General features: G+C 74.3%; 53 protein-coding genes and 2 pseudogenes. 26 read left to right on the top strand and 29 right to left on the bottom strand.

The annotated features are described in order from the left end of the window. The first annotated feature begins 307 nt into the window (after positions 1–307). Both ACFXGA_RS14065 and ACFXGA_RS14060 read left to right on the top strand, forming a co-directional pair. Positions 308–3,571 (top strand): DUF4082 domain-containing protein, encoded by a 3,264-nt coding sequence (locus ACFXGA_RS14065; protein WP_378087703.1) that lies wholly within the window; start codon positions 308–310, stop codon positions 3,569–3,571. 10 nt (positions 3,572–3,581) lie between these two features. Then, positions 3,582–4,772, top strand: a complete 1,191-nt coding sequence (locus tag ACFXGA_RS14060) for a tetratricopeptide repeat protein (protein ID WP_378087701.1) — start codon at positions 3,582–3,584, stop codon at positions 4,770–4,772. 129 nt (positions 4,773–4,901) lie between these two features. Here ACFXGA_RS14060 and ACFXGA_RS14055 read toward each other — a convergent pair whose 3' ends face one another. Genes ACFXGA_RS14055 through ACFXGA_RS14045 form a run of 3 tightly spaced genes read right to left on the bottom strand, consistent with a single transcriptional unit; the run spans position 4,902 to position 7,906 of the window. Beyond that, complete coding sequence (locus ACFXGA_RS14055; protein WP_378087699.1) at positions 4,902–6,380, bottom strand: glutamate--cysteine ligase; 1,479 nt, start codon at positions 6,378–6,380, stop codon at positions 4,902–4,904. Positions 6,381–6,404: 24 nt separating this feature from the next. After that, the gene (locus ACFXGA_RS14050) at positions 6,405–7,064 is read right to left on the bottom strand and encodes a 4'-phosphopantetheinyl transferase (protein WP_378087697.1); all 660 of its coding nucleotides are present in this window, start codon (positions 7,062–7,064) and stop codon (positions 6,405–6,407) included. Continuing rightward, positions 7,061–7,906 carry a metallophosphoesterase family protein gene (locus ACFXGA_RS14045; RefSeq protein ID WP_378087695.1) on the bottom strand — a complete coding sequence of 282 codons (846 nt, stop codon included), beginning with the start codon at positions 7,904–7,906 and terminating at the stop codon, positions 7,061–7,063. The genes ACFXGA_RS14050 and ACFXGA_RS14045 overlap by 4 nt, the downstream gene beginning before the upstream one ends. Before the next feature lie 418 nt (positions 7,907–8,324). Here ACFXGA_RS14045 and ACFXGA_RS14040 point away from each other — a divergent pair. The 3 genes and pseudogenes from ACFXGA_RS14040 to ACFXGA_RS14030 form a co-directional block, all read left to right on the top strand. Then, positions 8,325–8,666, top strand: a pseudogene (locus tag ACFXGA_RS14040) (transposase); the annotation flags it as partial. Positions 8,667–8,725: 59 nt separating this feature from the next. Further along, entirely contained in the window at positions 8,726–8,974 is a 249-nt protein-coding gene (locus tag ACFXGA_RS14035; RefSeq protein ID WP_378087693.1) for a hypothetical protein, read from the top strand. An 18-nt stretch (positions 8,975–8,992) separates the two neighbouring features. Beyond that, the gene (locus ACFXGA_RS14030) at positions 8,993–9,793 is read left to right on the top strand and encodes an alpha/beta fold hydrolase (protein ID WP_378087691.1); all 801 of its coding nucleotides are present in this window, start codon (positions 8,993–8,995) and stop codon (positions 9,791–9,793) included. A 550-nt stretch (positions 9,794–10,343) separates the two neighbouring features. On the opposite strand, the gene ACFXGA_RS14025 is transcribed toward ACFXGA_RS14030, so the two are convergent. The 9 genes from ACFXGA_RS14025 to ACFXGA_RS13985 all read right to left on the bottom strand — a co-directional run bounded on the left by ACFXGA_RS14025 (position 10,344) and on the right by ACFXGA_RS13985 (position 21,521). After that, positions 10,344–11,516, bottom strand: coding sequence for a histidine kinase (locus ACFXGA_RS14025; protein ID WP_378087689.1), 1,173 nt, complete (start codon positions 11,514–11,516; stop codon positions 10,344–10,346). After that, a complete protein-coding gene (locus tag ACFXGA_RS14020; RefSeq protein WP_378087687.1) occupies positions 11,513–13,234 on the bottom strand; it encodes a cation acetate symporter in 1,722 nt (573 codons plus the stop codon). The genes ACFXGA_RS14025 and ACFXGA_RS14020 overlap by 4 nt, the downstream gene beginning before the upstream one ends. Continuing rightward, entirely contained in the window at positions 13,231–13,617 is a 387-nt protein-coding gene (locus ACFXGA_RS14015; protein WP_378087685.1) for a DUF485 domain-containing protein, read from the bottom strand. Before ACFXGA_RS14015 ends, ACFXGA_RS14020 begins: the two co-directional genes overlap by 4 nt. Continuing rightward, entirely contained in the window at positions 13,614–14,453 is an 840-nt protein-coding gene (locus ACFXGA_RS14010) for a LytR/AlgR family response regulator transcription factor (RefSeq protein WP_378087683.1), read from the bottom strand. Before ACFXGA_RS14010 ends, ACFXGA_RS14015 begins: the two co-directional genes overlap by 4 nt. A gap of 36 nt (positions 14,454–14,489) precedes the next feature. Next, a complete protein-coding gene (locus tag ACFXGA_RS14005; protein ID WP_378087681.1) occupies positions 14,490–14,798 on the bottom strand; it encodes a hypothetical protein in 309 nt (102 codons plus the stop codon). 130 nt (positions 14,799–14,928) lie between these two features. Further along, positions 14,929–15,561 carry a DUF6545 domain-containing protein gene (locus ACFXGA_RS14000; RefSeq protein WP_378087679.1) on the bottom strand — a complete coding sequence of 211 codons (633 nt, stop codon included), beginning with the start codon at positions 15,559–15,561 and terminating at the stop codon, positions 14,929–14,931. Continuing rightward, entirely contained in the window at positions 15,558–15,950 is a 393-nt protein-coding gene (locus ACFXGA_RS13995; RefSeq protein WP_378087677.1) for a hypothetical protein, read from the bottom strand. The genes ACFXGA_RS14000 and ACFXGA_RS13995 overlap by 4 nt, the downstream gene beginning before the upstream one ends. 62 nt (positions 15,951–16,012) lie before the next feature. Further along, positions 16,013–18,961, bottom strand: a complete 2,949-nt coding sequence (locus tag ACFXGA_RS13990; RefSeq protein ID WP_378087675.1) for a BTAD domain-containing putative transcriptional regulator — start codon at positions 18,959–18,961, stop codon at positions 16,013–16,015. Between the two features lie 76 nt (positions 18,962–19,037). Continuing rightward, on the bottom strand, positions 19,038–21,521 hold the full coding sequence (locus tag ACFXGA_RS13985) for a DEAD/DEAH box helicase (protein WP_378087673.1): 2,484 nt from the start codon (positions 21,519–21,521) through the stop codon (positions 19,038–19,040). 175 nt (positions 21,522–21,696) lie between these two features. On the opposite strand from ACFXGA_RS13985, the gene ACFXGA_RS13980 reads away from it, so the two are divergent. The 4 genes and pseudogenes from ACFXGA_RS13980 (at position 21,697) to ACFXGA_RS13965 (ending at position 24,175) form a co-directional block, all read left to right on the top strand. Continuing rightward, complete coding sequence (locus ACFXGA_RS13980; RefSeq protein WP_378087671.1) at positions 21,697–22,386, top strand: energy-coupling factor ABC transporter permease; 690 nt, start codon at positions 21,697–21,699, stop codon at positions 22,384–22,386. Continuing rightward, positions 22,383–22,739, top strand: a complete 357-nt coding sequence (locus ACFXGA_RS13975; RefSeq protein WP_378087669.1) for a PDGLE domain-containing protein — start codon at positions 22,383–22,385, stop codon at positions 22,737–22,739. Before ACFXGA_RS13980 ends, ACFXGA_RS13975 begins: the two co-directional genes overlap by 4 nt. Then, positions 22,736–23,377: pseudogene (gene cbiQ / locus ACFXGA_RS13970) on the top strand (cobalt ECF transporter T component CbiQ); the annotation flags it as partial. The gene ACFXGA_RS13975 and the pseudogene cbiQ, both read left to right, overlap by 4 nt. Positions 23,378–23,392: 15 nt before the next feature. After that, positions 23,393–24,175, top strand: a complete 783-nt coding sequence (locus ACFXGA_RS13965; RefSeq protein ID WP_378087705.1) for an energy-coupling factor ABC transporter ATP-binding protein — start codon at positions 23,393–23,395, stop codon at positions 24,173–24,175. A 34-nt stretch (positions 24,176–24,209) separates the two neighbouring features. Here ACFXGA_RS13965 and ACFXGA_RS13960 read toward each other — a convergent pair whose 3' ends face one another. The 4 genes from ACFXGA_RS13960 to ACFXGA_RS13945 all read right to left on the bottom strand — a co-directional run bounded on the left by ACFXGA_RS13960 (position 24,210) and on the right by ACFXGA_RS13945 (position 27,905). Further along, on the bottom strand, positions 24,210–25,334 hold the full coding sequence (locus ACFXGA_RS13960) for a lytic polysaccharide monooxygenase (protein ID WP_378087667.1): 1,125 nt from the start codon (positions 25,332–25,334) through the stop codon (positions 24,210–24,212). 140 nt (positions 25,335–25,474) lie between these two features. Further along, on the bottom strand, positions 25,475–26,767 hold the full coding sequence (locus ACFXGA_RS13955; protein WP_378087665.1) for an MFS transporter: 1,293 nt from the start codon (positions 26,765–26,767) through the stop codon (positions 25,475–25,477). Positions 26,768–26,880: 113 nt separating this feature from the next. After that, positions 26,881–27,300 carry an SRPBCC family protein gene (locus ACFXGA_RS13950; protein ID WP_378087663.1) on the bottom strand — a complete coding sequence of 140 codons (420 nt, stop codon included), beginning with the start codon at positions 27,298–27,300 and terminating at the stop codon, positions 26,881–26,883. Positions 27,301–27,329: 29 nt separating this feature from the next. Next, the gene (locus ACFXGA_RS13945) at positions 27,330–27,905 is read right to left on the bottom strand and encodes a uridine kinase (RefSeq protein WP_378087661.1); all 576 of its coding nucleotides are present in this window, start codon (positions 27,903–27,905) and stop codon (positions 27,330–27,332) included. Positions 27,906–28,179: 274 nt separating this feature from the next. On the opposite strand from ACFXGA_RS13945, the gene ACFXGA_RS13940 reads away from it, so the two are divergent. From ACFXGA_RS13940 to ACFXGA_RS13920, 5 genes are read left to right on the top strand one after another with little or no spacing between them, the layout of a single operon-like run. Next, positions 28,180–28,641: a hypothetical protein gene (locus ACFXGA_RS13940; RefSeq protein ID WP_378087659.1), complete on the top strand. Its 462-nt coding sequence runs from the start codon at positions 28,180–28,182 to the stop codon at positions 28,639–28,641. After that, complete coding sequence (locus ACFXGA_RS13935; RefSeq protein WP_378087657.1) at positions 28,638–29,846, top strand: PPE domain-containing protein; 1,209 nt, start codon at positions 28,638–28,640, stop codon at positions 29,844–29,846. The genes ACFXGA_RS13940 and ACFXGA_RS13935 overlap by 4 nt, the downstream gene beginning before the upstream one ends. Then, positions 29,843–30,109 (top strand): hypothetical protein, encoded by a 267-nt coding sequence (locus tag ACFXGA_RS13930; protein WP_378087655.1) that lies wholly within the window; start codon positions 29,843–29,845, stop codon positions 30,107–30,109. Before ACFXGA_RS13935 ends, ACFXGA_RS13930 begins: the two co-directional genes overlap by 4 nt. Next, positions 30,102–30,740, top strand: coding sequence for a hypothetical protein (locus ACFXGA_RS13925; RefSeq protein WP_378087653.1), 639 nt, complete (start codon positions 30,102–30,104; stop codon positions 30,738–30,740). The genes ACFXGA_RS13930 and ACFXGA_RS13925 overlap by 8 nt, the downstream gene beginning before the upstream one ends. Before the next feature lie 29 nt (positions 30,741–30,769). Then, a complete protein-coding gene (locus ACFXGA_RS13920; protein ID WP_378087651.1) occupies positions 30,770–31,315 on the top strand; it encodes a hypothetical protein in 546 nt (181 codons plus the stop codon). Here the strand turns inward: ACFXGA_RS13920 and ACFXGA_RS13915 are convergent. Continuing rightward, positions 31,242–31,991, bottom strand: a complete 750-nt coding sequence (locus ACFXGA_RS13915; protein ID WP_378087649.1) for a helix-turn-helix transcriptional regulator — start codon at positions 31,989–31,991, stop codon at positions 31,242–31,244. The genes ACFXGA_RS13920 and ACFXGA_RS13915 overlap by 74 nt on opposite strands. A 63-nt stretch (positions 31,992–32,054) precedes the next feature. Here ACFXGA_RS13915 and ACFXGA_RS13910 point away from each other — a divergent pair, with 63 nt between their 5' ends. Further along, the gene (locus tag ACFXGA_RS13910; protein ID WP_378087647.1) at positions 32,055–32,810 is read left to right on the top strand and encodes an ESX secretion-associated protein EspG; all 756 of its coding nucleotides are present in this window, start codon (positions 32,055–32,057) and stop codon (positions 32,808–32,810) included. A 66-nt stretch (positions 32,811–32,876) separates the two neighbouring features. Here the strand turns inward: ACFXGA_RS13910 and ACFXGA_RS13905 are convergent, their stop codons facing one another. Genes ACFXGA_RS13905 through ACFXGA_RS13890 form a run of 4 tightly spaced genes read right to left on the bottom strand, consistent with a single transcriptional unit; the run spans position 32,877 to position 35,168 of the window. Beyond that, positions 32,877–33,131, bottom strand: a complete 255-nt coding sequence (locus ACFXGA_RS13905) for a hypothetical protein (protein WP_378087645.1) — start codon at positions 33,129–33,131, stop codon at positions 32,877–32,879. Next, on the bottom strand, positions 33,119–33,397 hold the full coding sequence (locus ACFXGA_RS13900) for a YbaB/EbfC family DNA-binding protein (protein WP_378087642.1): 279 nt from the start codon (positions 33,395–33,397) through the stop codon (positions 33,119–33,121). The genes ACFXGA_RS13905 and ACFXGA_RS13900 overlap by 13 nt, the downstream gene beginning before the upstream one ends. Then, positions 33,394–34,413 (bottom strand): CHAP domain-containing protein, encoded by a 1,020-nt coding sequence (locus tag ACFXGA_RS13895; RefSeq protein WP_378087640.1) that lies wholly within the window; start codon positions 34,411–34,413, stop codon positions 33,394–33,396. The genes ACFXGA_RS13900 and ACFXGA_RS13895 overlap by 4 nt, the downstream gene beginning before the upstream one ends. Continuing rightward, positions 34,413–35,168: a type VII secretion target gene (locus ACFXGA_RS13890; protein WP_378087638.1), complete on the bottom strand. Its 756-nt coding sequence runs from the start codon at positions 35,166–35,168 to the stop codon at positions 34,413–34,415. Before ACFXGA_RS13890 ends, ACFXGA_RS13895 begins: the two co-directional genes overlap by 1 nt. A 91-nt stretch (positions 35,169–35,259) precedes the next feature. On the opposite strand from ACFXGA_RS13890, the gene ACFXGA_RS13885 reads away from it, so the two are divergent. Both ACFXGA_RS13885 and ACFXGA_RS13880 read left to right on the top strand, forming a co-directional pair. Further along, positions 35,260–36,606 carry a replication-associated recombination protein A gene (locus ACFXGA_RS13885; RefSeq protein WP_378087636.1) on the top strand — a complete coding sequence of 449 codons (1,347 nt, stop codon included), beginning with the start codon at positions 35,260–35,262 and terminating at the stop codon, positions 36,604–36,606. A gap of 41 nt (positions 36,607–36,647) precedes the next feature. After that, positions 36,648–37,376 (top strand): SAM-dependent methyltransferase, encoded by a 729-nt coding sequence (locus ACFXGA_RS13880; protein WP_378087634.1) that lies wholly within the window; start codon positions 36,648–36,650, stop codon positions 37,374–37,376. Positions 37,377–37,427: 51 nt separating this feature from the next. Here ACFXGA_RS13880 and ACFXGA_RS13875 read toward each other — a convergent pair whose 3' ends face one another. The 5 genes from ACFXGA_RS13875 to ACFXGA_RS13855 are packed head-to-tail and all read right to left on the bottom strand — an operon-like array spanning position 37,428 to position 44,052. Continuing rightward, positions 37,428–39,182, bottom strand: a complete 1,755-nt coding sequence (locus ACFXGA_RS13875; protein WP_378087632.1) for an IucA/IucC family protein — start codon at positions 39,180–39,182, stop codon at positions 37,428–37,430. Then, positions 39,175–40,452: a lysine N(6)-hydroxylase/L-ornithine N(5)-oxygenase family protein gene (locus ACFXGA_RS13870; RefSeq protein ID WP_378087630.1), complete on the bottom strand. Its 1,278-nt coding sequence runs from the start codon at positions 40,450–40,452 to the stop codon at positions 39,175–39,177. Before ACFXGA_RS13870 ends, ACFXGA_RS13875 begins: the two co-directional genes overlap by 8 nt. Next, positions 40,449–41,027 carry a GNAT family N-acetyltransferase gene (locus ACFXGA_RS13865; protein ID WP_378087628.1) on the bottom strand — a complete coding sequence of 193 codons (579 nt, stop codon included), beginning with the start codon at positions 41,025–41,027 and terminating at the stop codon, positions 40,449–40,451. The genes ACFXGA_RS13870 and ACFXGA_RS13865 overlap by 4 nt, the downstream gene beginning before the upstream one ends. Beyond that, positions 41,024–42,673 (bottom strand): IucA/IucC family protein, encoded by a 1,650-nt coding sequence (locus ACFXGA_RS13860; protein ID WP_378087626.1) that lies wholly within the window; start codon positions 42,671–42,673, stop codon positions 41,024–41,026. Before ACFXGA_RS13860 ends, ACFXGA_RS13865 begins: the two co-directional genes overlap by 4 nt. Next, a complete protein-coding gene (locus ACFXGA_RS13855; RefSeq protein ID WP_378087624.1) occupies positions 42,670–44,052 on the bottom strand; it encodes a pyridoxal phosphate-dependent decarboxylase family protein in 1,383 nt (460 codons plus the stop codon). The genes ACFXGA_RS13860 and ACFXGA_RS13855 overlap by 4 nt, the downstream gene beginning before the upstream one ends. Before the next feature lie 293 nt (positions 44,053–44,345). On the opposite strand from ACFXGA_RS13855, the gene ACFXGA_RS13850 reads away from it, so the two are divergent. The 7 genes from ACFXGA_RS13850 to ACFXGA_RS13820 all read left to right on the top strand — a co-directional run bounded on the left by ACFXGA_RS13850 (position 44,346) and on the right by ACFXGA_RS13820 (position 53,359). Beyond that, entirely contained in the window at positions 44,346–44,741 is a 396-nt protein-coding gene (locus ACFXGA_RS13850; RefSeq protein WP_378087622.1) for a DUF948 domain-containing protein, read from the top strand. Continuing rightward, positions 44,738–45,007 carry a hypothetical protein gene (locus tag ACFXGA_RS13845; protein ID WP_378087620.1) on the top strand — a complete coding sequence of 90 codons (270 nt, stop codon included), beginning with the start codon at positions 44,738–44,740 and terminating at the stop codon, positions 45,005–45,007. Before ACFXGA_RS13850 ends, ACFXGA_RS13845 begins: the two co-directional genes overlap by 4 nt. A gap of 78 nt (positions 45,008–45,085) precedes the next feature. Then, the gene (gene alaS / locus ACFXGA_RS13840) at positions 45,086–47,758 is read left to right on the top strand and encodes an alanine--tRNA ligase (protein WP_378087618.1); all 2,673 of its coding nucleotides are present in this window, start codon (positions 45,086–45,088) and stop codon (positions 47,756–47,758) included. After that, on the top strand, positions 47,745–48,257 hold the full coding sequence (gene ruvX, locus ACFXGA_RS13835) for a Holliday junction resolvase RuvX (protein ID WP_378087616.1): 513 nt from the start codon (positions 47,745–47,747) through the stop codon (positions 48,255–48,257). Before alaS ends, ruvX begins: the two co-directional genes overlap by 14 nt. Further along, complete coding sequence (gene mltG / locus ACFXGA_RS13830; protein ID WP_378087614.1) at positions 48,254–49,474, top strand: endolytic transglycosylase MltG; 1,221 nt, start codon at positions 48,254–48,256, stop codon at positions 49,472–49,474. Before ruvX ends, mltG begins: the two co-directional genes overlap by 4 nt. Before the next feature lie 35 nt (positions 49,475–49,509). Then, positions 49,510–50,316, top strand: coding sequence for a shikimate dehydrogenase (locus ACFXGA_RS13825; RefSeq protein WP_378087612.1), 807 nt, complete (start codon positions 49,510–49,512; stop codon positions 50,314–50,316). A gap of 283 nt (positions 50,317–50,599) precedes the next feature. Beyond that, complete coding sequence (locus tag ACFXGA_RS13820; RefSeq protein ID WP_378087608.1) at positions 50,600–53,359, top strand: BTAD domain-containing putative transcriptional regulator; 2,760 nt, start codon at positions 50,600–50,602, stop codon at positions 53,357–53,359. A 118-nt stretch (positions 53,360–53,477) separates the two neighbouring features. Here the strand turns inward: ACFXGA_RS13820 and ACFXGA_RS13815 are convergent, their stop codons facing one another. The 3 genes from ACFXGA_RS13815 to ACFXGA_RS13805 are packed head-to-tail and all read right to left on the bottom strand — an operon-like array spanning position 53,478 to position 55,847. Continuing rightward, positions 53,478–53,747 (bottom strand): HPr family phosphocarrier protein, encoded by a 270-nt coding sequence (locus ACFXGA_RS13815; RefSeq protein ID WP_378087607.1) that lies wholly within the window; start codon positions 53,745–53,747, stop codon positions 53,478–53,480. Between the two features lie 31 nt (positions 53,748–53,778). Continuing rightward, entirely contained in the window at positions 53,779–55,080 is a 1,302-nt protein-coding gene (locus tag ACFXGA_RS13810; RefSeq protein ID WP_378087605.1) for a PTS transporter subunit EIIC, read from the bottom strand. Then, entirely contained in the window at positions 55,077–55,847 is a 771-nt protein-coding gene (locus ACFXGA_RS13805; RefSeq protein ID WP_378087603.1) for a GntR family transcriptional regulator, read from the bottom strand. The genes ACFXGA_RS13810 and ACFXGA_RS13805 overlap by 4 nt, the downstream gene beginning before the upstream one ends. 165 nt (positions 55,848–56,012) lie before the next feature. Between ACFXGA_RS13805 and ACFXGA_RS13800 the strand changes: the two genes are divergently transcribed. Both ACFXGA_RS13800 and ACFXGA_RS13795 read left to right on the top strand, forming a co-directional pair. After that, positions 56,013–56,249, top strand: coding sequence for a glucose PTS transporter subunit EIIB (locus tag ACFXGA_RS13800; RefSeq protein ID WP_053721653.1), 237 nt, complete (start codon positions 56,013–56,015; stop codon positions 56,247–56,249). Then, on the top strand, positions 56,246–56,698 hold the full coding sequence (locus tag ACFXGA_RS13795; RefSeq protein WP_378087601.1) for a PTS glucose transporter subunit IIA: 453 nt from the start codon (positions 56,246–56,248) through the stop codon (positions 56,696–56,698). Before ACFXGA_RS13800 ends, ACFXGA_RS13795 begins: the two co-directional genes overlap by 4 nt. The last annotated feature ends 79 nt before the right edge of the window (positions 56,699–56,777 follow it).

Below are 56,777 nucleotides of genomic sequence, written 5' to 3'. Positions count from 1 at the left end.
TATTTTTATTTGTGTCTCGCCCATGTGGAGGGGCCCGCGACGCCCCCCCGACAAACACTCCGGGAGAAGAAACCGCCCGCACCGAGCGCCTCGGCCCCCCCCGCGCCCCGTTCCGCCCCCACGGCCGTGCGCGGAGGAACCCCTTTGCGCCACCAGGACCACGGTCGGCGGGCAGAGGGCGTACCCGGTAACGGTCCCGCGGCCGGTCCCGATCACCGGCGTGCAACCGGGGCCGGCCGAGGCTCCGCGACACGGGGTGGGCCGAATGCTCGCGAGTTCTGCAGCACGACACGGATCCGGATCGGCGGTGGCCAGGCTGTTATCGGTCGCCGTCTTCGCCGTCGCGCTGGTGGTCGTGCCGACGCCGTGGCACGCGCCGGTCGCGGTCGCCGCGACGCCGACGGCGTTCACCGACGTCCCGGCGACGGCGACGGTCGGCACGCCGTACACCTTCGGCGGCACCGTGACCGACGAGAGCCCGGTGGCCGCGGTCGAGGTGTCGACCGACGGCGGCGCGACCTGGCAGGCCGCCGGGTGGCAGGCCGGTCGGACGACGTGGACGCACACCTTCACCCCGTCCGCGTCCGGCCCGGCGCGGCTCGGGGTCCGCGCGCTCGACGCGGCGCTCGGCACGGTCGGCGAGGCGTCCGCGGAGGTCGACGTCGCGCCCCGGGTCTGCCCGTGCGGCCTGTGGTCCGACGCCGACGTGCCCGGATCGGTCGACGCGGTCGACGGCGCGGCGCTGGAACTGGGCGTCAAGTGGCGGTCGACGCACGACGGGCACGTGCGCGGGGTGCGGTTCTACAAGGGGCCGAACAACACCGGCACCCACACCGGCTCGCTGTGGTCGGCCACGGGCGTGCGGCTGGCGACCGGCACGTTCCGCGACGAGACCGCGACCGGCTGGCAGACCCTCGTGTTCGCGTCGCCCGTCGCGGTCTCCGGCGACACCACCTACATCGCCTCGTACTTCGCCCCGGCCGGGCACTACTCGTTCGACCTGGGGTACTTCGCGCGGTCCTCCCGCCGGCTGGAGCCGCTGACCGGGCTCCAGACCGGCGTGGACGGCCCCAACGGCGTGTTCCGCGCGGGCGGCGGCTTCCCGGACACCGGGGCGTCCGACACCAACTACTGGGTGGACGTGGTGTGGGCCCCCGAACCCGGCGCGGACACCCGGCCGCCGGACCTGACCGGCACCACGCCGGTCGACGGCGCGGGCAGCGTCCCCCTGACCCAGGAGGTGACGGCCGCCTTCGACGAGCCGGTCGCACCGGGTTCCGCCGAGTTCGCGCTCATCGGTCCGGGCGGCCCGGTCGCGGGCGCGACGTCGTCGTCCGGCAACGGGATGACGGTCCGGTTCCGGCCGGACGCCCCGCTGGCGGCCGGCACGGCGTTCACCGCGTCCGTGCGGGTCCGCGACGCGGCCGGCAACGAGACGGCGCCGCGCACCTGGAGGTTCACCACCGGCACGCCGCGCGCGGCCGAGTGCCCCTGCACCCTGTGGGACGACTTCACCACCCCGGCCGTGCCCGCCGGTCCCGACGGGCAGGCCGTCGAACTCGGGCTGAAGGTCCGCTTCGCGGGCAAGGGCGAGGTGCTCGGCGTCCGGTTCCACAAGGGCGAGGGCAACACCGGCACCCACACCGGGTCGCTGTGGACGTCCACGGGGGCGCTGCTGGCCACCGGCACGTTCACCGGCGAGACGACGACGGGGTGGCAGACGCTGACGTTCGCCACGCCGGTCGTCGTCCAACCCGCCACGACGTACGTGGTGTCCTACTACGCCCCGAACGGCCACTACGCGGCCACCCAGCGGCACTTCCAGTCGCAGCCGACGACCTACGGCCCGATCACCGCGCCCGGCGACGGCGCGAACGGCGTGTTCCGCTACGGCGGCGGGTTCCCGGGCGACGCGTACCTGGCGACCAACTACTGGGTGGACGTCGTGTACCGCAACGGGCTCAACGACGACCGGACCCCGCCGACCCTCGACACGCGGACGCCCGGACCGGACGCGACGGACGTGCCGCTCGACCGGCCCCTGACGCTGGGGTTCAGCGAGGCGGTCGACCCGGAATCGCTCTCCGTGACGCTGGCCGACGACGGCGGCGCGTCGCTGCACGGCACGGCCGCGCTGTCGGCGGACGGCCGGACGGCGACGTGGACGCCGGACGGCCCGCTCAAGCCGGGCACCCGCTACTCGGCGCGGGTCATGGCGGCCGACGTCAACGGCAACACCCTGGCGGAGCCGGTCACGTGGTCGGTCACCACGCGCGCCGAGGACGCCTGCCCGTGCTCGCTGTTCAGCACCGCGACGGTGCCGACCACCCCGTCCGCGAACGACGCCGGCTGGTACGAGCTGGGCGTGCGGTTCTCCGCCGGGCGCGGCGGCTGGGTCAACGCGGTCCGGTTCCACAAGGGCGAGGGCAACACCGGCACCCACACCGGGTCGCTCTGGTCCGCCGCCGGCGAGCGGCTCGCGACCGGCACGTTCACCGGCGAGACGGCGACGGGCTGGCAGACGCTCGTGTTCGCCGAACCCGTGCCGATCGCCCGGGACGCGGTGTACGTGGCCTCCTACACGACGACCGTCGGGCACTACTCGGTCGACCAGCGGTACTTCACCCGCCGCAACCCGGTGGTCTCGTCGCCGCTCGTCACGTCGGGCGGCGCCGCGGCGGGCGTGTTCGCGCCGGGCGGCGGCTTCCCCGACCGGTCCTACGAGGGCAACAACTACTGGGTGGACGTGGACTTCACCCCGTTCACCGACACGACGCCGCCGGTCCACATCGGACACACGCCGGCCGACGACGCGACGGACGTCGAGTTGGGCGGTGCGCTCACGGTCACCTACGACGAGCAGGTCAGCGTGACGGGGACGTCCTTCCGGGTGGTGGACTCGCACGGCGTGACCATGCGCGGCACGCTGACCCGTGCCGACGGCAACCGGGCGCTGGTCTGGACGCCGGTCGCGCCGCTGGTCCGGGGCACCGCGTACACCGCGACCGTGCGGGCGGCCGACGTGTTCGGGAACGTGGCCTCGGAGACCGTGACGTGGTCGTACACGACGGGCGACCCGCCGTGCCCGTGCTCGCTGTTCAGCGAGGCGGCGGTGCCGGAGGTCCCGGAGGGCTCGTACTTCGGCGGCGCGGGCATCGGGGTGAAGTTCGTGCCGGCGGTCGACGGGTTCGTGACCGGGGTGAAGTACTACAAGTCGGTCGCGAACGGGGGTACGCACACCGCCGCCCTGTCGCTGCCGGACGACACGACGTTGGCCACGGGGACGTTCCTCGGCGAGACGGCGTCGGGGTGGCAGCGGATGACCTTCGCCGAGCCGGTGCCCGTGACGGCCGGGACGACGTACCTCGCGTGGTACACGACGTCGCAGGGGCGTCAGTCGGAGACGCCGGGCTACTTCGCGTCGGGTGGCGTCACCACGCCGCGGTTGACCGCTCCGGGCGGGCCGGATACGCCCAACGGGATGTTCGGGCGCATCCAGGGTTTCCCGGACTTCCCGAGGACGGCCACGAGCCACAACTATTGGGTGGACGTGGTGTTCACGACGGAGTAGGGGGCTTGCGGTGGAGGGATCGGCGGGGGTCGTCGGGCTGGGGGTGGCGGCGGCGCGCAGGGGTGATGTCGCGGAGGCGGAGGTCTGGTACCGCGCGGCTGCCGAGGACGGTGCGGTGGACGCGATGAACCTGTTGGGGTTGCTGTGTGAGGAGAGGGGGCGGGTCGGGGAGGCGGTGCGGTGGTACCGGCGGGCGGCGGGCTCCGGTGACGTGGTGGCGATGCACGGGTTGGCGCGGCTCTCGCGGGCGGCGGGGTCGGTGGATGAGGCGCGGGGATGGCTGCGGCGGGCGGCGGAGCGGGGTGATGTGGAGGCGGTGATGGCGCTCGCGGAAGGGGAGGCGGTCGGGGAGGCCGAGGAGTGGTACCGGAGGGCGGCGGAGATGGGGCACCCGCGGGCGCTGGCGGTGGTCGGCACGCGGTTGCGGGTGCGGGGGGAGGTCGGTGAGGCGGAGCGGTGGTTGCGGCGGGCGGTGGAGGTGACCGAGGAGCCGTTGGTCGGGTTCTTCATGGTCGAGCTGGGGGAGCTGTTGATCGAGCGCGGGGAGGTGGAGGAGGCGGAGGTGTGGCACCGGCGGGCGGCGGAGGTCGGGGAGGTCGGCGCGTGGGGGCGCCTCGGTGCGGTGTTGGTGGCGGCCGGGCGGTTGGCGGAGGCCGAGGAGTGGTTCCGGGAGGCGGCCGGTCGGCGGGGGCCGGCCATGGCGGACCTCGGGTTGCTGCTGGTGCACCGCGGTCAGTTGGTCGAGGCGGAGCGGTGGTGGGGGCGGGCGGTGGAGGCGGGGGTCGGTCGGGTGAACCACGCGTTGTGGGGCGCGTTGCCGGCGTTGGGCGGTGCGGAGTGGGGGCGGCGGGAGCGGGCCGGTGGTCACGTGGCCGTGGTGGTGGGGGTACTGGCGCGGGAGGCCGGTGACGTGGAGAGGGCGGAGAGGTGTTTTCGGCGGGCGGCGGATGAGGGGAACACGTGGGCGATGTACGAGATGGGGATGTTGCTGACCCGGTGGGGTGATGCGGGTGCGCGGGCGCGGAGGCGTGGGTGGGGGCAGCGGCAGGGGTGGGGTCAGGGGGAGAGGGCGGAGAAGTGGTTCCTGAGGGCGGCGGAGGGCGGGCACGTGGACGCGATGTTCAGCCTGTCGGCGCTGTACGAGGGGACTGCGGAGGGGGAGATGTGGTGGAAGCGGGCGGTGGAGGGGTTCGGGGCGTGAAAGACCGGAAGCGCCCTCGCCGGACGGGCAGGTCGGCGGGATGGCACGGAACCATTCGTTCGGGGGAGGGCCGTGTGGTCGCCGCGGAGACAGCGAACCCGCCGGTTGGGGGAGGGCGGTGTGGTTGGCTCAGGACACCGGCCAGGTGTGGACCGGTTCGTTGCTGTGCATCAGGTCGCGGTAGGTGCGCAGCATCCGGCGCAGTGCTTCCGGGCGGTCCAGGGCGGTGTGGTCGTAGTGGTGGTGGAACGACCTCGCCTGCCACGTCGCGCCGTTGACGCCGGTCAGGCAGCGTTGCTCGATGACGCCCAGCAGGCGGTCCCGTTCGGCCGGGTCGACCTTCATCCGGACCAGGCCCTCGTGGGCCATCGGGAGCAGGCGGCGCAGGACGAGTTCGGCGACGGGCACGGTGCCCAGGCCCGGCCAGTAGACCTGGGCGTCCAGGCCGGCGCGGGCGCCGGCGGTGAAGTTCTCCTCGGCGGCGCTGAAGGACATCTGGGACCACAGCGGCCGTTCCTCCTCGGCCAGCACGCGGACCAGGCCGTAGTAGAACGCGCCGTTGGCCAGCATGTCGACCACGGTCGGGCCGGCGGGCAGGGTGCGGTTCTCGACGCGCAGGTGCGGTTGGTCGCGCACGACGTCGTAGACGGGGCGGTTCCAGCGGTAGATGGTGCCGTTGTGCAGCCGCAGCTCGGCCAGCGACGGCGTGTCGCCGCGTTCCAGGACCTGCACCGGGTCTTCCTCGTCGCAGATCGGCAGCAGGGCCGGGAAGTAGCGGACGTTCTCCTCGAACAGGTCGAAGATGGACGTGATCCACCGCTCGCCGAACCACACGCGCGGCCGGACCCCCTGTTCCTTCAGCTCGTCGCTGCGGGTGTCGGTGGCCTGCTGGAACAGCGCGATCCGGGTTTCCCGCCACAGCTCCTTGCCGAGCAGGAACGGCGAGTTGGCGCCGACCGCGACCTGGACGCCCGCGATGGCCTGCGCGGCGTTCCAGTACGGGGCGAAGTCCTCCGGCGACACCTGGAGGTGGAACTGCGTGCTCGTGCAGGCGGCTTCCGGCACGATCGAGTCGGCGGTGAGCTGGAGCCGCTCGACGCCGCTGATCGAGATCTGCAGGTCCTCGCCCCGGGCGGCGAGGACCTGCTCGTTGAGCAGCGTGTAGCGGGGGTTGCCCGAGAGGGCGTCCACCGCCAGGTGCTTCGGTTGCAGCGTCGGCAGGATGCCGATCATCACCATGTGCGCGTCGACGTCTCGGGCCTTGTGCTCGGCCTCGTTCAGCGACCTCCGCACCACGTCCTCGAACGCCGAGATCCCGCCGCCGGTCAGCAGCCGGGGCGCGACGTTGATCTCCAGGTTCCACTGGCCCAGCTCGGTCACGAAGTCGGGGTCGGAGATCGCCTCCAACGCCTCGGCGTTGCGCATCGCCGGGTCGCCCGCGTCGTCGACCAGGTTCAGCTCGATCTCCAACCCGGTGGTCGGCCGGTCGAACTGGAACCTCGACTCGCTGAGCATCCGGGCGAACACGTCCAGGCAGCGGCGCACCTTCGTGCGGTACCGCGTCCGGTCATCTCGGGTGAATTCCTGCCGCCCGACCTCGTCGCCCATACCGCCGCCTTCCGCACCCTTCGATCAGCGCGCGGGTACCGCGATCGCGGTCACCACAAACCCCTCCCGGGCCAGCCAGCGACCGGTGAACCCGTCCAGCGGCACCCCGTCCACCAGGGGCGGCTCGATGAGGATCCGCGCGGTGAACGTGCCGTCGTCCGGGTTGATGGTCACCTCCGCATCCTCGAACCCCAGCCACTTGCGCGCCAGCGGGAACCACGCCTTGTACACCGTCTCCTTCGCGCTGAACAGCAGCCGGTCCCACGCGACCTTGTCGCCGGCGGCCCGCAGCTCACCCATCCGGGCCAGCTCGCCGGGCACCGCGATGGCGTTCAGCACCCCGTCGGGGGTCGGCGCGTTCGGCTCGGCGTCGATGCCGATGGTCCACACCTGCGACGCCAGGCCCACGGCGGCGGCCCGGTAGCCGTTGCAGTGCGTGATGCTGCCCACGACCCCCTCGGGCCACAGCGGCTCGCGGTTCGGGCCCGGCAGCAGCGGGCCGGGCCGGAACCCGAGGGCGGTCAGCGCGGTGCGCGCGCAGTGCCGGGCCGTGGCGAACTCGCGGCGTCTCTTGTCCACCGCACGGGCGACGTGTTCCTCCTCTTCGGGGAACAACCGCACCCCGTCGGGGTCGCCGAACGAGTCGACCGCCGACACCGGCGGGGGGAGCAGGTCGGTGATCATCGGGCGTCCCCCTCGCGCAGCACGTCCAGCAGCGGGGCGGCGGTCCAGCCGCGCGGCTGCCACTCCCGCGGGTAGCCGAGCGACACCTCGTCGAAGCGGACGCCGTCCTTGCGGATCGTGCGCGGGATGTGCAGGTGCCCGTAGACCATCACCGCCGCGCGGAACCTCAGGTGCCAGTCCGCGGTCCGCTCCGTACCGCACCACAGCGCGAATTCGGGGTACCGCAACACGAACGTGGGGTCCCGGACGAGTGGCCAGTGGTTGATCAGCACGGTGCGCAACGACGGGTCCACGGCGCGCAACCGGCGCTCGGACTCCTCGATCCGCGCCGCGCACCACGCCTCGCGGCTCGGGTACGGGTCGGGGTGCAGGAAGTACTCGTCGGTGCAGATGACGCCGGCCTCCTGCGCCACGGCGAGCGCGGACGCCTTGTCCGTCGTGCCCGCCGGGCGGAACGTGTAGTCGTAGAGGGTGAACAGCGGCGCGACCGCCACCGGGCCGCCCGCGCCCTCGAACACCGCGTACTCGTCCTCCGGCGTGAGCACGTCGATGCTGCGGCACAGCTCGACGAGCTGCTTGTACCGCACCTCGCCGCGCGCCTGCGCCGGGTCGTCCTTCGTGGTCCACAGCTCGTGGTTGCCCGGCGACCACACCACCTTGGCGAACCGGCCGCGCAGCACGCCCAGCGCCCACTCGATGTCGTCGAACTTCTCCGCCACGTCGCCCGCCACGATCAGCCAGTCGCCGGGTGAGCGCGGGCGGATCGCGTCGACGAAGTCGCGGTTCTGCTGGTAGGTCACGTGCAGGTCGCTGGTGGCGAGGAGTCGCGGCGGAGTGGTCACGCTTTCGAGCGTATCCGTGCACGGCGCGCTCCGGGGAGTGACCGCTCATCCGCTCGTCGCTCTGGCGTGGCCGTTCGGCGGAGCGCGGGGGGCCGCGTGACGCTGGACCACTCCCGTTCGGCGCGCGTTCCCTTACCAGGGGGCGTCGGTGTTCCTAGCGTGATGGGCATCACGACAGTCCTGGGCGGAGGACCTGATGACCAACTACGTACGACCAGCGCAGCCGTTCGGTCGGACGGTGGGCGCGGAGATCGCCCGGCAGGTGCAGCAGCACGCGCACCCCGCGGTCGCTCCCCGGCGCACCGACGACGCCGCCCTGGCCATGTTGCTCCGCGCCCGCCAGCGCGGGGACGCCCAGCGGCAGGAGCCGTGGGTGCGCCGGGCCCCGGAAGCGCCTCCCCGACCGCCGCACGCCGAGGTGATCGAGCAGCTGGCCGTGCGCCTGGTGCCGCCGTCGCTGTGGGCCGTGGTCGAGCCGCTGCTCCCGCCGGCGAAGGTCCGCCGGCAGGGCGGTGGCCGGGGCCGGGTGTCGGACCGCGCCATCTTCACCGCGATCGTGTTCGTCCTGACCAGCGGTTGCGCCTGGCGGCACCTGCCGCCGACATTCGGCGTGACGGTGCCGACCGTGCACCGGCGGTTCCAGGAGTGGACCGAGGCCGGGCTGTGGCCGCGGCTGCGGCGGGTCGCGGTGGAAGGTCTGGCGGAGGAGGCCGAGTGGCTGCGGCTGGTGCTCGAAGCAGCGGAAAGGCGCGGCACGCGCGCCGCGGGGTGAACGAACGGGGACCGCGTGCCCGCGGTTTCCGATGGAGGTGTGTCCCGATGGAGCTGTCGAGACGCGAGGTGGCCCTGCTCCGGGCGACCGCCGCGGACCGGGTCGACCTGACCGGCAGCGCGGAGCCGGACGTGCGGGTGGACGGGTTGCCGTTCTGCGACCCGACCGCGGCGCGGGCGCTCGTGCACGCGGGCCTGATCGAGGCGGCGACCCCGGTCGCGCCCGGCCACCGCGCGCCGGCCCGCCTCACCGCCGCGGGCGCGGCGGCGCTGGACCTGGCGTTCGTCGCGGCCTGAGGGCCGGTTGACCGGGGCATGACTCCCGTCCACGCGACCGTCGTCGAAGGCCCCGCCGACGTGCCGCCGGCCGTGTTCCTGCACGGGGTGCTGAGCTGGGGCGCGGACGACGACCACGGCTTCGGCGCGCAACGCCCGCTCGCCGCCCACCGGCGGTTGCTGCTGGTGGACCGGCGCGGTTTCGGGGGGAGCCCCGACCTCGACGGCCCGCACGGCACCGACTACGAGGTGGACGCCCGGGACGCCGTCGGGCTGCCGGGCGACGGCGCGCACCTGGTCGGCCACTCCTACGGCGCGGTGGCCGCGATGCTCGCCGCCGCCGCGCGGCCGGACCTGGTGCGCTCGCTGTGCCTGGTCCAGCCGGGCGCGCTGCGCCCCGCGGCGGACCACCCGGTCGTCGCCGAGGCCCTGGCCCGCGCGCGTGCCGCGGTCGCGGAGCTGCCGCCCGACCTGACGGCGGAGGAGTACCTGAGGCTGTCCGCCGGGTCCGTCGGCCTGCCCGCGCCCGAGCCGACGCCCGCCCGGCTGCGGGCCGCCCGCACGACGATGCGCGAACGCCCGTGCTGGGACGCCGACGTGCCCCTCGGGCCGCTGTCCGACGCGCCGTGGCCCGCGCTCGTGGTCCGCGGCGACTGGGAGGGCGCGCCCGAGGCGTACCGCAGGCTCGCGGGCGTGCCACTCCAGGCCGCCGCCGCGGTGATCGCCGACCGGATCGGGGCGGACCTGCTCACCGTGCCCGGCTACTACCCGCACGTCCAGCGGGCGGCCGAGGTCAACGCCGCGCTCGCCGCGTTGTGGGCGCGGGCCGACGCGGCGTGACCGCCGGGCTCACAGCCGCGCGAGCCTGGCGGCGAGGTCGGCGAGCACCCGTTCGGCCTCGGGCGGCGGCAGCTCGTCCAGCGTGGACGTCGCGGGCACGCCCTGGAAGCGGTTGAGCGCGGGCGTCGCGTGGAACAGGCTCGGCCCGACCAGGACCGCCGAGTCGAGGAGCCGGAACGCGGGTTCACCGCCTCGCCGATCGAGCCGTGGCGGTCGCGGTGCACTTCGCCCGCGTGCATCGCCGCGTGCGGGCTCACCTCGTGGTCGAACCGCCCGTCCCGGAGCCCGCGGGCGAGCGGCGGACCAGTCGCGCGCCACGACCGCCTTGGGCACTCCGGCGGGGATCAGGGCCGGCACCCCGTCGCCGAGGCTCGGGGTGTCGAGATCGTCCGGGACCAGGCCGCTTCCCGGAACGAGTCCGGCACCGGGTCGGTCAGCGCCGAGGTGGCCGCCACGCCTGGCGGTCGATGCGGGGGGCGACGACGGCGACGATGGTGTGGTGCACCGCGCAGTCGTCCGGCTCGGTCATCGCCCCACCCCCCGTGATCGGCTAGGCGTGCACGCCCGCCTGGTACTTCGGCACCCGCACACTGATCTTCGTGCCCAGCCCCTGCGCCGTTTCCACGACCAGGCCGTAGTCGTCGCCGTAGCAGCGCCGGAGCCGCTCGTCGATGTTGCCGAGCCCTATCCCGGCGGTCTCGCCCACCTGCCCCGCCAGCGTGCGGCGCAGCGCGTCCGGGTCCATGCCGATCCCGTCGTCCTCGATGGTGATGTGCGCCTCCGCGCCCGCGTCCGCCGCCAGGATCGAGATGTGCCCCGGCCCGACCTTGCCCTCCATCCCGTGCCGCACCGCGTTCTCCACCAGCGGTTGCAGGCACAGGAACGGCACGGTCACCGGCAGCACCTCGGGCGCTATCTGCAACGTCACCTTGAGCCGTTCGCCGAACCGGGCCCGCTCCAGCGCCAGGTACTGGTCGATCGACTTCAGCTCCTCCGACAACGTGGTGAAGTCACCCGCCCGCCGGAACGAGTACCGGGTGAAGTCGGCGAAGTCCAGCAACAGCGTGCGAGCGCGCTCCGGGTCCGTGCGCACGTAGGACGCGATGGCGGACAACGAGTTGTAGATGAAGTGCGGCGAGATCTGCGCCCGCAGCGCGCGGACCTCCGCCTCCACCAACCGGGTCCGCGACCGGTCCAGCTCGGCCAGCTCCAGCTGTCCCGACGCCCACCGCGCCACCTCGTTCGTCGCCCGCACGAGGCCCGCCGACGCCTCCCGGCTGTACGCCGCCAGCACGCCGACCACCCGGCCCTCCACGGTGAGCGGCGCGAGGACGGCCGTGTGCACGGGGCAGTCGGGCGCGGAGCAGGTGATGTCGAACGCCCGGGTTCGGCCGGTGTCGAACACGTCGGCGGCCAGGCCCATCGCCTCGGCCGCGTGGTGCTCGCCGTCGCCCTCCCACGCCACGACCTCGGTCTCGTCGGTCAGCGCGAGCGCGGGCGTGCCCAGCAGCGTCCGCAGGTGCTTGGCCGACTTCTTCGCTGCCTCGGGCACGAGCCCGGCGCGCAGCGGGGGAGCGGCGGACCACGCGGTGTGCAGCGTCTCGAACGTGATGCGCTGCTCGTGGGTGAGGAAGTCGTTGCGGGTGCGGGAGGTCCAGCCCAGCGTGATCACCACGGCGAGGCCGACGACCAGGATCGCGCCCGCCGTCCACAGCCCGCTCACAACCGGTCCTGACTGCGCAGGCCCAGGTTCTCCGGCGCGTGCAAGCGCACCATGACGTGGTTCACCCCCGGTGGCACCTTCCGCGGTGTCAGCAGCGACACCACGTACATCACGACGAAGCCCAACGGCACGGTCCACGCGGCGGGCCGGGCCAGGAACACGTGGTACCACGCGCCGCCGCCCCCGGCGCTGATCGTCACCAGGCCGGCCACCAGCGCGGGCAGGCCGCCCGCGACCATCCCGGCGACCGCGCCGACCGTGGTGATGCGCGTGCTCCAGATGCCCAGCACGAGCAGCGGGCACAGCGACGACGCGGCCACCGCGAACGCCAGGCCCACCATGTCCGCCACCGGCACCTTGCCCACCAGCCAGGTCATGCCCAGCGGCACGAGCACGGCCAGCACCGTGGACATCCGGAACCCGCGCACGCCGCGCAACCGCAGCACGTCCCGGCTCAGCACGCCCGCCAGCGACACCATCAGCCCGGACGACGTGGACAGGAACGCGGCGAACGCGCCGCCCGCCACCAGCGCGCCGAGGAGCTGACCGCCCAGCCCGTCGATCATCCGGCTCGGCAGGACCAGCACCACGGCGTCCGTGTCGCCGGTCATCAGCAGCTCGGGCGTGTAGAGCCGGCCGAGCGCGCCGTAGATCGGCGGCATCAGGTAGAACACGCCGAGCAGGCCCAGCACGATCAACGTCGTGCGCCGCGCCGCGCGGCCGTTCGGGTTGGTGTAGAAGCGCACGATCACGTGCGGCAGGCCCATGGTGCCCAGGAACGTGGCGATGATCAGCGAGTACACCGCGTACAGCGGGAACCGCTCGCCGCCGCGCATGGGCAGCGCCCACACGTCGTTGGTGTTCACCGGGATCGACCGCACGTGCGGCACGGCCGCGCCCTCGGGGAACGTGAACCGCGTCCCGGCGGCCACGGTGTGCTCGCCCTCGGCCAGCTCGCCGCTGCCGTCCACGGGCCGGCCGTCCACCCGCCCGACACCGGTGAACGGCGTGGCGCGCGGCGCCTCGACGACCGTCGCGGTGTCGAAGGTGACCGTGGTGCGCTGCGGGAACTCGGGGAACGCGGGCCCCGTCAGGTCACGCGCGCCGTGCGCGTGCCAGGCCAGCACCAGGAACACCACGGGCACCGCGATCGCGGTCAGCTTGAGCCAGTACTGGAACGCCTGCACGAACGTGATGCTGCGCATCCCGCCGGAGATCACGTTCGCGGTGACCACCACCGCCACCACCAGCGCGCCCACCCAGTCGGGCGCGCCCGTCACCGTGTGCAGGGTCAGCCCCGCGCCCTGGAGCTGCGGCAGCAGGTACAGCCACCCGATGCCCAGCGCGAACACGCTCGCCACGGCGCGCACCGCGGGCGAGGCGAACCGGGCCTCGGCGAAGTCCGGCAGCGTGTACGCGCCGCTGCGGCGCAGGGGCGCGGCGACCAGCGCCAGCAGCACCAGGTAGCCCGCCGTGTAGCCGACCGGGAACCACAGCATGTCCGGCCCGTGCGCGAAGATCAGCCCGGCGATGCCGACGAACGACGCCGCGGACAGGTACTCGCCGCCGATGGCCGAGGCGTTCCACCACGGCGACACGGTCCGCGAGGCGACGAAGAAGTCCGACGTCGTGCGCGAGATCCGCAGCCCGTACGTGCCCACCAGCATGGTGCCGACCGCGACGACCAGCACCGCGATGATGCCGTACGTGCTGCTCACGAACGCTCCACCAGCTCCGCGAACTCGCGCTCGCCGCGCTCGGCCTGGCGCACGTAGAACCAGCCCGCGAGCACGAACACCGGGAACACCAGGCAGCCGAGCAGCAGCCACGGCAGGGGCAGGCCCAGCAACCGCTGCGCGGCGACCTGCGGCGCGAGCGTGAACACCAGCGGCAGGGCCGCCACGCTGCCGCACACCACCGCGCACAGCAGCAGCCCGAGCCGCCGCTGGGTCCGGATCAGCGACCGCATGTAGACCGCGCCCAGCTCGCTCTGCTCGTCGATCTCCCGCGACGCCGGGTACGGGCGGGGCGCGCGCGGCGCGCGGGTGCGCGGGCTCGTCACCACGACCCGCTGGGTGGGCGGGCGCTGCGGCGAGGTCACGACGGCTGCCGGTTGCGGCGCACCAGGAGCTGCCGGAGGTGCCGGGCGTGCCGCCGGCTGACCGGCAGCACCGCGCCGCCGATGTTGACGCTGAGGTGCCCGTCGTCCAGCCGCAGCTCGTCGATGTGGCCGAGCGACACGAGGTGGCTGCGGTGGATGCGGACGAACCCGGCGGAGCGCCAGCGCTCCTCCAGCCCGTTCAACGCCGCGCGGACCAGCCCGCTGCCGGTCGCGGTGTGCAGCCGCGCGTAATCGCCGTGCGCCTCGACGTACCGGATGTCCGCCAGCCGGATGAACCGGGTGATTCCGCCGAGTTCGACCGGAATGACCTCGTCACCCACATCGGGCGTTTTCTCGGCCGGCGCGGCGGCGGCCGGTTCCACCGCCTTGGAATCGAGCACTTCGTGCACGATCCGGTGCACCGACTCGGCCAACCGCTCCGCCCGGACGGGTTTGAGCAGGTAATCGAGCGCTTTCAGTTCGAATGCCTCGACCGCCGGTTCCTGGTGCGCGGTGACGAAGACGATGCGCGGCGGTTGGGCGAACCGGGACAGCACGCGGGCCAGGTCGAGCCCGTCGAGGCCCGGCATCCGGATGTCGAGGAACACGGCGTCGACCGGCTGACCGGCGTCCATGGCGCGGTGCAGCGTGCGCAGCGCCTTGGTCGCGTCCGTGACCGCCTCGACGTGGGCGACGCGCGGGTCGGAGCGCAGCAGGTAGACGAGGTCTTCGAGCGCGGGGGCCTCGTCGTCCACGGCGAGCACCCGCAGCGTGCGCTCGAGCGCCCCCCGGCGCTCCGGGCCCTCGCAGAGGGGGCAGGGGAGTCCTGAGGTCATGGAGTTCCAATGCGGTGCGGTCGGCAGCGTCGGCGATTAGACCACCGGACGCCTATCCTCACCCTTCGGGGTGGCCAAGGGCAATGACCGCCGCGCGGCCTGGGCGTCACCCAGCGTCATCTCCAGTTCGAGGAACGCCTCCTCGGCCCGCCGCGCGGCCAGCGAAACCGACGCCGCCGCCGCGCTGCCGACCAGCCTCCGGGTCGGCTCGCTCAGGCCCCGCACCACGTCCGACCACTCGTTGGCCACCCGCGCCAACTCCGTCAACGCGCAGACCAATTCGGCGGGCGTGCGTGGCGCCGGGTCCGCGATCCGCGCCAGGTCGACGTGCGGATCGGAATCCATGACATCCCCCACCGGTGAGCCGCCGAAGTATCGGAACTTGATGCTCTCGTTCCCCGACGACGTGGTCAACGACCCGGAGGAGTGGTCTCGATTGGTGGGGTAAACCGAAACGCTAGGCCGTCCCCGCTCGCTAATCGAGGACTTCGCCGACCACGGCGAGGATCACGGGATCGCGCAGCAACCGGGAAAGGGTCGCCAGTTCGGCCGCTTCGTGGTCGATGTCACCCGCCGTCGACCACGACGGCGACAACCGCTCGTCCGGCACGGATTCGGTTGCGGGCGGCAGCCGGAGCCCGATCAGCAGCGCGCAGGCGTTGAACGCGAGGTCGTCGTCGCGGCCGCGGTCGTGCAGGGCGGTCTGCACGGCGTCGGCCAGGGTGTGCGGGACGCGGCCGGTCAGCTCCAGCTGGGCGTCCCGGATCTCGACCGTGCGCCGGTAGAGGAGGAGGTGGATCGACCGGGTCGGGAGCAGCGTGACGAACCGGTGCGGCGGCGGCAGCAGCACCGCGCCGGGGACGGCCCCGGTCAGCTCGGTCCACAGCCCGGTCAGGCGGCGGTACGCGACACGGCGGCGGTGCCCGAGCCGGACGGCGGCCGTCCAGCGCCGTGCGCGTGCCCCGTGACGGCGGAGCGCGTGGCGGATCGCGGCCTTCCGACGGTGTGCGTGGCGGAGCGCGCGGCTGATGGGTGCGGGTTCGCCCCGGCCGTGCGGCACGCGGCCGGTCGCGGCCTCCCGGCGGCGGGAGCGGGCGGGGTCGGTCACGGGCGGGGGCGCACCTCGAGGTGGAAGGCGGTGGACAGGCGGCCGAACGTCCGGTCCACCGGCAGGCCCGTGGACCGGCCGGCCTCCTCCAGGATGAGCGCGGCGGCCAGCTCGGCCTCCGCCTCCTGCAGCGTCGAGTAGCGGGTCCGCATCAGCACCCGGCGCACCACGGCCGGGTCGAGGTCGCCCAGGAGCGGGGACAGCGCGTCGGTCCCGTGGTCGCACAGCATGTGGCCCAGCTCGTGCAGCACGATGTTCTGCTGGTGCAGCGCGCTCGCGCCCCGGGTGAAGAAGACGTGGTCCGCGTCGGCCGTGGAGACCCACATGCCGCACGGCACGTCCGGTCCCGCCTGGTCGACCACGTGACCGGGCTCCGTGCGGCCGGGCACGGCCCGGTGTTCCGGGCCGGCCGCACCACGAACCACCCCGACCACGGCCGGGAGCGAGGGGGTCAGGCCAGGTCCGCCAACGCCACGGCGGCCATGGTCGCGAACTCGCCGAAACCGCTGCGGGAGGCGAGGTCGCGGCCCACCCGCGCGTGGCGCAGGGCTTCGGCCCGGCGGCCGTCGGCGGACAGCGCCCGGACCAGGTGGATGTGCGACCGGGCGATGCCGTAGCGGTAGTCCGCCGCCGTGGCCAGCTCCAACGCGCGCCGGTGCGCCGCCACGGCCCGGCCGGGTTTGCCCAGGTGCCGCAGCACCAGGCCGAGCGCGTTGTGCACCTCCGACTCGATGCGCGGGCTGCCGCCCAGCTCCTGCGCCAGCGCCAGCGCCCGCTGCGCCGTCCGCAACGCCTCCGCGTGGTCACCGCCCAGGCACAACGCCGCCGCCAGGTGGGCCGTCGCCTCGGCCCGCGCGTGCCGCGCCCCGGTCCGGTACCACGCCGCCATCGCGTGCCGCAGCAGCTCCACCGCGCCCTCGTACTCGCCGGTCGCCGCGTGGCACCGCCCGAGCAGCGCCGCGCAGGCCGCCTCCAGGTTCACCCCGTCGGCGGTCCGGGCCAGCTCCAGGCCCTCGCTCAGCAGCGTCTTCGCCGCCGCGGACTCGCCGCGCATCATCCGCACCGCGCCGAGCCCGGCCAGCGCCCCGATCCGCACGTGCGGCCCGGCCCACTCCTCGCGGGTCAACGCCATCATCCGCTCGAACGACGCGAACGCGGTCGGCAGCTCGCCCAGCTCCAGGTGCACCACCCCGGCCAGCCCGGCGTGCAGCCACACGGTCGGACCGGACGGTCGTGCCGACCGCAGGTAGCGCTGGGCGGTGCGCAGGTTGCCCAGGTTGCGGTGCTCGGCCGCGAGCCACACCAGCATCATGGTCTCCGCGTCGTGGTCGCCCGCCGTCCGGGCGGCGCCCAGCGCCGCGTCGATGGCGTGCACGAACTCGACGTGGTGGCCGTGCGAGCCGAAGTACCCGCCGACCGCGTCGATCAGCCGCCACGCGAGCGGCAGCGGGCCGTGCGCCGCGCAGTGCTCGGTGGCCGCCAGCACGCTGGGCCGTTCCGCGTCCAGCCACGCCCGCGCCGCGTCGGGCGTCATCCGGGGCGGCCCGGACACGCCCAGCTCCGGGTACAGCACGTCGCCGACCTCGACCGCCGTGCGCAGGTACCAGTCGAACAGCCGCCGCCGCGCGGCCTCCAGGTCCTCGCCCGCCGCCGCCGCGCGGTCCGCCGCGTAGTCGTGCAGCAGGTCGTGCAGCGCGAACCGGTCCGGCCCGACCCGCTGCACCAGGTGCGCCGACGCCAGGTCCTCCAGCAGCCCGCGCGCCGCGTCCTCCGGCGCGTCCAGCAGCGCCGCCGCGCCCGCCACGCTGAAGTCCGGCCCCGGCAGCAGCCCGGTCAACCGGAACAGCCGCGCCGCGTCCGGCGGCAACGCCGCGTACGACAGGTCGAACGCGCGCCGCACCGCGGCCGTGTCGTCGTTGTCCACCGCCAGCGCGGCCAGCCGGTCGCCGCCGCGCAGCTCCTCCACGTAGGACGTGACGTCCACGTGCGACGAGCCGACGAGGTTGCCCAGCGCGATCCGCAGCGCCAGCGGCAGGTAGCCGCACAGCCGGGCCAGCTCGCCGAGCGCGTCGAACTGCGCCACCGCCGCGTCCGCGCCGAGCGACCGGGCCAGCAGCTTCCACGCCTCGTCGCCGCGCAGCACGTCCAGCCGCACCGCCGTGCCGCGCAACCGCAGCTCGTTGCGGCTGGTGACGAGCACCGAGCAGCCGGGGTCGCCGGGCAGCAGCGGGCGCACCTGGTCCACCGAGGCCGCGTTGTCCAGCGTGATCAGCACCCGCCTGCCGCGCAGCCGGGTCCGGTAGGCGCGGACCAGCTCCTCCTCGTCGACCGGGATGTGGTCGGCCCGCACGCCCATGGCCCGCAGGAACCGCGCCAGCACGGCGGACGTCGGCAGGGGCGGCGACGTGGAGTGGCCGCGCAGGTTCACGTACAGCTGGCCGTCGGGGTACCGGTCGCGCACCGCGTGCGCCACGGAGACCGCGAACGCCGTCTTGCCCACACCCGGCGGCCCGCACACCACGACGGTCGCCGTGCCGCGCGTCAGCATGCCGGTCACGCGGGCCAGCTCGGCGCCGCGGCCCACGAAGTTGCCCACCGGCGCGGGCAGCTGCGACACCGGCGACCACGTGCTCGCGGCCGGCTGGTGCAGCGCCGGGTCCCCGGTCAGGATCGCGTGGTGCACCGCGCGCAGCGAGTCGCTGGGGTCCACGCCCAGCTCCCGCGCCAGCGCCGTGGACGCCTGCCGGTAGGCGTCCAGCGCGTCGGCCTGCCGGTTCACCCGGTACAGCGCCACCATGAGCTGCGACCAGAACCGCTCCCGCAGCGGGTGCTGCGCGGTCAGCCGGCGCAGGTCGGCGATCACCTCGTCGGACCGGCCCAGCCGCAGCTTGACGTCCACCAGCTCGGAGATCACCCGCAGCCGCTGCTCGGCGAGGTTCGGCGCCTCCGTCTCGTGCAGCGACTCCGACGGCACGTCCACCAGCGGCGGCCCGTGCCAGCAGCCCAGCGCCCGCTCGTAGGACTCGGCGGCGGCGGCCAGGTCCGCCGCGGCGGCCAGCTTCGCGCCCTGCTCGGCGGCCTCCTCGAAGCGGTGCAGGTCCAGCGCCCGCGGCGGCAGGTCGATCCGGTAGCCGGTCGGCGTGGTGTGGATGAGCTGCGGCTCGCCGAGCGCGCGGCGCAACCGCATCACGTACACCGGCAGGGTCTGCGCCGCGCGGTCCGGCGGCGCCTCGCCCCACACGCGGCGGATCAGGTCGCTCGCGGGCACCGAGCGGTTCGCGTCGAGCAGCAGGGCCGCCAGGACGATGCGGTGCTTGGCGGCGGTGACCGGGACCGAGCGGCCGTTCCGCCGGACCACGAGGGACCCCAGCACGCCGAATTCGTCCTGAGACAGGGTCAACCGCCTCCGCTCCCTCCCGACGTGGACGTGCTCGTACCCGGTCCGCGGCCGTGCCGTCGGACCTACCTCGGGCTCGTCAGAACCTGCCGACCTCGGTGATCCGCACCGCCGCCGTGCCGATCTCGTCGGACTCGGCCAGGTCGACCTCGGCGGTGATGCCCCAGTCGTGGTCCTCGGCGGGGTCGTCCAGGATCTGCCGCACCCGCCACAGCCCCGGTTCCTCGGTGATCACCAGCAACGCCGGGCCGCGCGCGTCGGGGCCCATGCCGATCTCGTCGTGCTCCTCGAAGTACGGCTCCAGCGCGTCCTGCCAGTCCTCGGCGGACCAGCCGGCGTCGCCGTCGAGCCGTCCCAGCTCGTAGTAGTTCCGCCGGGCCGCCAGCTCCACCCGGCGGAACAGCGCGTTGCGCACCAGCACCCGGAACGCGCGCACGTTGCCGGTCACGGCCGGCGGCGTGTCCCCCATCGCGGTCTCCGCGGCCTCCTCGGCGGGGTTGCGCAGCTTCTCCCACTCGTCGAGCAGGCTGGAGTCGACCTGGCGGACCAGCTCGCCCAGCCACTCCTGCAGGTCGCTGAGCTCCTCGGTCTTGGCGTCCTCGGGCACGGTCTGGCGCAACGCCTTGTACGCGTCCGCCAGGTAGCGCAGCACCAGGCCCTCCGACCGGGCGAGCTGGTAGTACGAGACGTACTCGGCGAACGTCATCGCCCGCTCGAACATGTCCCGCACCACGGACTTCGGCGACAGGTGGTGGTCGGCGACCCACGGGTGCCCGCGCCGGTAGGTGGTGAACGCGGCCTCCAGCAGCTCGGCGAGCGGCTTCGGGTAGGTCACCTCCTCCAGCAGCTCCATCCGCTGGTCGTACTCGATCCCCTCGGACTTCATCGCGCCGATGGCCTCGCCGCGCGCCTTGTGCTCCTGCGCGGACAGCACCTGGCGCGGGTCGTCCAACGTGGACTCGACCACCGACAGCACGTCCAGCGCGTAGGACGGCGACTCGCGGTCCAGCAGCTCGATCGCGGCCAGCGCGAACGGCGACAGCGGCTGGTTGAGCGCGAAGTTCACCTGGAGGTCCACGGTGAGCCGGATGTCGCCGTCCTGCCGCTCCACCACGCCCGCCGCCAGCAGCCCCCGGTACATCTGGATGGCCCGCAGGATGTGCCTGCGCTGCGCGGGCCGGTCCTCGTGGTTGTCCTCCAGCAGGTGGCGCATCGCGGCGAACGCGTTGCCCGGCCGGCCGATCACGTTGAGCAGCATCGCGTGGCTGACCTGGAAGCTCGACGTCAGCGGCTCCGGCTCGGCGTTCTTCAGCCGCTCGAAGGTCTGGTCGCTCCACGACACGAAACCCTCGGGGGCCTTCTTGCGCACCACCTTGCGCCGCTTCTTCGGGTCGTCGCCCGCCTTGGCCAGCGCCTTCTCGTTCTCCACCACGTGGTCGGGCGCCTGCACCACGACCGTGCCGACGGTGTCGTAGCCCGCCCGGCCCGCCCGGCCCGCGATCTGGTGGAACTCGCGTGCCTTGAGGTGCCGGGTGCGCTGCCCGTCGTACTTCGACAGGGCGGTGAACACCACCGTGCGGATCGGCACGTTGATGCCGACGCCGAGGGTGTCCGTGCCGCAGATGACCTTGAGCAGACCGGCCTGCGCCAGCTGCTCCACCAACCGCCGGTACTTCGGCAACATGCCCGCGTGATGCACACCGATACCGTGCCGGACCAGGCGGGACAGTGTCTTGCCAAATCCGGACGTGAATCGGAACCGGCCGATCGTCGCCGCGATGGCGTCCTTCTCGGCGCGGGTGGCGACGTTCACGCTCATGAGCGACTGGGCGCGCTCCAGCGCCGACGCCTGGGTGAAGTGCACCACGTAGACCGGGGCCTCGCGGCCGTGCAGCAGCTCCTCGATCGTCTCGTGCAGCGGGGTGGTGACGTACTGGAAGTTCAGCGGCACCGGGCGTTCGGCGGAGCGGACCACGCTGGTGGCGCGGCCGGTGCGGCGGGTGAGGTCCTTCTCGAAGAACGTGACGTCGCCCAGGGTCGCCGACATCAGCAGGAACTGGGCCTGCGGCAGCTCGATCAGCGGCACCTGCCACGCCCAGCCGCGGTCCGGCTCGGAGTAGAAGTGGAACTCGTCCATCACGACCTGGCCGACGTCGGCGGCCGCGCCGTCGCGCAGCGCGATGTTGGCCAGGATCTCGGCGGTGCAGCAGATGATCGGCGCGGTCTCGTTGACGCTGGCGTCGCCGGTCATCATGCCCACGTTCTCCGCGCCGAACGTCTCGATCAGGGCGAAGAACTTCTCCGACACCAGGGCCTTGATCGGCGCGGTGTAGAAGGTCCGCTTGCCCTCCGCCATCGCGGCGAAGTGCGCGCCGATGGCGACCAGGGACTTCCCGGAGCCGGTGGGTGTGCTGAGGATGACGTTCGAGCCGGAGACGATCTCTATCAACGCCTCCTGCTGGGCCGGGTACAGCGACAGCCCCCGCTCGCCCGCCCACTCGGCGAAGGTGTCGTAGAGGACGTCGGGGTCGGGGGTGGCCGGCAGGCGGTCGGTGAGAGTCATCGCAGGCAGAGCATAGTGGCACCGGGCGCGGGCCCGTCCTGGTCGGGACGGGGGCGGCGGCGGACCCGCCCGGCCGCGCGCTCGCCGCACGGCCGGTGTTCCACGTCGGGTGTGATCGGGATCGTTGTTGCCCTGAGCTGGTCATTGCGGAGTACTTGCAACTAGCGTGGGAGCCGTGTCCGAACCGGTGGCAATGCACATGAGCGACGGCCTGCTCAACGCCCCCACCTCGCTGCTGTTCGTCGCGGTCGCGGTGGCCGGCGTGGGTGTGGCGCTGGTCAAGGCCCGTGGCGACCTCGACGACAGGACCGCGCCCATGGCCGGTCTGGTGGCGGCGTTCGTGTTCGCCACCCAGATGCTGAACTTCCCGGTGCTGCCCGGCGTCAGCGGGCACCTGCTCGGCGGCGCGCTCGCCGCCATCCTGGTCGGACCGTGGGTCGGCGCGCTGTGCGTGACGATCGTGCTGGTCGTGCAGTCCCTGTTCTTCGCCGACGGCGGCGTCACCGCGCTCGGCGCGAACGTCACCAACATGGCGTTGATCGGCACCGCGGTCGGCTACCTCGTCGCGGTGGCGCTGCGCCGGCTCGCCACCCGCGGCAAGGGCGGCCTGGCCGTGGTCGCGTTCGCGTCCGCGCTGGTCAACACGGTGCTCGCGTCGTTCGGCTTCGTGCTGGAGTACGCCATCGGCGGCCAGGGCGGCGTCGGGTTCGGCACGGTGGCCGCCGCGGTGCTCGGCGTGCACGTGCTGATCGGCGTCGGCGAGGGCCTGATCACCGCGATCACCGTGACCGCGGTGGCGTCGGTCCGCCCGGACCTGGTGCACCTGCTGCGCGGCGTGCCGCAGAAGCTGGAGTTGAGGTCGTGAAGCGCTTCTTCCTGGGGTTCGCGGTGGTCAGCCTGCTGCTGGCCGGTGTCGTGTCGTACTTCGCCGACCCGGACCCGGACGGGCTGGACCACGTCACCGAACAGCACGGCATCGCCGAGCACGCGCAGGACCACCCGCTCGGCGCCGGACCGCTGGCCGACTACGCGGTGGCGGGCGACGACCGGCTCACCGGCGTGGCGGGCGTCGTCGGCGTGGTGCTGACGCTGGCGGTCGCGGGCGGGCTGTTCCGGCTGCTGCGCCGCCGCTCCGACGCCAAGACCGACGCCAAGACCGACGCCGAGACCGACGCGGAGCCCGGGGCGAAGACCGACGCGAAGACCGACGTGGGGTGAGCGCCGGGCACCACGGCTTCCTGCACCGGCCGGGCGACTCGCCGGTGCACCGCCTCGCGCCGCAGGTCAAGATCGTGGCCGCGGTGGTGGCGGTGCTGTGCGTGGTGGCCACGCCGCGCGAGGCGTTCTGGGCGTTCGGGGCCTACCTGCTCGCGCTCGCGGCGGTCTGGGCGGTGGCCCGCGTCCCGGTGCGGTGGTTCGCCGCGCGGTCGGTGATCGAGCTGCCGTTCGTGCTCCTGGCGCTGGTGCTGCCGTTCACCGGCGCGGGGGAGCGGGTGGACTGGCTGGGCCTGTCGGTGTCGGTCGAGGGCGCGTTGGCCGGGTGGAACATCCTGGCCAAGGGCACGCTCGGCCTGCTGACGTCGTTGACGCTCGCCGCCACCACCGCGCCGCAGGACCTGCTGCTCGGCCTGCAACGGCTGCGGCTGCCCTCCGTGCTGGTCACCATCGCGACGCTGATGCTGCGCTACGCCGAGGTGATCGTCGGCGAGGCCCGGCGGATGCGGGTGGCGCGGATCTCGCGCGGTGACGACCCGAGGTTCCTCTGGCAGCTCGGCGCCACCGCGCGCGGCATCGGCAGCCTGTTCATCCGCTCCTACGAACGCGGCGAGAGGGTGCACCTGGCGATGGTGTCACGAGGCTGGACGGGCCGGATGCCCGACGGAGCGGGCGGCGGGTCCGGCGCGGCGGTCGAGCCGCTGCGGACCGCGCCCGCGCTGGTGGTGGAGCGCCTGGCGTACGCGTACCCGGACGGCCACCAGGCCCTGTTCGGCGTGGACCTGCGGGTGGAGCGCGGCGAGCGGGTCGCGGTCCTCGGGCCCAACGGCGCGGGCAAGACGACGCTCGCGCTGCACCTCAACGGCGTGCTGGGCGGGGGTTCCGGCCGGGTGGAGGTGGCCGGGCTGCCGGTGGCCAAGGACAACCTCAAGGAGATCCGCCGCCGCGTCGGCATGGTCTTCCAGGACCCCGACGACCAGTTGTTCCTGCCCACCGTGCGGCAGGACGTGGCGTTCGGGCCGGCGAACTTCGGGTTGCGCGGCGAGGAGCTGGACGAGCGCGTGCGGCGCGCGTTGGACGCGGTGGGGATGGCGGACTTCGCCGACCGGTCGCCGCTGCACCTGTCCGGCGGGCAGCGCCGCCGCGTCGCGCTGGCCACGGTGCTGGCGTGCGACCCGGAGATCCTGGTGCTCGACGAGCCCTCGGCGAACCTGGAACCGGTGGCCCGCCGAGAGCTGGCCGAGGTGCTGCTGGGTCTGGACCGCACCATGCTGATGGTCACCCACGACCTGCCCTACGCGTTGCAGCTCTGCCCGCGCAGCGTGCTGGTGGACGGCGGCGTCGTGGTGGCCGACGGACCGACGCGGGAGCTCCTGGCCGACACCGGGCTGCTGGCCCGGCACCGGCTGGAGCTCCCGTTCGGGTTCCGCCTGGAGTGATGCCCCCGGGGTGGCGCCCCGGATCAGCCGTCGATCAGGGGCTGGTGCAGGTGACGGTCGGCAGCGAGTTCGTGCCGGAGTAGTTGGCCGTGAAGCCGAACTTCACCGACGCCTCCGGCGCCACCGTGCCGTTCCACGCCGCGTTCTTCACGACCACCTGTTGACCGGAGCCGGAGTTGACGCCGCTCCACAGGCTGGTGATCGACTGGTTGCCGCCCCACGTCCACTTGGCGGTCCAGCCGTTGTACGCGCTCTTGCTGTGGTTCATGATCTCGACCTCGGCCTGGAAGCCGCCGGACCAGGCGCTGGAGATCTTGTAGATCGCCATGCAGTTCGCGTCACCCGGGTTGGTCGGCGTCGTCGGGGTCGTGGGCGTGGTGCTGCTCGTGGTCGTGGTGGTGGTGGTCGTCGTCGTGGTGGTCGTGGTGGTCGTCGTCGTGCCGCCACCGTTGCCCACACCGGTCTCCTGGCCGTTGCCACCGTCGAACACCACGTCGGAGCAGTTGTAGAACGTCTCCGTGCTGTCGGAGCGGGTCCACACCGAGTAGATGATGTGGCGACCGGACTTGCCCGTCGGCAGCGTCGCGTTCCAGTAGTACTTGCCCTCGACCGTGCCCACCGCGCCGCTGTTCGGCGGGTTCGTCACGCTGTGGAACGGCGTGCTCTCCAGGTCGCTCCACGCCAGCGGCCGGGTCGGGCTCCAGCTGTCCTTGGTGATGTACAGGTGGAAGGTGCCCGGGTGCGCGGCCCACTTGTTGTAGGTGAAGTTGAAGTTCGCGCCTGCGGTGAGGTGGGTCACCGGGTAGTCGTTGCGGGCGATGTCGAACCCGGAGAACGTCGGGTTGCCGCCGCTGCAGAGCTTGCCGTCCGGGATGAAGCCGCTGGTGCGGCCGGCGCCGTCGGACCGCAGCACACCGAACCAGTTGTACAGGGCGTTCGTGCCGCCGGCCGCCACCGCGGCCGCGCAGGCCGGGTTCTGCGGCCGGATGTCACCCTGCGGAGACAGGCCGTCCTTCCAGCACAGGAAGGTCCGGCTGCCCGGCGTCATCATCGCGCCGTGCGCGGACGCGGTGGTGGGGCCGACCACGCTCACGAGCGTCGCGACCAGCAGTCCTGCCGCAGCGGCCGAGGCCAGCGCGATCCATCGTCGGGCCGTCACGTCGTTCACCTCCTCGTTGAGGTTCTGGGAGCGCTCCCAGGAACGTGATGACTGTAACCGGGGCCACCTCGATCTGTGAATGGGCGATTACACAGTGCATCCGAGCGGCGCAACCCGTGCCGCCGTGCGGATGTGTGCCGCTACACCCGGACGCGGGCACGGCGGGTGCGCCGTTCCCCGGGGCGGACTGCTCCGTGCGGGTGGCCGGCGGGCGGGGCGGGGTGCGGAGGCCGGCGCAGCACGCGGTGCGCCAGCACGGCCCGCCGGTGCGGTGGCGCGGCCAGCACGAACGCGACGAAGACCGTGGCCAGGAGGGTCAGCGTGCCCGCGAGGACCAGGGTCTGCGGCGCGCCGACCCGCTCGCACAGCCAACCCAGCAGCGGCGCGCCCACCGCGCCCGCGGCGGCCCCGACGGCCGAGTTGACCGCGAGGAGCCGGCCGCGCATGCCGTCGGCGGTGTCGAGCTGGACCCGGGTGCTCATGGTCGTGTCGATGACGACCGCGCCCGCCGCGATCGGCAGCAGCACGAGCGCGAACCCGGCCACGCCGGGCGCCAGCCCGCCGGCCACCTGGAGCAGGCTGGTCGCGCAGGCCGCCGCGAGCAGCAGCCGCACGGTCAGCGCCCGGCGCGCCGCCGCGGCGAGCCCGCCCAGCACGGTGCCGATCGCGAACACCGTGGACAGCAGGCCGTACGTGGTCGCGTCCGGGCTCATGGCGGCCATCGTGACCTGGTAGTTGCGGCCCAGGGCGGACAGCGCGAACCCGAGCGCGAACAGCAGGAGCAGCCGCCCGCTGCCCGCCACGTACCGCAGCCCGGCGGCCACGCCGACCCGGTCGACCGGGCTGCCGCCCAACGGGTGCAGCTCGTCGCGGCGGACGGCGAGCACCGCGACGACGACGGCCAGGAAGCTCACCGAGTTGATCAGGAACAGCGCCGGCGAGCCGAGCGCGGCGGCCAGCACCGTCGCGCCGCTCATGCCCAGGATGCGGCCCGTGGAGCTGAGCACCGAGCCGAGCGCGACCGCGTTGCCCAGGTCCTCCCGGGGCACCACCTGCGCGCCGAACCGGCCCAGCGCCGGGCCGTCGAACACCGTCACCAGGCCGGCCGCGAACGTCAGCGCGTAGACCGCCGCCATGGGCGCGTCCCGCCACACCGCGAGCGCCAGCAGCGCGGCCAGCGCCGCGTGCAGGACCTGGCACACCAGGATGATCCGGCGCACCGGCAGCCGGTCGGCCAGCGCGCCCGCCCACGGGCCGAGCAGCACCGACGGCAGCGTGCCCAGCAGCACGGAGAGGCCGACCGAGGTGGCCGAGCCGGTGCGGTCGAGCACGACCCAGTTCAGGCCGACCAACTGCATCCACGAGCCGGTCGCCGAGACGAGGTCGGCGAACGCCCAGCGGCGGTAGTTGCGGCCGCGCAACGCGCGGAACATCGAAGCCCCCTACGAGACGATCCGGGGCCTCGACGTGCGGACGTGCCCTCGCGTACGGCGTTCACCCTAAGTGCCGTTTTCGCGGTTCAAACCCGGTGATCAGGTGAAAACGCTCACGTAACGCTCTGCGTGGCGAGCGACGCGAGCCGTTCCAGCGCCTGGACGAGCTGCTCGTCGGTGATCTCGTGGGCTTCGCCGCTCACCGCGGCGTGGTGCTCGCCGCTGACGTCCAGGTGCAGCACCACCCGGCTGCGCCCCGGACCCTCCTCGTCCACCTGGAGCCACCCCGAGTAGCCGCCGCGGTCCAGGTCGCCCCACTCCAACCGGCGCTGCTCCACGTCCGCCGCCAGGTAGCCCTCGGCCTCGTCCACCTCGTCGCCCAGGGACACCCGGCCGGTGACCCGCTCGGGGCCGCTCGGCTCGACCTGGAGGCCGTCCGGCAGCCATGCCTGCATCGCGGTGACGTCCCGCGCGAGGTCGAACACCACGCGGGCGTCCACGGGGACGGTCTGCTCGTGCTCGTACTCAGCCATGCCGGCAGCAGTACCCCGGCAGGGCGCGATTACACCGGCGCGGGCGTCGGGCGCCCGATCGTGGCGTGCCGGACCTGGTCCGGGTGCAGCGGGCGCATGCCCGCGTCCACGCAGCGGCGGACCACGCCGGAGTGCTCCCGCCACAACCGCAGGCCGCGGCGGGCGAGCAGGCCGACCGGCTTGCGCGCCTCGGCCACGTCCCGGGCGAAGCGGCGGGCGAACGTGACCAGGCCGTTGGGCGCGAGCACGATCGCGTCGGCCAGCACGCCGGCGTCGCGGCAGCCCGCGACCAGCCGGTCGGCGAACAGCCCTTCGGCGAGGAACAGGCCGGGCGCGGTGACGGTGCGGCAGCCGACCCGCCGGTCCTCGCCGAGCGCGTAGACGGGCGCCTCGACGGTGCCGGTGGTGGCCAGTTCGACGACGGCGGCGAGGGCGTCGGCGGTGTTCCAGGAGCCTTCGGCGTCCCAGTCGGGGCGGCCCGCGTCGTCGCGGGGCAGCAGCGGGTCGTCACCTTCGCGGTAGAAGTCGTCCAGCCGCAGGACGGGCAGGCCGAGGCGGGCGGCGAGGGTGGACTTGCCCGACCCGGAGGGGCCGGCGAGCAGCACGGCTCGCGCGTGAACGGCAGGTGACGGCACGGGGGACGATTTTCGCACAACACCGGACGGACCCCTGCAACCCGCCATCCGGACCACTCCGCCCCCTCACCGCCACCGCCCGATCGCCCCGCACCCCGGCCCACCGCCGCGCCCACCGCCGCGCCCACCGCCGCACCCCGCGCGGCCCCGCACCACACCCCCGGCTTGTCCGAACGTGCACCGCCGCTGCTCCCGCTGTGCACCCGTGCTGGCCACCCGCGCGCGGGCACACCACGATGTGGGCATGGTCGTCAGGGTGCGCGGCGTCGAGGACGCCCGGCGGATGCGCGATGAGCTGCGCGAGGAGCAACGGGGGTCGGCCGCCGTCGCCACCCCGGCCGTGTCCGGCCCGACCGGGGCGGGCGCCGCCGGGGTCGTCGCCGAGGGCGGTGACCGCATCGAGCTGGACCCGGCCTCCTTCACCACCGCGGTGGGCGAGCTGGACCGGCTGCACGCGGTGCTGGTGGACCTCCTCGACCGCACCGACCGCGAGATGGACCAGCCCCTCGGCGACGGCAAGGGCCCCGTCGCGCTGAACATGCGCCGGGCGTTCGGCCTGCGCGGCAGCGACACCGGTGGCGGTGTGCGCGCGGCGCTGCGGTCCTACGTCGCGGAGCTGACCGCGCTGCGCGAGGCGCTCCGGCAGGTCAGCGCGACCCACCAGGCCGAGGACGAGCAGGTGGCGCGGACGATGGGGCGGCTGTGAGCGAGCGCAAGGGCGGGTACTACTCCGACTTCCACGAGGCGTCCGCCGCGACCAGGCGGCGCAACGCGAAGCGCGTCCGGCAGCGCCGGGCGAACCGCGCGCCGGAGAACTTCGGCAAGATCAACTGGCGGGCGTACACGCACCGGCAGCTCTGGGACATGGTCAAGTCCGCGAACGCCGCCCAGATGGCCACCCGCACCTACGAGTGGCAGCGCCTGGCGGGCGACATCGACCAGGCCACCGCCGACGTGCAGAAGGTCGTGCAGACGCTGGTGCTGTCGTGGCGCGGGCCGTCGGCGGTGGCCGCCGCCGAGTCGGCCTCGCGGCTCACCAAGTGGGCCGCGGACGCCTCGCACCGCGCGTTCCAGGTCGGCACGGGCCTCGACGGCTACACCTCGGCGGTGGAGGAGGCGGCCCGCGCGATCCCCGAGCCTGTGCACCCCGACGCCGAGCGGTGGTTCCGCGCCGGCTACGACGTGACCACGCTCGACGGGCCGCAGGGCGCGTACATGCTCAAGCAGCTGCTGGACGACCACCTGCCGGACAAGCGCGAGCAGCAGGAGGCGATGGACCGGGCCGTCCGGGTGATGGAGCAGTACGAGGCGGCCAGCCACGGGATCGGCCGGCAGCTGCCGGTGTTCGACGACGCCCCGACCGGCGCGCAGCCGACACCCGACCACCGGCCCGTGCCGGCGCCCGCCGCGCCGACGCCGACGCCTGTCCCCGCGCCGTGGGTCGAGCCGCCGCCGTCCCGGGAGACGCCCCCGGTGACGTCCCCGCCGCCCGACGTCCGGCCGGAGGGCACCACCTCCGTCGCCGCGGCCGGCGCCCCGGCCGCGGCCGGGTTCGGCCCGCCGACGGGCTTCGGCCCCGGTGGCGGCGGGTTCGGCCAGGGACCGGGTGGCCACGGTCCCGGCCACGGCGGCGGTTACGGCTACGGCGGTTACGGTGCCGGCGGCGGCCCCGGCGCGTTCGGCCCCGGGGGCTCGTCCGGCGTGCTCGGCGCGGTGCCGGGCGGCGCGGCGGCCCGGGGCGGCGTCGGACCGGTCGTCGGCGCGGGCGGCCCGCAGGGCTTCGGCATGTACCCGCCGGGGGCGGCGCCGGGCAACCGCGAGGAGGACGGCGAGCACCGCAACCGCTACGACCAGGGCCTCGACCTGCTCGACGACCTGCCGCCCGCGTTCCCGCCGGTGCTCGGCGAATGAGCGACGGCTACCTGGTCGACCCGGACGCGCTGACCGCGTTCGCGGCCCGGCTGGACGAGGCGGCCGACGAGCTGCGCGCCGCCGCGTCCGCGGTCGGGCAGCCGCTCGGCGACCTCGGCCCGGAGGGCGTCACCGAGGCGGTCGAGCGGTTGGTGGCCGAGTGGGCGGACGCGTTGCGCGGCGTGGAGCTGGACGCGGTGGCGGACGGGTTGCGCGCGGCGGGGGAGACCTACCGGCAGGCCGACGAGCTGCGCCATGACTGACTACCGGGGTTTGGGGTTCGACCCCGCGCCCGGCCACGCGGGCGCGGTGGCGGCGGCGAGCGAGCGGCTGTCGGTCGCCTTCGCGGTCCCCGGCGCGCCGCCGGAGGAGTGGACGGGTGCGGCGGCGGACGGGTTCAGGACGCGGTTGGAGGCGGTGGTGTCGGAGCTGACGGCGGTGCGGCGCGCGATGCGGGCGGCGGCCGAGGTGCTCGACGGCTGGGCCACCACGCTGCTGGGCAACCAGCGGCGGGCCGAGGAGCTGGACCGGCACGCGCTCGCGGTGCGACGCGCGCTCGCCGAAGCCTCCGACGAGCTGGACCGCACCGGCGCGATGGCCGCGTTCACCGCCGCCGACGGCGAGGCCCACGAACGGGCCGTGGCGCGGCACGACGAGCTGCGCCGGCAACTGGACGACGTGCTGGAGGAGGCCCGGCTGTTGGAGCGCGACCACCGCGCGGAGGCCAGGCGGGTCGCCGAACGGCTGCGCGACGCGGAACCGTCGACCGCCGTCGCGGACACGCTGGCGAACTTCTCCTCGCTCACCGCCGAGCTGGCCTCCGTGCTGCTCGGCACACCTCGACCGGCGTCCACCAGGGGCGCGGCGGCGGCGTTCCGGGCGGGCCTGGGGTGAGACTCGCTCCCGTGCCGGGGGTGACCCCGGTGGCCTTAAGCACCCCCGAACGCACCGCCGCCGAGCTGCTGGCCGTCCTGCGCCGGCTCAAGGGCACCCGCGACCCCGGCCTGGAGGTGTCCGCCACGCAGGCCGCCGAGCTGGCGCACGCGCACGGCGCGGGGCTGCTGGCCGTGGTCGAGCACCGCGACGCCGACCCGGCGCTGCTGGTGGCGGGCGTGGTCGGCGTGGACCGGCCGACCGAACCGGACGAGCTGGGCTTCCACCTCGACGGCCCGGCGATCCGCGAGGTGACCCGGGGCGAGACGGCGACCGGCTACCCGGTGGTGATCGTGGAGCGCATCCCGGTCGGCGGGCCGGGCGCGCAGCTCCAGGTCGTGGTGACCGACCCGGACCACCCGCGGCTCGCGGTGTTCACCCTGCACTCGCCGACCGGGCGGGGCTGGCTGGACGTGGCGGGCGTGGCGGGCCGGTTCGTGTCCGGCGTCGTGTTCGACCCGGTCAGCGGTTACGGAACTCGCTCGGCGTCCGGCCGACCACCTGGCGGAACGTCCGGGAGAAGTGCGCGGCGCTGACGAAACCGCAGTCCTTGGCGATCTCCCCGATGCCGCGCGCGGCCTTCGCCGGATCGGCCAGCAACGCCTTGGCCCGGTCGATCCGCAGGCCGCGGATGCGCTCGGACACGCCCTGCCCGTCGTCGAAGAGCTGGTAGAGGCGGCGGCGGGAGATGAACAGCGCCTCGGCGACCCGGTCCGCGCTCAGGGTCGGGTCCGACAGGTGCTCGCGCATGTACTCCAACGCCTCGCGCCGCCGGGCGACCAACGAGTCCACGCGCTCCAGCTCCGCCCGCAACGCGCTGCGCAGCACCAGTTCGGCCAGGCCGAGCAGGTGGTGGGACAGGCCGTGCGGGTCGAGGGCGTGGGCGGCGGCGAGCACGTGCGCCACCGCGCCGGAGAACACGGCGCGCAGCGCGGCGTCCACCGGCACCTGCTGGAACATCAGGGGTTTCAGCTCGCCGAAGCCGACGGTCAGCCGGGCCTCGGCGACGGTCAGCATGACCACGTCGGGCAGGACGTGCAGCGCGCAATCGGGAAACCGAAGCGCGGCGCCGCTGCCGGGCACGCCGCGGGCGACCGTGCAGCCGACCAGGAGCTGGATGTGCTCCGGGGTGGCCGCACCCCCGCTGAGCGCGGCTTTGGCGGCGGCCGCGCCGGAAGCCCGCACCGTCAGGAACCCGCCGGGGACGTCCACGGGGAGCAGCGTAGCCACCGGGGTCGCCGCCCGGACCGCCGAAGGGCGCTACCTTCTGGCCCCATGGCACGACGTTCGGCGACCGCGGTCGTCCTGTCCCACCTCGAGTTCGACCTGCTGTGGGAGGACCTGGGCGACGGCCGGCCGCCCTACCCCCTGGAGGTGCCGTCGCACGGCGGGACGATGGACGACCGCGACGCGCTGGGCGCCGAGGTGCTGCGCACGTTGACCGAGGCGGGCCTGGCCGACGGCGTGGACGTCTCGCCCGAGTTGGAGGACCTGTTCACGCTGCTGGCGCACGGCGAGGTGTCGGTGGACGCGCTGGTGTTCCGGCCGCACCCGTGGCGGGTGCTGGCCACGGCCCGCGGCCGGCACGGCGTGCTGGCGGTGCTGAACGACCGGGAGGTGGCGCTGGAGCCGGTGACCGACCTGACGTCCGCGGTCACGCGCGTCATCGGCGACGCGCCGGCGGGTCCGGGCGAGCAGGTGCGGCTGCCGCGCCCCGCCTTCACCGCCGCGGTGGACGCCTACGCCCAAGGCGGACACCCCGCGCTGGAACGCGCGTTGGCCCGGGCGGGCATCACCGGCCGCGCCACCCGGTCGATCACCACGCTCGTGGACTCGCCGCGCCGGTCGACCGGCCAACTGGCGGTCACCGGCCCCGCCGGCCGGTCCCGCGTGCTGAGCTGGACCGAGACCGCCGCCGGCCGCTACGCGCTGACCACGGAGGAGACGGCCGACACCGAGTGGGTCCACCTCTCGCCCGCCGACACCCCGTGGCTGACCCGCCACCTGACCACCCTGCTGTCCCGAACGTAGGACTCTCGCGCGTGTCCTACGTTCGGAACGCGCGTGTCCTACGTTCGGGTACCCCGAGTTCACCGTTCAGGACGTCAGCAGGTCCGGGGGGACGACGTCGGACAGGATCGCCATGCCCTCGGCCACGGCCGCCGCCGCGGCCTCGTCGGCCAGGCGCCGCACGACGCGGGCCAGCTCGTCCGGCCGCACGGCCAGCGCCTCCCGCGTGAACGACAGGTCCACCAGCTTCCCGTGCAGGTCGACCACGACCGCCACCCCGGACGCCGACGCCTCCGCCCGCACCGCGTCCAACCGCTCGCCGAGGCCCATCACACCCGCCACGTCGCGGGAGTGGTGTCCTCCACCGACTCGACCAGCGGCGCCCGCACGTCCAGCCCCAACGCGGCCACGTCGTCGCCGACCGCGTGCCGGACCCGCGCGTTCGCCCGCGCCGTCGCCGTGTCGACCAGCGCCAGGATCGCCCGCGCGAGCCCCGACGGCCCCAGCCGCACCGACCGCGAGTCCAGCGCCAGGTCGCGCAACCCGCCGCCGGGACCCACCTCCACCACGATCCCGGTGTCCGGGTCGTGCGCGTTGCCCGTGATCACGGGTGCACCCCTCCGTAGAACGTCGCCGAGCTGAGCCGGTGCGTGTTGCGCCGCACGGCGTCGCCCGAGTTCCCCTCGATCAGCGTCACGGTCCCGCCGGACACCTTCTCCACGATCCCGATGTGCGTGCTGGTCGCCGGGCTGCTCGGCCCGCTCCCGAACAGCAGCACGTCACCCGGCCGCACCGCGCTCAGCGACGTGTACGCCTTGCCGTTGCGCTGCCCCCACCGGAACACGTCGCCGGTGAACGGCAGCAGCGGGATGTCCACCCCCGCCTTGCGCCACATCGCCGTGGCGAACGACGAGCACCACGCCGCCGTCGGCCCGTACGGGTTGCGGTTGCTGCCGGGCGGGCTCTCCCGCGTGCCCAGTTCCCGCCGGGCGGCCGAGATGATCGTCCGCGACCGGCCGCGGGCCCGGGCGCGCGACGGCCTGGTGCGACCGCGGGTGCGTTCCGCCCGGCCGTCCGCGACGCCGTCGTGCTCGACCTCCTTCTCCAACGCGCGCAGCCTCCGGGCGGCGTCCTCCAGCTCGCCGCGCGTGTGCCGCACCGCCTCGGCGGTCTCCTTCGTGTACCTCGGCTCCAGGTCCGCCGCCTGCGCCACGGCCTTGAGCAGCGCGGCCTGCGTGCCGACGGACTTGCCGACGTCCAGCAGCCGGGTCGCCTTGTCGAGGTACTCGTCCACGGCCTGCCGCGCCCGCGTGTGCCCGGTCGTCAGCGCGCTGGTGACGCCCGCGACGATCTTCTCCGCGTCCCGCGCGGCGTCCGCGGTCACCCGCACCTGCCGAACCAGCCGGTTCGACCGCCTCTCGAACCCCTCGGAGTTGTCGCCCTTCCAGCGCTCCAGCACCGCCTTGGCGGCCCTGCGCTGGTCGTCGTGCTGGTCGGTGAGCCCGGCGGCGGTCCGGTGCAGCGCGTACTGGACCTTCACCGCGTCCTCGGCCTTGCCCGCCAACGAGTTCCGGTGGCCGATCATGCTCTCGGCGAAGTGCCGGGCCATCGCTCGGGTGTCCACTACGCCTCCCCTCCGCCGGTGAGGCCGCCGCGGAACGAGCCGGCGACGTCGTCGTCCTGCTCCTTGTACGCGCGGGCGGACCGACCGGCGGACGTGGCCAGCGCCTCGGTGTTGTGCGCCACCGCCTTGACCTGCCTGCGCAGCGCCGCGCCGAAGTTGTCCAGCGCGTCGGCGAACCCGGACTGCCTGCCGATCCGCCCGAAGCTGTCGTCGGCGATCTCCCGCACCTCGCGCACGTGCCGCCGGCCCAGCGCGGTGAGGTCGTCGGCCGAGTTCCGCGTCCGCCGGGCGTAGTCGCGCAGCACGTCCACGTCGACCGAGAACCCGCCGCCGCGCGAGCCCCCGCCCGACCCGCCGCCGCCCGACCCGCCGCGGGAGCCGCCGCGCTTCATCGCCTCGACGCCCCGCCGCGCCTCGTCCAGGTGCCGCTTGTAAGCGCCGCTCGTGTACGTCGTCCACGGCGTCCACGAGCGGCCCTCGCCGGAGATCCGGTGCGCCGCACGCGCGTTCTCCGCCGGGTCGAACAGCTCCCGGTTCGACTCCAGCCCGAACTCGCGCCGCCGCGCCGGCCCCAGCGAGCCCAGCATGTTGATCTGCCAGAGGCCGTAGGAGTTGTCCGGCGGGGTGGGGTTGTGCGCGCGGGGGTCGCCGCCGGACTCGGCCAGCGCGACCGCGACCGCGATCGTCAGGTCCTGCCCGCGGAACCCCGCGTCGTGGGCGTGCCGGGCGATCCGCTCCGGGCTCAACGTGCTCATGCCGCACACCCTGCACCCACCGTGACCAGCGACGGAACCGCCGTTGCACGCTCGGACAGCGGCTGTGCACGGGGGAGCTACAGTCGAACACGTGAACGAGGGCCTGTTCGACGACGGCTTGTTCGGCGTCGACCCGGAGGAGAAGGCGGCGCGCATCGCCGCCCACGCGCCGCTGGCCGTGCGGATGCGCCCGCGCACCCTGGACGAGGTGGTGGGGCAGGACCACCTGCTCGGACCGGGCGCGCCGCTGCGCAGGCTGGTGGAGGGCTCGTCGCCCGCCTCGGTCATGCTCTACGGCCCGCCGGGCACGGGCAAGACCACGCTGGCCACGCTCGTCTCGCAGGCCACCGGCCGGCGGTTCGCCGCGCTCTCCGCGCTGTCGGCGGGCGTGAAGGAGGTGCGCGCGGTCATCGAGGAGGCACGCCGCCGCCTGGTCCGCTCCGGCGAGTCGACCGTGCTGTTCATCGACGAGGTGCACCGCTTCTCCAAGACCCAGCAGGACGCCCTGCTCGGCGCGGTCGAGGACCGGATCGTGCTGCTCGTCGCGGCCACCACGGAGAACCCGTTCTTCTCCGTCGTCTCGCCGCTGCTGTCCCGGTCGCTGGTGCTGCAACTGCGCCCGTTGACCGACGAGGCGGTGCGCGCGCTGGTCCGGCGGGCGGTGGCCGACGAACGGGGTCTCGGCGGCGCGATCACCGTCGAGCCCGACGCCGAGGACCACCTGGTCCGGCTGGCCGGCGGCGACGCCCGGCGCGCGCTGACGGCGCTGGAGGCGGCGGCGGACGCGGTCGGCGAGGGCGGCTCGCTGGACCTGGCGACGCTGGAGGCGACGGTCGACAAGGCGGCCGTCCGCTACGACCGGCAGGGCGACCAGCACTACGACGTGACCAGCGCGTTCATCAAGTCGATCCGCGGTTCCGACGTGGACGCGGCGCTGCACTACCTGGCCCGGATGATCGAGGCGGGGGAGGACCCGAGGTTCATCGCGCGGCGGCTGGTGATCCACGCCAGCGAGGACGTGGGCATGGCCGACCCCACCGCGTTGCAGACCTGCGTGGCCGCCGCGCAGGCCGTGCAGCTCATCGGGCTGCCCGAGTGCGCGCTGAACCTCGCGCAGGCCACCATCCACCTGGCCACCGCGCCCAAGTCGAACGCCGTGACGACCGCGATCGGCGAGGCCATGGCCGACGTCCGCAAGGGCGCGATCGGCTCGGTGCCCGCCCACCTGCGGGACGGCCACTACGCGGGCGCGGCGAAGCTCGGCAACGCCCGGGGCTACCGCTACCCGCACGACGTGCCGGAGGGCGTGCTGACCCAGCAGTACCCGCCGGACGACCTGGTCGGGCGCGACTACTACCAGCCGACCGGCCGGGGCGCGGAGCGGGTGATCGCCGAACGCCTGCCCAAGCTGCGCCGGGTGGTGCGCGGCGAGGAGTAAATCCGTTTCCGATCGATCCGGGTTCTGACACGGTGTGGCCCGTGACGGACGCACCCCTGAACGGCCACGCCCTGCTCGACTTCAACGCGCCGCTGTCGGACGCCAAGGCGCACGACCTGGTCGCCGGCCTGCGCCTGCGGTCCGGGGACGCGGTGGTCGACTACGGCTGCGGCTGGGCGGAACTGCTGCTCAGGGCGGTGGAGCACGTGCCGGGCGCGCGGGGCCTGGGCGTGGACAGCGACGAGCGCGCGATCACCCGCGGCCGGGCGAACGTCGAGGCCAGGGGCCTGGCGTCCCGCGTCACGCTCGACCTCGCGGACGTCACCACGTGGTCCGCGACACCCGCCGACGTGGCGATCTCGATCGGCGCGTCCCACGCGTGGGGCGGCACCGCGGCGGCGCTGGACGCCCTGCACGCCCGCGTCCGCCCCGGCGGCACGCTGGTGCTCGGCGACGGCTTCTGGGAACGCCCGCCGAGCCCCCGGTCCCGGGAGGTCTTCGGCGACGAGGTGGTCGGCGGCCTGGCGGACCTGGTGGACCTGGCCCTGGCCCGCGGCTACCGCCTGCTCGCCCTCGCCACCGCGACCCGGGACGAGTGGGACACCTTCGAGTCCCGCTGGTGCGCCGCGCGCGAGCACTGGCTGCTGGAGCACCCCGACCACCCGGAGGCGGCCGAGGTCCGGGCGCTCGTCGACGACCACCGCGACGCCTGGCTCAGGGGCTACCGGGGCGAACTGGGCTTCGCCTACCTGACCCTGGCCCGCCCCTAGGACTCCGGCCGCCTCGCCCGGCCGGGGATACCGGACGGGGCGGCCGACCCCTCACCAGCCGTCCGCCGGGGGGATCGGCACCGCCTCGTGCAGCGGGTTGGGCAGGGTGTCGGTCTTCGGCACGGGCGGGCGGGCGGCCAGGTCGCGGTAGCCCAGGGTGATCCGGTAGCCGTTGAGCGGGTAGCGGAGGAACTCCGGGCCCGTGAGCGAGCCCTCGTCCATCCGGTCCGCGAGGGCGGGGAAGCGGGCGCGGTAGGCGTCGACCTCGCCGCGCACCATGCCCCAGAAGCGGTCGCCGGGCAGCGGCAGCAGGGCGGACAGCGGGCGGAACACGCCGACCAGCAGGGCGTCCACGACGTACTGGCGCAGCACCGGCCACGGCTTGCGCGGCAGCACGGGGTCGTGCGCGTCCGGCTCCGGGCCCCGCGCCGGCACCCGCTCCACGGACACGTTCACGTCGTCCACCAGGTCGAGCAGGGCGACCCGGACCGGCACGTGGTCGGCGTCGGTGATCACCACGACGTTCTCGCCGTGCGGGTTGAACGTGATCCCGTACGTGTAGAGCACGTGCAGCAACGGCCGGAACAACGCGCGCAGCAGCGCGGCGAACCACACCTCCGGGTCCGTCGCCCCGACGTACTCCAGCACCAGCGGCCGGCCCGCGCGGTCCACGTGCAGCAGGGCGGCCAACGACCAGGCCCGCTCGCCCGGCCGCAGCGCCACGGGCTCGCGCCAGATGCACCCCATGGTCTCCAGCCACTGGTACGGCACGTCGCCCGCCCGCGAGAGCTGCGGGTGCCGGACGGTCACCGAGGCGACCTCGCCCAGCAGGTCCGTGCCCCACCCCCCGATCAGCCCGTCCGCCTGCCACAACCCGCGCAGCCACTGCGTGACCACCGGCGCGGCGAGCGTGCAGTGCGGCGGGATGCCCCGGTACACCGAGGTGTTGAGCACCCGCAGCGGCAGCTTCACCTGGTACCGCTCGGGCGAGTCCACGGGGCACAGGGTGCGGATCGCCTGGGTGGGCAGGTAGCGGTCCGGCGCCTCGCCCAGCTCCACGATCCGGCCGGTGGCCAGCTCCGGCGCCCACAGCGTCCGCACCACGTGGTCGAGCTGCCACGGGTGCACGGGCAGCCACACGTAGGTCTCCGGGTCCACCCCGGCCTCCCGCAACGCGCCGGTGAACCGCCCGACCGTCGCCGGGTCCAGCTCGTGCGCCCGCACGCCCTCCTCCGACAGGTCGGACGTGCCGCGGAACTCGGCCAGCCCCCGGTGCACGGCCAGCCACGGCAGCCGCACGGGCGTGCGCGCCTCGGGGCTGTGCCGGGCCAGGTCGTCCGCCGAGAACCCGACCCGGCCCTTGTTCGCGATCAGCCACGGGTGCCCGGTCAGGTGCCCGTCCAGCTCCGCCCGCGGCAACGCCGCCAGCTCCGCCGAGGGCCGCGCGGTCGAGGCCAGCGCCACGTCCGCGGCCAGGGTCGAGGTCACCTCGGCCAGGAACCCGGCGGTCGTGGCCGGGTCCACCCGCAGGAACCGGAACGCGTCCACCACGAACCGCTGCACGTCGTCGCACGGCTCCACCACGTCGTCCCCGAGGATCCCGGCCGCCGCCCGGCGCACCGACCCCGGCCGCACCGCCCACCCGCCGAACGCCGTGCGCGTCGCGGAGAACGCGTAGACCGCGTCGTCGAACCGCAGCTCGTACCCGCCGTCGCCGACGACCGGGGTGAGCAACCCCTCGAAGCACAGCTCGCCGATGGCCTTGGCGAGCAACGCCGCCGAGCACTCGCGCCACAGGTCAGCCACCGTCGTCCCCCGGCGCGTCGAAGCTGGTGTACGCGGTGCGCTCGGGCAGCGGGTAGACCTCCCGGCCGGTCACGGTGTTCACGATGGTCGCGTTGCGCACCGCGCCGATGCCCAGGTCGGGCGCGGCCACGCCGTGGCTGTGCAGGTCGGCGTTGGCCACGAACACCCGCCCGGTGACGGACGGGTCCAGCTCGATCGAGTGGTCCAGCGCGACGACGTACCGGCCCCGCGGATCCCGCCGCACGTGCGGCTCCAACGGCTGCAGGAACGGCGTCGGCGCCTGCTCGTACCCGGTCGCCGCCACCACCACGTCGGTGCGGTGCCGGAACTCCCGCCCGGTGTCGCGGTGCCGGCACGTCAGCACCACCTCGCCCGACGCGACCGACGACGACACGACCTCCACGCCCGGCCGCAGCTCGACCGGCGCCAGCCCGCGCTCCCACTCCCGCCGGTACAGCAGGTCGTGCAGCTCGTCCAGGGTCTCCGCGGAGATCGCCCGGTAGTGCCGCCAGTGCTCGGCGCGCACCGCGTCCCGCCGCTCCTGCGGCAGCGAGTGGAAGTGCCGCACGTACGACGGCGTGGTCATCTCCAGCACCAGCTTCGTGTAGTCCAGCGGCGCGAACACCGGCGTGCGGGTCAGCCACGCCACCGCCGGCCCGCCGTCGAGGTTGCGCCGCAACAGGTCCAGCACGACCTCCGCGCCCGACTGCCCCGACCCCACCACCGTCACCCGCCGCGCGGACGGCGTCCGGTGCAGGTAGTCGGCGCTGTGCACGAGCCGGTCGCCGAGCCCGGCCAGCGCCGGCGGCACCGACGGCGTGGTGCCCACGCCGAGCACCAGGTGCCGCGCGTCGACCGAGAAACCCGGGCCCGACACCTCGAACCGGTCGCCCGCCCACCGCACCGACGTCACGGTGTGCGAGAACCGCACCGGCAGCCGCGACGCCGCCCACCGCAGGTAGTCCTCGTACTCCCGGCGGGTCGGGTGGAACCTCTCCCGCACGTAGAACGGGTACAGCCGGCCCGCGTCGCGCAGGTAGGCCAGGAACGACAGCGGGTGCGTCGGGTCGACCAACGTCACCAGGTCGGCCAGGAAGCTGACCTGAAGCACCGCGTCCGGGAACATCATCCCGCTGTGCCAGCGCAGCTCCGGCCGCGACTCCAGCACCACCACGTCCAGGTCCGCCACGGTGGACGCGAGCGCCGCCAGCCCGAGGTTGAACGGACCGCACCCGACCGCCACCACGTCGACCGGTCCCCGGCCGGTCATCGCGTCCGGACCATCAGCACGGCCACCTTGTCCGGCAGCAGCACCTCGCCGACCGGCGCGAACCCGGCCGCCGTGAACGAGGCGATCGCCCGGCGGTTGCGCACGTCCGGCTCCAGCAGCACCCGCGTGCACCGCGGGTCGGCGTCGAACAGGGCCCGCGCCACCTCCGGCAGCACCTCGCGCACCAACCCCTGCCCGGTCATCGCCAGCTCGCCCACGGCGACGTGCAGCCCCAGGTCGTGCGGCCGGGCCGGGTAGACGCCCGCGACCACGTCCCGCGCCGCCCGGTACACCTCCAGGTAGATCACCGGGTCGCCGCCCCGGCTCACCAGCACCGGCAGCGAGTGCGTGCCCGCCAGCTGCGCGCGCAGCTCCTGCTCCCACCGGGCACGCGGCCACGCCTGGTGCCAGAACGCGGCCACGTGCGGCGCCTGCATCCAGCGGTGCACCAGGTCCAGGTCGGAGGTGTCCGGGTCGACCGCGCGGGCGTGCCAGCCGCCGGTCAGCACGGGCAGCGGCGGACCGGGCACCCCGGACAGGTCGTCGGTCGGCCGGTAGGCGTCGAGGTGGCTCACCGGGCGCACCGCGCCTCCCGCAACGGGTTGGGCGCGTCGAAGTACACCGACTGCGCGTCCACCGGCGCGAGCACCTCGTCGATGCCCGCGAGCCGGGTCAGCAGGTTCGCCTTGCACGGCAGCACGTCGGCCTCCAGCCACCGCCGGGCCAGCCGGTCGCCGTCCGGACCCGCCTCGGCCAGCGACGGCAGCGCCGCCTCCAGCCGCGACGCCAGCACGCCGAGCAGGTCCCGTTCGTCGGCCAGCCCCTCCACGCCGAGGCACCCGATCACCGCCAGCGCCTGGTTGCGCAGCAGGTAGTAGGTGAGCCGGTCGTCCACGACCGCGTCGTCCACCACGGCCAGCGTCGACTCCTCGACCCCCAGCCGCTCCAGCACCCGCGGCAGGTGCGACGCCGCCAGGTAGTAGCCCTGGTTGTCCCGGTAGCGCCCGCCGACGACCCGGCCCGCCGGGTCCAGCCGCACCAGCGTGTTCTGCTGGTGCGCCTCCAGCCCGATGCCGGTCTCCGCGTACAGCCGCAGCATCGGCACCAGCACCCGGTCGGTGTAGTCGGCCACCCACTCCGCCGCGTTCAGGCGCAGCACCAGCTCGCCCAGCAGCGACCGGCCGATGCCCGGCCGCGGCGCGACCATGCCGGCCAGGCACCGCGAGTCGCGCAGGTCCTCCGGGGACTCCCGCACGGCCACGTCCAGCCCCGTGACGTCGCCGCCCTCGTCCACCGCGAGCCACGACGGGTCGCGCACGACGCTGAACTCCGGGTGCGCCTTCTCCGTGCCCGCCGCGTAGCCCGACTCCAGCAGCCGGTGCACCTCCGGACCCCGGCGCAGCTCGGTGGCCGTGGACTCGCGCCGCGAGTTGGTGATCCGCAGGCCGAGCGAGAGCTTCAGCATCACCGGCGCGCCGGTCCGGTACACCGTGCGCAGGCTGGACGTCGGCGACCACGCCGGGCCGAACTCGCCCAGCGGCTCCAGCAGCCCGCGCGAGACCAGCGACGCGATCCGGGGTCTGCCCAGCAGGTCGTGCGCCTGCCACGGGTGCGCGGGCACCAGCACCCGGCCCGGCTCCGGGGCGCGCCCGGCCAGCGTCGCCATCAGCGTGACCGCGTCCGGCCCGGCCGCCGAGTCGTGCGACACGACCTCCTCCGCCGCCGAGAACCAGAACAGCGGGAACGACCCGCGCAGCTCCGGCGCGTACCGGGCGTTGTCGGTGTCGGACAGGCCGTCGCGGCTCTTGGGCGCGGGGTGGTGCAGGTGGCCGAGCATCAACCGCTGCTCGCTGTCCAGGAACCGGTCCGCGGGCCCGATGGGCGCGCGCCGCCGGTGGTCCACGAACCCGGCCACCCGGCGCACCGACTCGGCCGTGCGCTCGACCAGGTCGGCGACGTCGCCGCCCAGCTCGGACGCCACCAGCGCGGCGGCCACCACGGGGTCGGCGGGCCGCCCCGCCAGCGTCACGGGCCCGAACCGGTGCCGCCCGGTGGGCGAGGCGTACCGCACCTCGGCCTCCAGCGGCAGCCCCAGCACGTCGACGCGCACCCGCTCGGCCACCGGCACGTTCCGCTCCCGCACCCAGCAGCGCAGCAACGCCTCCAGGTGCGCGTGCTCCGCGGTCGACCGGGCGTCGCCCTCCAGCGGATCCGGCTTCATGCGGCTCCCTCCAGCAGTCGTTCGGCGGCGGATCCGGCTTCGCGGACCAGGGCCAGCAGCGCCACCAGGTCCGCCTCCCGGGTGTTCGGGTTGAGCAGCGTGAGCTTCAGGCAGGTCGCCTTGTCCACCGCGGTGCGGCCGATCAACGCCGAGCCCGCCCGCAGCAGCGCCCGGCGCAGGCTCGCGTTCACCTGGTCGGCCAGCGCGGCGTCCGCGGGCCGGTAGCGGAACACCACCGTGGTCAGCGTGGCGCCGCCGACCAGCTCGAACGCCGGGTCGGCGGCGATCAGCGCGGCGGCGTGCCGGGCCAGCTCGTGGCACCGGTCCACCAGCGCGCCCAGCCCGGCCCGGCCCAGCGCGAGCAGCGTCGCGGCCACCTTCACCGCGTCGGGCCGGCGCGTGGTCTGCAACGACCGGCCGAGCGCGCCGTCGTAGCCCTCGGCCCGGTCGTCCTCCGGGTTGAGGTAGGCCACCGACCGCTCCAGCGGCGCGAACAACGACGCCGAGCGCACCAGCAGCACGCTCGCCGACGCCGGCTGCCAGCCGATCTTGTGCAGGTCCGCGGTCACCGAGTCGGCCAGCGCGAGCCCGTCCACCAGCCGCGCGAGCTTCGCCGAGAACACCGCGCCGAAGCCGTAGGCGGCGTCCACGTGCAGCCACGCGCCGTGCCGGCGGGCGACCGCGGCCAGCTCCGGCAGCGGGTCCACCGAGCCGAAGTCGGTGGTGCCCGCCGTCGCCACCACGGCCACCGGCGTCCCGCCCGCGCGCAGCACGGCGGCCAGCGCGTCCGGCCGCATCCGCCGCCGCGAGTCCACCGCCACGGTCCGCACCGCGCGCTCGCCGATGCCCAGCGCCGCGCACGCCCGCGCGACCGAGAAGTGCGCGAGTTCCGAGCACAGCACCACCGGGTCGGGCAGCGCGGCCACCCCGTCGGACCGCACGTCGACGCCGAGCCGGGCCGCCGCCGCGTCCCGGGCCAGCAGCAGCGCGGTCAGGTTGGACAGCGTGCCGCCGGGGGTGAACACGCCGTCGGCGTCCGCGCCGAACCCGGCCAGCCGGGCCAGCGCCGCCACCACCCACCGCTCCACGGCCAGCGCGGCCGGTCCGGAGTCGTAGGTGTCCAGCGAGGCGTTGCCCGCGCCGGCCAGCGCGTCCGCCGTGACGGCCACGGCCAGCGGCGGCGGTTGCAGGTGGGCCGCGGCGTACGGGCTGGTCAGGTCGATGCCGCCGTCGGCGAGGACGGTCGTGACGCGGGCCAGCGCGGCCTCCGCGCCGAGGCCGTGCTCGGGCAGGTCGCCGAGCGCCCGGCGGACCCGCGCCAGCACGTCGGCGGGCCGGCCCGGCGGGATCGGTCGCCCGGAGGGACTGACGGCGAACACGGCACCTCCGACGATCGACTAAGGTTAGGCTTACCTCATCTACTCGGCCCGGTGTCAAGTCCTCCGTGACCGTCCGTGGTGTGACGATCACTCGCGTGCCCACGCTAGCCGCCGCGACCACGATCGAATCGACGGCCAAATGGGGGGTCTTGCCCGCCCGTCCCACCTGGTGGCACGCGGGCCGGGCGCGCCTGGCGCGATCTCGTGCGGACCCCCGCGCGGGGGCGCGGTAACCTTGGCCACCACGCTGGAGTGCCGCCAATCCGGGCACCCGCAATCCACCAGGAGGATCCGTGTCGCCAGGGCAGATCGCCGCGCTGGTCGCCGCCGGCGCGTTCGTGCTGCTTGTGCTCCTGCTGGCGATCCCGTTGATCAAGCTGGGCCGCACGCTGGACGAGGCCACGATCGCCATCCGCAAGGCGCACCAGAACAGCGACCCGATCTTCACCGGCGCGAACACGACGATCACGCACGTGAACACGCAGTTGGAGCGGGTGGACGGGATCACCGCGAACGCCCGCGCGGTCACCGGCAACGTCTCCGCGCTGACCTCGCTGTTCACCGCCACCCTGGGCGGGCCGCTGGTCAAGGCCGCCGCCCTGTCCTACGGCGTGAGCAAGGCCATCCGCGCCCGGCGGGCCGCCAAGGAACTGCCCAGCAGGCACACGCGGCGCAGGGGCAGGCGATGAAGCGGCTGTTCTGGTTCGGGCTCGGCATCGCCGCGGGCGTGTTCGCCACCCGCAAGGCGGGTCAGGCCGCGCACGCCGCCACCCCCGCCGGCATCGGCGAGAACGTCGGGCAGGGCCTGCGCGAGCTGGCCGGCGCCATCGGCTCCTTCGGCGCGGAGGTGCGCGCCGGAATGTCCGAGCGCGAACAGGAGTTGCAAGAGACCGTGGAACGTCAGACGGGCTTCACGCCGGGTCGGCGAGCGCGCAGGGCGAACGACGCCAGGTAGGCCGTTCGTTCGCCTCGCCGCGCCCTTGCCCGCCCGTCGGCCGCGCCGGCGGTGACTTCCACCCAGAAGGACAGACCCGTGCAGACCCACGAGATCATCAAGCGCTTCCGCGAGCACTTCGAGAACGCCGGCCACAAGTACGTGCCGAGCGCCTCGCTCCTGCTCGACGACCCGAACCTGCTGTTCGTCAACGCCGGCATGGTGCCGTTCAAGCCGTACTTCCTCGGCGAGGCCCCGCCGCCCGCCCCGCGCATGACCAGCATCCAGAAGTGCGTGCGCACGCCGGACATCGACGAGGTCGGCAAGACCACCCGGCACAACACGTTCTTCCAGATGGCCGGCAACTTCTCGTTCGGCGACTACTTCAAGGAAGACGCCATCCGGCTGGCCTGGGACCTGGTCACCAAGTCGACCGACGACGGCGGCTACGGCCTGGACCCCGACCGCATCTGGGTGACCGTCTACCTGGACGACGACGAGGCCGCCGACCTGTGGCAGAAGGTCGCCGGGTTGCCGCCCGAGCGCATCCAGCGCCGCGACATCGAGGACAACTACTGGTCGATGGGCGTGCCCGGCCCGTGCGGCCCGTGCTCGGAGATCTACTACGACCGCGGCCCCGCCTACGGCCGGGAGGGCGGCCCGGTCGTCGACGAGGACCGGTACCTGGAGATCTGGAACCTCGTCTTCATGCAGAACGTCCGCGGCGAGGGCGGCGCCAAGAAGGACTACCCGATCCTCGGCGAGCTGCCGGACAAGAACATCGACACCGGCATGGGCGTCGAGCGCGTCGCCATGCTGCTCCAGGACGTCGACAACGTCTACGAGACCGACCTCGTCCGCACCGTGATCACCAAGGCCGAGCAGCTCTCCGGCCGCCGGTACGGCGCGAACGAGACCGACGACGTGCGGTTCCGCGTCATCGCCGACCACGCCCGCTCGGGTGTGCTGCTGGTCGGTGACGGCGTGACGCCCGGCAACGAGGCCCGCGGCTACGTGCTGCGCCGCCTGCTGCGCCGCATCGTGCGCTCCGCCCGCCTGCTCGGCGTGACCGAGCCGGTGCTCGTCCGGTTCGCCGAGGTCGTGCGCGACGCCATGGGCCCGTCCTACCCCGAGCTGGTCTCCGGCTTCGCCCGGATCGAGCAGGTGCTCAAGGCCGAGGAGGACACGTTCCTGCGCACCCTGGACGCCGGGTCGCGGATCTTCGAGACGGCCGCCCAGCAGGTCAAGGCCGACGGCCGCGCCACCCTGCCCGGCGACAAGGCGTTCCAGCTGCACGACACCTACGGCTTCCCGCTCGACCTCACCCTGGAGATGGCCGCCGAGGCCGGCCTCACCGTGGACGAGGACGGGTTCCGCAAGCTGATGGCCGAGCAGCGCGCCCGCGCCAAGGCCGACGCCGCCGGCAAGAAGACCGGCCACGGCGACCAGACCGTGTACCGGGAGCTGCTGGAGCTGGGGGCCACCGAGTTCACCGGCTACACCGAGCTGGCCAGCGAGGCCACGCTGCGCGGCATCGTCAGCGGCGGCAAGCGGGTCAGGTCGGCCCGCGAGGGCGACATCGTGGAGGTCGTGCTCGACCGGACCCCGCTGTACGCCGAGTCCGGCGGCCAGGAGAGCGACGCCGGCACGATCGTCACCGCCAACGCCGAGCTGGAGGTCGTGGACGTCCAGAAGGTGGCTCGCAAGCTGTGGGTGCACCAGGTGCGCGTGGTCAGCGGCGAGGTCGTCGAGGGCGAGCAGGTCGAGGCCCGGGTGGACCCGGAGTGGCGCGTCGGCGCCCGCCAGGGCCACTCCGGCACGCACGTCGTGCACGCCGCCCTGCGCCAGGTGCTCGGCCCGTCGGCCCTGCAGAGCGGCTCGTACAACAAGCCGGGCTACCTGCGGCTCGACTTCGCCTGGACCGGCGGCCTGTCCGAGGAGACGCGCAGCGAGATCGAGGAGGTCTCCAACCTGGCCGTCCGCAAGGACCTGCCGGTGCGCGTGGTCTACACCGACATGGGCGGCGCCCAGGAGATGGGCGCGGTCGCCCTGTTCGGCGAGACCTACGACGAGACCGTGCGCGTGGTCGAGATCGGCGGCCCGTGGTCGCGGGAGCTGTGCGGTGGCACGCACGTCGAGCACTCGTCCCAGATCGGCCCCATCACGGTGATCGGCGAGTCGTCCGTGGGCTCCGGCGTGCGCCGGCTCGAGGCCTACGTCGGCATCGAGGCATTCAAGTACCTGGCCCAGGAGCGGGCCCTGGTGCAGAACGTCGCCACCCTGCTCAAGGTGCCGGACGCCGAGGTGCCCGCCCGGGTCGAGGCCCTGGTCGAGCGGCTGCGGGCGGCCGAGAAGGAGCTGGAGAAGGTCAAGGCCGCCCAGCTCGTGGCCAACGCCGGTTCGCTGGCCGAGCAGGCCCTGGACGTGCGCGGGGTGGCCCTGGTGGCGCTGCGGCTGCCGGAGGGCACGTCGGGCGCCGACGTGCGGACCATCGCGGGCGAGGTGCGCAACCGGCTCGGCGACCGGCCGGGCGTGGTCGGGCTGTTCGCCCCGGACGGCGACAAGGTCAGCTTCGTGGTGGCCACCACGGCCGCCGCCCGCGCCCGCGGCCGGGCCGCCGGCAAGCTGGTGCCCGCCTTCGCCCCGGCCGTGGGCGGTCGCGGCGGCGGCAAGCCGGACCTCGCCCAGGGCGGCGGCACGAACCCGGCCGGCATCGAGGACGCCGTCACCGCCCTGCGCGCCGAGGTGGACCGCGCCCTTGAGCAGCGCTGACCGACCCGGCGTCGACGACCCCGGCCTCGGCCGGAGGCTGGGCGTCGACGTCGGCGCGGTGCGCGTGGGCGTGGCGTTGAGCGATCCGGGCGCGGTCCTCGCCACGCCGCTCGTTACCCTGGCACGCGACGTGAAGACCGACCGGGATCTCGCGGACCTGGTCGGTCTGGTCGCGGAGCACGACGTCGTCGAGGTCGTGGTCGGCCTGCCGCGCACGCTGGCGGGCCGGCACGGGCCGGCGGCGGAGACGGCCGCGGCGTACGCTGCGGCGTTGGCCGAGCGCGTCGCACCCGTGCCGGTGCGGCTCACCGACGAGCGGCTGACCACCGTCACGGCGAGCCGGGTGCTCGCCGAGCGGGGGGTGCGAGGCAAGAAGCAACGCGCCGTCGTCGACCAGGCTGCCGCGGTCGAGATCCTGCAGTCGTGGCTGGACGCGCGGGCGCGACAAGTGGCCCGATCCGCTGCGGAGCGGGCCCCCGGAGCTAAGGACGGCTCGTGAACGACGACCTCGGGTTGTTCACCGATCCCGACACGCGCCACGACGAGCGGGCGGCGCGTGGCAAGGCCGACGCCGCGGCCCGCCGGGCCAAGCGCAGGCGGAAGCGGACGATCCTGTGGGTCGTCGTGGCCCTGGTGCTGACCGGCGGCGGCGTCGGCGCGTACTACGGGTACCGCACGCTGAGCGGCATCGGCTCGTACGACGACTTCGCGGGCGCGGGCGAGGCGGACGTGGTGGTCGAGGTCAAGGACGGCGACCTGGTCACCACCATCGCGACCACGCTCAAGGAGCAGGGCGTGGTGGCCAGCGCGCGGGCGTTCACCGAGGCGGGCGCGGAGGACGCGCGGGTCACCGCGATCCAGCCCGGGTTCTACCTGATGAAGACCAAGATGTCCGGCGCGGCCGCGGTGGCCCGGATGGTGGACCCGGCGGCGAAGGTCGTGCCGCTGGAGGTCAAGGGCGGCTTCGTGCTGCACGACATCACGGGCCTCGACGGCAAGATCACCAAGGGCATCCTGTCGCTGCTGTCCGACGCGTCGTGCGTCGAGCTGGACGGCGCGCGGCAGTGCGTGACGCCCGAGCAGCTGCGGGACGCGGCGGAGAACGCGGACCCGGCCGCCCTGGGCATCCCGGAGTGGGCGGCGCCCGACGTGGCGAACGCGCCGAAGGAGAACCGGATCGAGGGCCTCATCGTGCCGGGCCTGTACCACCTCAAGCCGGGCGCGAGCGCGGTCGAGCTGCTCAAGAGCGTGATCGCCACGTCCCTGGGCCGGTTGCAGGGCTACGGCATCCCCTCCGGCACGGGCAAGACGGGTTTCCGCCCGTACGAGGTGCTGGTCGTCGCCTCCCTCATCGAGAAGGAGGGCATCACCGACGACTTCGGCAAGATCTCGCGGGTGATCTACAGCCGGCTCGCGAAGCCGCAGCGCCTGGAGCTGGACTCCACCGTCAACTACAAGCTCGACCGGCCGATCCTGACCACCAGCGACGAGGACCGGGCCGCGTCCGGGCCGTACAACACCTACCAGGTGCAGGGCCTGCCGCCGACGCCGATCGGCTCGCCCGGCCGCGAGGCGGTCATGGCCGCGATCAGCCCCGAAGAGGGGCCGTGGATGTACTTCGTGAAGTGCCAGAAGGACGGCAAGTCGTGCTTCACGAACACCTACGACGAGCACCGGGCGGTGTCGGACAAGGCCCGTGCGGAAGGCGTCTTCTGACCGTGGCGCGCCGTGCGGCGGTCATCGGTTCGCCGGTGGCCCACTCGTTGTCCCCCGTGCTGCACAACGCCGCGTTCGCGGCGCTGGGGCTGTCGGACTGGTCGTACACCCGGGTCGAGTGCGTCGCCGACGAGGTGGCGGCGCTGGTCGGGGGCCTGGACCCGTCGTGGGCGGGCCTGTCGGTGACCATGCCGAACAAGCGGGCGGCGCTGGCGGTGGCCGGCGCGGCGACCCCGCGGGCCGTCCAGGTGGGCGCGGCCAACACGCTGGTGCCCGCGGACGGCGGGTGGCGGGCCGACAACACCGACGTGGACGGCGTGCTGGGCGCGTTGCGGGCGTCGTGCGGGTTCACGTCCGGCAGCCGCGCGGTGCTGCTGGGCGCGGGCGGCACGGCCACGGCGGCGCTGGTGGCGTTGGCGTCGGTCGGCGTCCGCGCGGTGTCCCTGGTGGTGCGGTCGGCGGGCCGGGCCGCCGAGGCGGAGTCGTGCGCGTCCCGCCTGGGGCTGGCGCTGGACGTGGTGACCTGGGACACCGCGGACTTCGCCGCGCTCGCCGACTCCTGCGACGTGCTGGTGAGCACGGTGCCGCCGGACGCGACGGAGCCGATCGCGCCGGCGCTGGCGGGGGCGCCGTGCGTCCTGGACGTGATCTACCACCCGTGGCCGACGCCGTTGGCGTCGGCGGTGCTGCGGCGGGGCCGCACCCCCGCGACGGGGCTCGACATGCTCCTGCACCAGGCGTTCGGCCAGGCCGAGCAGTTCACCGGCCTGCCCGCGCCGCGCGAGGCGATGCGCCGGGCGTTGCGCGCCGCGACGGGCGACATCCTGCCCCTGCCGTGCTAGCGGGTGCGGGCCACCGCGAGGTGTTGCACCGCATCGGCGCCGTGCCCGGCCCCGGTCTGCTCCTGCGCACGTGAACAGCCATCACCACTGCCCTCCTGTGATCGGTTCCGCGCCGTGCCCGGCCCGCGCCGCCGTCGGGCGCGACACCCGGCCCGCACCCCCCGGGGCGGGCCGGCCGCCGTCGCCGCCCGTGTGGGCGCGCGTGCCGTGGCCGTGGTTCGATGCTAGGCAGGCGATCTTGTGGCTATCTTGTGGCGAATCGGGTGCGCCGGGCGGGGGCGTGATGGGGGTGTGGTTCCGGCTGCTCGGGCCGGTCGAAGCGCACGTGGGAGGTCGTCGGCTCGACCTCGGCCACGCGCGGCAGCGGCACGTCCTGGCCGCGCTGCTGGTGGACCTGAACCGGGCCGTGTCGCTGGACCGGCTCGTGGGCCGGCTGTGGGACGTGCCGCCGCGCACGGCCCGTGACTCGCTGTACAGCTACCTGTCCCGGTTGCGCGCGGTGCTGGCCGACGTGCCGGACGTGGACCTGGTCCGGCAGGGCGGCGGGTACGTGCTCCAGGCCGACGAGGACGCGGCCGACCTGCACCGGTTCCACCGGCTGGTCGAACGGGCCCGTGCGGCGGACGACGAGCGCGCGCTCGCGTTGTTCGACGAGGCCCTGAGGTTGTGGCGCGGTCCGGTGGCGGCCGGGATGGACGGCTCGTGGGTCGAGGGCGTGCGGGCGCGGGCGGACGAGGAGCGGCTGCGCGCCGAGCTGGACCGCAACGACGCGATGCTGCGCCGCGGCGAGCACTCGGCCGCGTTGGCGGGCATCACGGCGCAGGCCGCCGCGCGGCCCCTGGACGAGCGGCTGGCCGGCCAGCTGATGCTCGCCCTGTACCGGTCGGGCCGGCAGGGCGAGGCGCTCGACGCCTACCGCCGGGTCCAGCGGCAGCTCTCGGAGGAGCTGGGCGCCGACCCGAGCCCGCCGCTGCGGCGGCTGCACCAGAGGATCCTGACCTCCGACCCGGCGCTGGCCGCGCACGTCCCGGCGGGGCCGCCGGCCGCGGTCCGCCCTCCGGTGCCGCGGCAACTGCCGCCGCCACCGCCGCTGTTCACCGGTCGCGCCGCGGAGCTGGACCGGCTCGACCGGGCGGCGGCCGGGCGCGACCGGTCGACCGTGGTGGCGATCATCGGTCCCGGCGGCGTCGGCAAGACGTCGTTGGCGTTGCACTGGGCGCACCGCGCCGCCGACCGGTTCCCGGACGGTCAGCTCTACGCGAACCTGCGCGGTTTCACCCCGTCCGGCACCCCGTTGTCGCCCCACGCGGTGATCCGGGCGTTCCTCCAGGCGCTCGGGGTCGACCCGGACGCGATCCCGTGCGACGACGAGGCGCAGGTGGGGCTGTACCGGAGCCTGACCGCGGACCGGCGACTGCTGGTGCTGCTGGACAACGCTTACGACTCCGAGCAGGTGACCGACCTGGTGCCCGGCGGACCGGCGTGCACGGTGGTCGTGACCAGCCGCAGGCACCTGCCCGGCCTGGTCACCACCCACGGCGCGCGGCCGCTGCCGCTGGACGTGCTGCCGCCGCCGGAGGCGCGCGACCTGCTGGTGCGCCACATCGGCGCGGAGCGGGCCGACCGCGAGCGCGAGGCGGTGGGGGCGCTGGCCGAGCGGTCGGCCGGGCTGCCGCTGGCGATCAGCGTGCTGGGCGCGCGGGCCACCGTGCGGCCCGACCTGCCGCTGGGCGAGCTGGCCCGGGAACTCGACCTGACGCCGCTGGACGCGTTCGAGGCCGGTGAGATCACGGCCAGCGTGCGCGCCGTGTTCGCGTCCTCTTACCGGTCGTTGCCGGACGGGGCCGCGCGGGCGTTCCGGCTGCTGTCGGCGGGCACCCCGGAGATCAGCGTGGAGGCGGCGGCGGCGCTGCTGGGCCGGTCCGTGCCGGTCGCGCGGGCTGAGCTGGCCGAGCTGTGCCAGGGGAACCTGCTGCACGAGCAGGAGGCGGACCGGTTCCGGATGCACGACCTCGTCCGGCTCTACGCCGAGGAACGGGCGCGGCACGACGAGCCGGCCGGGTCGGTGGTGTCCGCCGTGCGCCGGATGGTCGACTTCTACCTGCACACGACCGCGGCCGCGCAGGCGGTGCTGGACCCCGCCCGTCCGCTCGACGGCCTCGGGCCGCCGCCGTCGGACTGCGAGCCGCTGTCGTTCGACTCCGAGAAGGCGGCCCTGGCCTGGTGCGACGCGGAGCACTCGGCGGTGCTGGACGCCCAGCGGCTCGGCGCGCGGCAGGGCTGGGACCGCGAGGTGGGCGGGTTCGCCGAGGCGCTGCGGACCTACCAGCTGCTGCGCGTGCCGGACCCGGACGACAGCCGGGCCACCTGGGAGCTGGCGCTGGCGGCCGCCCGACGGCTCGGCGACCTCAAGCTCGACGCGAAGTGCCACCGGTTCCTCGGGCACATCGCCGCCCGGCACGACTACGGGCCGCGCGCGGTCGAGCACCTGCGCGAGGCCCTGCGGCTGCTGGAGGACCTGGGCGACGGGGTCGAGCAGGCGCGCACCCACCTCGCGTTCGCCTGGGTGCTGGAACGCCGCGGCGACGACGCCGAGGCGTTGGAGCACGCCCTGGCGGCGCTGCCGCTGTACCGCGACGGCGGGTTCGTGCCGGGCGAGGCGGACGCGTTGAACGCCATCGGCTGGTACCAGTCGCGGCTGGGTCGCCTCGACGAGGCCGCCGGGCACTGCGAGCGCGCGTTGGCGCTGTACCGGGAGCTGGACGACCGCAACGGCCAGGCGAACGCGTTGGAGAGCCTGGGGTTCATCGCGCAGGCCGCCGGCCGGCACGACCTCGCCCTGGAGCACTACCAGCGGGCGCTGAGCCTGTTCCAGGACCTGGGCAGCGACTACCAGGAGACCGACACGCTGGTCCGGATGGGGTCGCTGCACCTCGCCCGCGGCGCGCGGCGGGCGTGGGAGGCGGCGCTGGTCGCGTTGCGCAGGCAGCGGCGCTCGGTGGAGGCCGCGGAGGTCGAGCGGTCGTTGGACGAGCTGGGCTGACACCGACCCGGACACGCCGCCGGGCCCCACCCGCACCCAGGGGTGCGGACGGGGCCCGGCGGTCGCGCTCGACCACTGCTGTTCGCAGTTGCCCGCGCCGTGGAGCGCGTGCGAGGGATCAGCCCTCGTCGAGGTCGGTGGCGATGATCTCCGCGAGCGCCTCCAGCGCGGCGTCCGCGCCCTCGCCGTCGGCGGCCAGGACGACCTCGTCGCCGTGCATCGCGCCGAGCGTCATCAGGCCGAGCACGCTCGCCGCCTCGACCGGTTGGCCGTCGTCCTTGCGGATGGTGACCTTGACCGGTTGCCCGGCCGCCGCCTTCGCCAGCAGCGCGGCAGGGCGTGCGTGCAGTCCGACCTTGCTCGCCACGGTGACCCGTCGCTCAGGCATGACCCGTCCTCTCGTTGCTCTCGGCTCGCCGTCAGGACGCGGTGGCGTCCGACCGGCCTTCCCCGTCGCGCTTCGCGGCCCGGTCCCGCTTGCCGTTGCCGTCCACCACGCTCTGGTCGGCCTCCGGGTCCTCGTCCGCGTCGCGGCCGGGCGTCTTCAGGTTCCACTTCGTGATCACGAAGCGGAACAGGAAGTAGTAGACGGCCGCGTAGATCACGCCCAGCACCAGGATCAGCAGCGGCTTGGTCGCGATGTTGAAGTTGAGCAGGTAGTCGATGACACCGGCGGAGAACCCGAACCCGTCGTGGATGCCCAGCGCGTTGCTGATGGCCAGCGACGTGCCGGTCAGGACCGCGTGGATCACGTACAGCGGCCACGCCACGAACATGAACGCGAACTCCAGCGGCTCGGTCACGCCCGTGATGAACGCGGTCAGCGCCGCCGAGCCCATGATGCCGGCGATGATCTTGCGCTGCCCCGGCCGGGCGGTGTGCACGATGGCCAGCGCCGCCGCCGGGAGGGCGAACATGAAGATCGGGAAGAAGCCGGTCTGGAACGTGCCGGCGGTCGGGTCTCCCGCGAGGAAGCGCGGGATGTCGCCGGTCTTGCCCTCGAACTCGCCGAACTGGAACCACAGCACGTTGTTGACGATGTGGTGCAGGCCGAGCGGGATCAGCAGCCGGTTCACCACGCCGTAGATGCCCGCGCCGAGGATCGTGCTGCCGGTGATGGCCTCGCCGACGTTGTTCAGGCCCGCGGCGAAGACCGGGTACACCAGGCCCATCAGCACGCCGACGATCGTGATGACGCCCGCCACCAGGATCGGCACGAACCGCCGCCCGCCGAAGAACGCCAGGTACGGGGGCAGCTTGATGCGGTGGTACCGCTGCCACAGCACCGCCGTGATGAGGCCCACCACGATGCCGCCGAGCACCCGGTAGTCGATCAGGTTGGCCTTGGCCGCCGGGTCCTCCGGCTGGTCCAGGACCAGCGGCGACATCGCCTTGAACACGCCCTGCAGCACGACGTAGCCGACGACCGCGGCCAGCCCCGTGGAACCGTCGCCGCGGCGGGCGAAGCCGACCGCGATGCCCACCGCGAACAGCAGCGGCAGGTTGGCGAACAGCGCGTCACCCGCGTTGCCGATGACCGCGGCGACCTTGTTCCAGCCCAGGCCCTCCTCGCCCAGCATGTCGGGTTGGCCGAGTCGCAGCAGAAGGGCGGCGGCCGGCAGCACGGCGATCGGCAGCATGAGGCTGCGACCGAAGCGCTGGAGCCCGGCCAGGCCCTTGATCTCACGACCGCCGGTCGCCTGTGGGGCGCTGGCGCTCATGGGGTACCTCCCTTGGCGGAGTGGTGCGGTCCGGATCCCGGGTCGGTCCGGTCCAGTTGCATGGTCACCTGGTAGAGATCGCCCCGGTACCAGGAGGTCATGTCCTCGACGGGCCTGCCTTGTGAGCTGGAGACCCGGCGGAAGACGAGCAGCGAGCCGCCGGGCCGGATGCCCAGCAGCTTCGCCGTGGCGGGGTCCGCGCCCTCGGCCCACACGGTCTGGCGCGCGTGGTCGAGCTGGACCCCGTAGGTGTCGGCGATGAGCGTGTACAGCGAGGTGTCGAGGTCGTGCCGTTCGAGCCCGGGCACGACCCGCGGGTTGTACCAGCCCCGTTCGACGGCCAGCGGCACGCCGTCGGCCAGGCGCAGCCGGACGAGCCGGCACGCGGGTTCGCCGGGCGGCAGGCCCAGCGCGGCGGCGGCCTCCGGCGGAGGCGCCTGCACGGCGCGGGTCAGCACCTCGGTGGCGGGCGTCAGGCCGCGGCGGCGCATGTCGTCGGTGAACGACTCCAGGTAGAGCTGCACGTCCATGCGCCGGCGGGCGGTGAACGTGCCGCGGCCCTTGGCCCTGGTGAGGAGCCCTTCGGTGACGAGCTGCCCGACGGCCGCGCGGACCGTGATGCGCGACACCCCGTACCGCTGGGCGAGGTCGCGCTCGGACGGGATCGGCGAGCCGGGGGGCAGCTCCTGCTCGGCCATGCGCCGCAGGATGTCGCGGAGCTGGGCGTGCTTCGGCTTCGGCCCCTCGACGATCTCGTCGCGGTTCATGACACCTCCCCGGCACTCGCACGTCCACACCGGGATTGGTACTTTCCGGTCTAGACCAGTTGGTGCGGGGAGGATGCTCCGCGCGCCAACCGGGTGTCAACCGCCGTTACGGGACCGTGCCCGAGCGGTGGCACCCTCGGGCCAGGTGTCGAGAGAGGACTTGAAGTGGCGGACGACAAGGCGGAGCGGATCCTCGCCGCGCTCGGCGGTGCGGACAACATCGTGGAGATCGAGCCGTGCATCACGCGCCTGCGCTGTGAGCTGGAAGACGGTTCCCTGGTGGACGAGAAGGCGTTGAAGGGGCTGGGCGCTCACGGCGTGATGCGGTCGGGCAACGTGGTGCAGGTGGTCGTGGGGCCCGAGGCCGACACGATCGCCAGCGACATCGAGGACCTGCTGTGACGCTGCGCGTGGCGAGCCCGGTGAGCGGCCGCGTGGTGCCGCTGACCGACGTGCCGGACCCGGTGTTCGCGCAGGCCATGGTGGGTCCGGGCGTGGCGGTCGAACCGGACCGCGGGCGGGCGGACGTGGTGTCGCCGGTGGACGGGACCGTGGTCACCCTGCACCCGCACGCGTTCGTCGTGGCCACGGCGGACGGTGCGGCGGTGTTGGTCCACCTCGGGATCGACACGGTGAAGCGCAAGGGCGAGGGGTTCACGCTGCACGTGGTCAAGGGGGAGGAGGTGCGGGCGGGTCAGCCCGTGGTGACGTGGGACCCGGCGGAGGTCGAGGCGGCGGGGTTCGCGCCGATCTGCCCGGTGATCGCGCTGGACGCCACGCCGGAGGTGCTGCTGGACGAGGCGGCCGGCCCGGTCGCCTCGGGTGACGCGCTGTTCTCCTGGCGACGGTGACGGGTCGGGGGGGGGGGGGGCGCGGCCGGGGGCGGGCGCGCCCCCGCCCCCCCCCCCCCCCCCCCCCCCCCCCCCCCCC

The sequence above is a fragment of the Actinosynnema sp. NPDC059335 genome (genome assembly GCF_042752395.1).
GTDB lineage: Bacteria > Actinomycetota > Actinomycetes > Mycobacteriales > Pseudonocardiaceae > Actinosynnema.
This window is presented reverse-complemented; position numbering and strand designations above follow the sequence as displayed.

Bases quoted from the DNA above. Each gene is read 5' to 3' on its own strand.
- ACFXGA_RS14055 (WP_378087699.1), bottom strand. From the start codon at position 6,380: ATGGGCGACGAGGTCGGGCGGCAGGAATTCACCCGAGATGACCGGACG.
- ACFXGA_RS14050 (WP_378087697.1), bottom strand. From the start codon at position 7,064: ATGATCACCGACCTGCTCCCCCCGCCGGTGTCGGCGGTCGACTCGTTC.
- ACFXGA_RS14035 (WP_378087693.1), top strand. From the start codon at position 8,726: ATGGAGCTGTCGAGACGCGAGGTGGCCCTGCTCCGGGCGACCGCCGCG.
- ACFXGA_RS14030 (WP_378087691.1), top strand. From the start codon at position 8,993: ATGACTCCCGTCCACGCGACCGTCGTCGAAGGCCCCGCCGACGTGCCG.
- ACFXGA_RS14010 (WP_378087683.1), bottom strand. From the start codon at position 14,453: ATGACCTCAGGACTCCCCTGCCCCCTCTGCGAGGGCCCGGAGCGCCGG.
- ACFXGA_RS14005 (WP_378087681.1), bottom strand. From the start codon at position 14,798: ATGGATTCCGATCCGCACGTCGACCTGGCGCGGATCGCGGACCCGGCG.
- ACFXGA_RS13985 (WP_378087673.1), bottom strand. From the start codon at position 21,521: ATGACTCTCACCGACCGCCTGCCGGCCACCCCCGACCCCGACGTCCTC.
- ACFXGA_RS13965 (WP_378087705.1), top strand. From the start codon at position 23,393: ATGCCCGACGGAGCGGGCGGCGGGTCCGGCGCGGCGGTCGAGCCGCTG.
- ACFXGA_RS13955 (WP_378087665.1), bottom strand. From the start codon at position 26,767: ATGTTCCGCGCGTTGCGCGGCCGCAACTACCGCCGCTGGGCGTTCGCC.
- ACFXGA_RS13950 (WP_378087663.1), bottom strand. From the start codon at position 27,300: ATGGCTGAGTACGAGCACGAGCAGACCGTCCCCGTGGACGCCCGCGTG.
- ACFXGA_RS13940 (WP_378087659.1), top strand. From the start codon at position 28,180: ATGGTCGTCAGGGTGCGCGGCGTCGAGGACGCCCGGCGGATGCGCGAT.
- ACFXGA_RS13930 (WP_378087655.1), top strand. From the start codon at position 29,843: ATGAGCGACGGCTACCTGGTCGACCCGGACGCGCTGACCGCGTTCGCG.
- ACFXGA_RS13925 (WP_378087653.1), top strand. From the start codon at position 30,102: ATGACTGACTACCGGGGTTTGGGGTTCGACCCCGCGCCCGGCCACGCG.
- ACFXGA_RS13910 (WP_378087647.1), top strand. From the start codon at position 32,055: ATGGCACGACGTTCGGCGACCGCGGTCGTCCTGTCCCACCTCGAGTTC.
- ACFXGA_RS13890 (WP_378087638.1), bottom strand. From the start codon at position 35,168: ATGAGCACGTTGAGCCCGGAGCGGATCGCCCGGCACGCCCACGACGCG.
- ACFXGA_RS13870 (WP_378087630.1), bottom strand. From the start codon at position 40,452: ATGACCGGCCGGGGACCGGTCGACGTGGTGGCGGTCGGGTGCGGTCCG.
- ACFXGA_RS13860 (WP_378087626.1), bottom strand. From the start codon at position 42,673: ATGAAGCCGGATCCGCTGGAGGGCGACGCCCGGTCGACCGCGGAGCAC.
- ACFXGA_RS13845 (WP_378087620.1), top strand. From the start codon at position 44,738: ATGAAGCGGCTGTTCTGGTTCGGGCTCGGCATCGCCGCGGGCGTGTTC.
- ACFXGA_RS13820 (WP_378087608.1), top strand. From the start codon at position 50,600: ATGGGGGTGTGGTTCCGGCTGCTCGGGCCGGTCGAAGCGCACGTGGGA.
- ACFXGA_RS13815 (WP_378087607.1), bottom strand. From the start codon at position 53,747: ATGCCTGAGCGACGGGTCACCGTGGCGAGCAAGGTCGGACTGCACGCA.
- ACFXGA_RS13810 (WP_378087605.1), bottom strand. From the start codon at position 55,080: ATGAGCGCCAGCGCCCCACAGGCGACCGGCGGTCGTGAGATCAAGGGC.
- ACFXGA_RS13805 (WP_378087603.1), bottom strand. From the start codon at position 55,847: ATGAACCGCGACGAGATCGTCGAGGGGCCGAAGCCGAAGCACGCCCAG.